The sequence below is a fragment of the Ensifer sp. ENS08 genome, assembly GCF_014852195.1.
GTDB lineage: Bacteria > Pseudomonadota > Alphaproteobacteria > Rhizobiales > Rhizobiaceae > Ensifer > Ensifer adhaerens.
On record NZ_JACVBF010000010.1, the window covers coordinates 1 to 57,318 of the forward strand.

Here is a 57,318-nt window from a genome sequence, read left to right on the forward strand (position 1 = left end):
GCGCCGCCGACGTTCCGGCCCAGAGAGAACTTCCATCTTAAAATTGCTGCTAGTCATAATGCCGACATTACTCCTACACACTTAACTAAGTGGGGGAGCATGTCCGGGCCTTTCGGGGGCTAATTCAGCAACCTCGCTTAACTCGGTCTGCGATGCGGGCCCAGAGACTTCACAATCGACATTCACTGCGTCGTTCATCGTTCGGTATTCTCGAGAGAAAAGCGCAACTGGTTCGCCTCAGCAATGCGGGACACTGATCTCAGCCGATGCGGGTGGGAACGCAAACCATTCCCTGATGTTTTCGCGAGTTAGGTTTGTCCCACGGCCGATTATTCACACTCGACATTCTCGAGCGGTTCCTGTGAGAATTGCCTGGACTTTCGCAATGCAGCATATATCTGCCATCGCTAATGCCGACGGTGTTTCAGGAGACCTTATGCCCAATGCTCACAGCGAAGCTGTCGGACCTCGATCGGGAACGCAGAGCTTTCTCGTTCTACTGCTTGGATGCATCGGCGTTGTCTATGGCGATATCGGAACAAGTCCGCTCTACGCTTTTCGGGAGGCCCTTCGCCCCTTCTTGAACGACGGGGCGCAGCCTGACGAAGTCATCGGTCTCATTTCCCTGATGGTTTGGACGTTGACGTGTATCGTGACGTTCAAATACGTGCTTTTCCTCCTACGCGCCGACAATGACGGTGAAGGTGGAACATTGTCGCTTCTCGCGCTCTTGATGAAGAAGACCGGCAGTTTCATGCCCGTGTTGTTTTTCGCGGGCCTAATCGGGGCGGCCCTGTTTATCGGGGATGCCATGATCACCCCTGCCCTCTCGGTCATGTCGGCGCTCGAAGGCATGAAACTCGTCACACCAGCCTTTTCGGACTACGTACTTCCCCTTGCTGCGGTCATTATGGTTGCATTGTTTGCCGTGCAGTCCAAGGGTACGGAAGCGGTCGCAAGGTTTTTCGGGCCAATCACGGTTGTGTGGTTCCTCGCGATGGCGTGGGGCGGTCTCATCCACATCGGCGACGACTGGACCATCCTGCAGGCTCTGAACCCGATCAACGCCCTGTGGTTCATCACGCATGCAGGCTGGGCAGGCCTGATCGTGCTTGGCGCCGTCTTTCTGACGGTCACGGGAGCCGAGGCCCTTTATGCAGATCTCGGCCACTTCGGGAGGAAACCGATCAGCACGGCATGGTTTATCCTTGTATTCCCCGCATTGGCGCTGAACTACCTCGGCCAAGGCGCGCTCGTGCTGAGCCACCCAGACGCGGTCAACAACCCATTCTATCTTCTCTATCCAGACTGGGCGCTGCTGCCGATGGTCATTCTCGCGACCATGGCGACAATCATCGCTAGCCAAGCTGTCATCACGGGAGCGTTTTCTCTCGCTCGCCAGGCGGTCCATTTGGGCTTTCTTCCTCGACTGCTGATCAAATTTACGTCCGAGACCAACACCGGCCAGATCTATGTCCCTGCCGTAAATGCGCTGCTGTTCGTCGGGGTCATCGTGCTGATTTTCTCGTTCGGGGACTCAGAGTCTCTCGCGACCGCGTATGGAATCTCGGTCACAGGCGCGATGGTTGTGACAACAGTGATGGCGTTCCAGTTTCTCCGCTCCGTCTGGGGATACTCAACCGTTCTGGCTGCACTGCTTCTAGCGCCATTGCTCGTCATCGAGAGCGTCTTCTTGCTTGCCAATCTGTTCAAGATTCATGATGGCGGCTGGGTGCCGGTGGCATTGGCACTGACAATCATGGTGGTGATGTGGACTTGGACGCGGGGATCCGCAATGCTGCGCGAAAAGACCGCGCGCAACGATATCCCGCTGGAAACATTCATCCGCTCGATAGAGAAGTCCACCCATGCGCCCCAGACCGTTCGAGGGACGGCAATCTTTCTAACCAGCGTCGGCGATAAGACACCCGCCGTTCTCCTCCACAACATCAAACACAATCATGTCCTGCACGAACGCAATGTTATTTTGACGGTTCGCACATCCGAGCATCCGTATGTCGCGCAGGAAGACCGCGTCTCAATGACTGAACTGTCAGACAGGTTTACAAGGCTCGAGCTTTGCTTCGGCTTCATGGACGAACCGAACGTCTCGAAGGCGCTGTCACTGTGCAAGAAGGCAGGTTTCAAGTTCGAAATCATGCAGACCTCTTTCTACCTCGGGCGCAGGACCCTTATTGGTGACCCGAACTCAGGTCTGCCCGGCTGGCAAGACAAGCTCTACATTGCACTTGCAGGTCTCGGCATCGATCCATCGTCCTATTTCAAGCTGCCAGCCAATCGCGTGGTCGAGATTGGCGAGCAAGTCACGATCTAACCTTGGGTCAGATGCTTCACGCTGCGATATCAACTCCCGGAACTTCAAAAAATGCCAGTCGTCGCCTCCTACATGTATCGTTCGGGCAAGCGCGCCGAAGAAATCCCGCTTGCCGCCAAACCATTCGAAGCATCAGGTAGCGACTTCGCCTGGATCGGTTTGACTGAACCGACAAAGCAGGAAATGGCCGACCTTCAGGCCATGTTCGCTCTTCACCCACTTGCCGTCGAAGACGCCCTCAACGGCAATCAGGTGCCGAAGGTGGACATCTACGGCGACCAGTTGTTCGTGATCGTCAAGACGGCCCACCTTGAGGGTGACAAGATCACCTACGGCGAAACCTGCATTTTCGTGGGGAAGCACCACCTGATTTCTGTTCGCCACGGCTCTGCCCGCTCCCACAAGGAACTGCGCCAACACCTGGAACAGTCGCCCCAGCTTCTTGAGCACGGACCGGACTATGTCCTGCACGGCATCATCGACTTCGTTGTCGACGGCTATTTGCCGGTGGTCGAAACGCTTGAGGACAAAGTTCTGGAGCTCGAGAAACACGTACTTGTGTCCTTCCTGCAGCCCGAGCAGATCAGGCGCATCTTCCGGATGCGCCGTCACGTCATTCGCTTCCAGCGGGTGCTCGGGCCGATGGGAGAGGTGGCGGGTAAGCTAACTCATCTCGAGCTGCCCTGCATCGACGACAATGCCAAGCCATTCTTCAAAGACGTTCTTGACCATGTCAGACGTGTGGAAGGCCTGGTAGGCGGCCTTCGCGAGATAATGACGTCCGTGTTCGAGGCCTCCAATCTCCTGGAGCAGCAACGACAGGGCACCATCACACGGCAGCTTGCAGCCTGGGCCGCAATTCTTGCCGTACCGACAGCCATTGCCGGAATCTACGGGATGAACTTCGAACACATGCCTGAACTGGCAACCCGTTACGGCTACTTTGCCGTCCTCGGTGTCATTGCGACGCTCTGCTCTATTCTCTACTGGCGGTTCAAAAGGTCCGGATGGCTGTAGCCAACGGAAATATCTTTCCGTGGGTTTCGTTTGGTGTCGACACCGCGGCATTGCAGCATGCTATCCGGTAAAAGCTCTGTGTGATGGTATCTCTTGGTGCTCTCGGGCAATCCGGCCTTACCTCCGGCCCGCCTCCCCCATCTTCCGGCAAGTGACCTCCCGGCCTTCCGGAAGTTCGCCGAACTCTATCGGCGCAGGCCGAGCTTGACGCGGAAATCAGGACCGGTGCCCTCTAGGAGATTTGCAATGGCGACCAAGCGCAAGTTCAAGAGCGATGCCTTTGAGGCGATCCATAGCGCCGTCGAAGACATGTCCGCGGCAGGCACCCGTTGGGTCCTATACGTCGCCGGCAGCGTCACTTTCGCCTGACGTCGAGACCCAGAGCCTCGGCGATGATGATCGACTGGTCGATCGTGATGATCGCGTCCTTGAGGCGAAGATTCTCCGGATCGAAGGCGGTGAGGTCGCTGCCCCTGAGGTCGCAGGTGGTAAAATCTGCCCCATGCAGCCAGGCACCGGAAAGATCGACGTCCCTGAGCGAGCCGCCTTTGCAGGAGGCGCCGGTCAGATCCGCTTCCCGCATTCGCGTTTCCTTGAAGGATGCGCGGCCGAGAGCAGCGCCTGGCAATCCGGTAAAGGACCAGTCGCCGCCCGTCACCTGCATCTGGTCGAACTCGCAAGCGTCGAACATGCTTCCGACGAACTTGCACTCCTTGAAGCGGCTATCGAAGAACTTACAGGAGACGAATGTACAGTTCACGAAGGCGCTCGCCTGATGTGACGATGCATTGAACCGGGCTCGCCGGAAGGTGCATTCGTGAAAGACCACGCCGACGGTCTGCGCCTCGGTCAGGTCGAGATCGACGAACAGCGTGTTGTCGTATCGCTCGCGCTCGATCTGGCGACCGTACCAGTCGGCGCTTGCAATCGTGCTGTCGGTCTTGGGCGGCGCTTCGCCGTATCGTCGTTCAGCCATATCCATCCATCTGCGGCCCCGCACGAAGAGCAATGCCTTTTGTTGCTTCGCCGCTGAGCATTTCCATCTTCGCGATGATTGGCAATGCCGAAAAGTCGAGCGCACGAGCGAAGCCACCGGGGCACGCAATTACGGCGGGCTGGTTTCGACGCTATTCCACCAGCCGCACGCCGCCTCCCCTGCCGAAGCCGTTGGGCACGAAATCTTTGCCCTCTTCCCCCGGCTTCTTGAAGAAGGCCGTTCCGGACACGTAGAGGTTCAAAACCCTGGTAATCAGTGCGGTAAACTTCGATTCCGAATTGAGGCTTCCGCTGACGTTCCAGTCGACCACCGCATAGGGCAAATAGATCGCCCCATTGTAGAAGCTTCCAGCAGACGTGTTGATGCGGAACTGGACGCTGCTGTCCTTCGCCTGCCGGCCCTGGAACATCAGGATGCCGGCATGCGCGCCGCTGGTTGGCGCCGATACCTGCAGGATTGCCGCACCGTTCAAAAACAGCGGCGATTGCGCGTCCTCGAAATAGAAAAGCACGTCCTTGCCTATGACCTTGGCCGATGTGTTCAAGGTCAACGCGCCGCGGCGGAACGCGTAGATTCCGGGCTTCAGCGTTAACTCGTCCGTGGCATTCACGGTCAGCCCGCCGCAATAGATCCCGGGCTCGAGCGACGACTTGCCCTGGCTGTTGATCGTCTTCAGGCTTTGGGAGGTACAGGCGTCGTTCGGCGACGCCGGTTCGGGCATGCCGGCCATGGGGTCGGGCACGACAGGAGATCCGTCGACCGGCGGCGGCGAAATCAGGCGGCCGGAAAGCTTCGACTGGCCGGTGACGGCGATCAGCGGTGCTGCGAACTTCCCCTGGTTTTCGGCGTAGAACGCACGTTGCGAATGGGACGAGTTCACCTGGAAGCCGCATTCGCTGGTGACCGAGTTCGAATTGATGATCTTCAGCGCATCGGCCCTGCCCGGATCAAGGATCAGGATGCAGGCCGAGCTGCCAGCCCCTCGGGCGGCTTTCGCGATGACTGAGATCGGAACCGTCCGGAAGCCGAACATATGCATGATGGCGGTTTCGTAGTCCTCATTGACGGCCACCGCTACCGTATCCCGCTCGACCGTGACCTGATGGTTCCAGCTCGGGGGCTCTTTCAGATCTTGCGTGTCGCTGCTGCCAAGATGGGCGCCGAGAAAACCCACGGCGATCTTCTGCTCCGAACCGACACCTGCTGCAGCTCCCGCCAGTGCCGCAGCATCGGCCGCGCTTTGCATAGCGGCCTTTCGGTTGACCGCGGCTGCGAAATCGATCGCAACGCCAAGAGCGGCAATGAGGGGGATCGCGACAAGCGCTGCCAAGAGGCCGAAGTTCCCGGACCGGCATTTCAGCAGGGCCGAGGCGCAATGCCTGATCAGTGGCAGGGTCAGTATGTTCATGGCAGTTTCTTTGCAACCAGATGGAGAGTAGTCGCCTCTTCGTGCAGGGAGCCTTGCCAATCCTTTAATTTCGGGCCGAGTTAACGGTATGCACTCTCTCAGACGCTCTTCAGAGCTCTGACACAGGCGCGAAACGAGGTTATTTGAAGATATTTTGCGCTAAACGCGCGTCACTTCGGCACAACCGGCCAGCTGCCACGCTCGCCGGTTGGAAGCGATTTTGGCGTGCCCGAGAGGCGGATTCTGGGTCTTCTTCACTCAGAGGTTGCTGGACTGCTGAGGCAGTGCGGCGACTAACCCCTTTTGCTCATTGCCTAATCCTTGACTGCACCGTGCGCTGTGCGACGCTTTCGACTTCATGGTTGTACTGCGTAAGGGGCGGACGATGAAATTCACAAAGGCAAAGAGGAAACATCCCGGTAAGGCATTCAAAATAGGCGGGGCCGATAGAAGCGCATATGACGGCTTCGTCGGGACGGCGCGCGCAGCACCCGGCTTTTCCTATCGGGGACGATGGACCAGCGAAGGGTGCCCCGGCACCTTCGAAACATGGCTCGTAAACAAGGGCATATTGCCCAAACAATAGGGCCTTTCATTCTACTCAATCACGATCTGCCGGCGTCAAGGGTGGCGCCGGCCGCGCGCGTCAAGGTGCTCCGCCTAATAAAGCGATTTCGATTCCGCTTGGGCGTTCGAACGCGTTGGCATGCACGAAAGAACCAGCTGTCGCGACCGGAGGGGCGGCCGAGAATGCGTCGACGGCTGGCTGACCTCGAGACGTCGGCATCCCTGGCGGTACTGAGAGCAGGTTTCCGTGGCCCATACTGCAGACGGTCTCTGAACTGCGTTCTCGGGTCAGGCCTTCCCGCTCTCAATCGCACGTGCCCATCCCGCGGCTCGCTCGGCCGAGGCCGCCAGAACCGGTTTGGGCGCCTTGTACCACTCGTCCTTTGGGATCTCGCGCTTCTCGCGGACGAAGTCGATGGCGCGCTCCAATGTTTCGAATTGATCAGGCAGCGTCAAATGCAGGAACAGCGACACGACGACGACTGAGCGCGATCGGCCACCGCGGCAGTTGACGAGCACACCGCCACGTTCGCGCCTGGGATAGGACGGCTTTTCGGGTAGGACCTGCTCCAGGGCCGCTCGCAGGATGTAGTGCGCGGCCAGCATTTGCGTGTCCGGGTTCCCATCCCCGTCGATAAGCCCGATCTTGTAGTAGCGGATTTCGCCCGGTCCATGGATGCTGTTGCGGTGATCCGAGACGAGCTTCGGCTGGTCGACGAAATTGAAGTCCAGATTGACCGCGCAATTGACGACCGTCGTGATCCCGCTCTTGCGCAGGAGTTCGAGGTCGCTCGCACCTTCCTTGCCGGAAATGAAGATGTCGACGCCATAGGTCGGATGCTTCGGATAGACGAGACTGAGCCTTGGCAATTCGCTGCTGGTCATTTCCGTGGTTGAGGCATCGCTAAGATTGTCGAGCATGGTTTCCTCATGGGCTTTCATGGCGACGGCGCCTTCGCGCTGCGCCCGGCAGAGATTGCGGCGGCGACACGGTTCAGGGTTGGATAGTCGCCACCCCGACCATAGGCGAGATACCCCGGGCAAAGGTAGTCGACGGATCCTTCCGGCACTTTGCCAAGCGACAACGGCGCATAACGGCCGCCTGCGTTCTTCAGGATCAGCGTCGCTGCGGCCACATCCCAGGCGTTGACGCCAAAGCCCGCGGCCGCATCGACAAAACCCGCCGCCACATGGGCGATGCTCAAAGCAGCACTTCCAGGGCGACGCACGGTCGAGAAGGTTTCGACCAGATCACCGAGGCGGGCAAGTGCCTCGCTGCGGCCATCCAGGCGAAAGTCGCGCGAGACCGGGTAGCCGGTGATCAGCGTTGCCCGGCTTTCGTCACCGATGGCTTTGGAGGCAATGACCTTTCCATTGAGATAGGCACGCTCGACGTCGCTCGAAAACAGGAGATCGGCCACCGGGTCATAGACGACCCCGGCCACAACCGATCCGCCTTCAACCGCCGCAACCGATATGCACCAGAAGGCAAGTCCTCGTGCGAAGTTCGCGGTCCCGTCGATCGGATCGACGTACCATTGGATGTCGCCCTCACCGACCTGCCCGCCCTCTTCGCCAAGCATCGCCGAATTCGGCTCGTGCGCGAAGATGTAGTCGCGGATGGATGCCTCGGCTTGCCTGTCGTAGACCGTCACGACGTCGTGGAGATCGCGCTTGTAGTCGACGACCATTTCCGAGCGAAACGCAGCGAGCAAGGGGCCGGCGGCCGAGCGGGCCGCACCTTCGGCGATCGTCATCAGTCGCCGCGAGTAGTCGCGCTTGGCGTCTCTATCGGATTGGCTACGGCTCGTGGCGAGATTGGCGTCGGTCATGCTCTCTTCCTGTTCATCCTGGAACGGCCGGCGCGACCTGTCCTCGTGAGGCCGCGCCGGCCGGGATTTTACTTGCTGTAGTTCATGCGCCAGAAATCCTGCCACTCCTCGCGCCGGTCGAAATCGTCAAGCCCAGTGGCCGCGTCATAGGGAAAGAGGCGGTCCGCTACCTCCATGATCCCCGACGGTTCGTCCTCAGGCATCTTGATGTCGACATTGGTCGGCAGCTTGCCGTCCTTCATCTGGGGCGCGATGCCCTCTTCCGTCAGCACGTAGTGGATGAAGAGCTTCGCGGCATTCGGGCTCGCGGATTTCGAGGCGATCAGGCCGAGCTTGGTGTAGGTCCAGCCGACCCAGGGGGTCAGCTCCGTGCAGAGCCCGAGTTTGTAGCCTTTGCCTTCGTTATCACGGAACTTGGCGGAGCTCAGGAGCCCGAAAAAGGGCTCCTTCTGGCCGGCGGCGCCGACGGCTTCGGCAACCGGATCGTCGCCGTCCGTTACCAGCGGGCCATTTTGTGCCAGAGCCTTGATCCAGGCGGCCGCTGCACTTTTTTCAGCGGTTTCGAGATCCTTGCCGAAGTGGACCTTGTAGGCCTCCTTCACGGCGTTGTCGGCATGCTTTTCCAACTGGTTGAACCAGTCGGTATAGGTGCTCTTGGTCAGGGGATCGACCAGCGCGATCTTGCCTTTCCATTTTGCCTCAGTCAGCTCCCAGATATTGCCGACCGGGCATTTGTCATAGGCCTCGGTGTTATAGGCCCAGACATTGGCATTGGTCGAAATCGCCAGCGGGTTCTGGAAGGCCGCCGGTATCTTCTCCTTCATGTCGCCGGGCAGATAGCTTTCGACGAAGCCCTGCGGCAGAAGCTGGGCGAGCGCTGCCGGCGCGTCGGTGATCAGGGCGACATCGCCCTGGACGTTGCCGGCCTGGGCTTCGCGGATGATCATCTCCAGCTGGCTGTTGGCCGAGACTTTGACGCCGGTCGCCTTCACCCCGTATTTGGCGGTGAAGGCCTCGGCCATCTCGACGATCTTGCCGGTGCTGTCATAGACATTGATCGGCTTTTCTTTCTTCGCCGCCTCCACCAGCGCATTGAGATCAAACGCCTCCTCGGCGTTTGCCTCGACGGCCAATGCGGCCGCAAGGGCGGCAAATACCGCCCGCATGATCATAACCCTGTTCTTACCTTTGCTCATGGTTTCCCCTCCCAAGGAGACCGTTTCACATGTTCAGGCGATTACTTCTGGTAGCTGAGCCGCCACAGGTCCTGCCAGGTCTCGCGCGCGTCCCAGTCGTCGAGGCTCGTTGCCATCTGGTAGGGCATGACCTGATCAAGAACGGCGCCGATGCCCGACGGCTCGTCTGCGGGCAGTGAAACGTCCTTGTTGGTCGACATTTTTCCGTCTTCTGCCTGCGGCGCGATGCCTTCGGCGGTCATCACGTAGTGGATGAAGAGCTTTGAGGCGTTCGGGCTGTTGGTGCCCTTGGTGATCAGCCCGACGCCCGGATACATCCAGCCGAGCCAGGGTTTCAGGTCCTTGCAAAGGCCGAGCTTCATGCCCTTTTCGGCATTGTCGCGGAACTTTGCCGAGCTCATCAGCCCCATGAAGGGTTGCGACTGACCCGGCGCGCCGACGGCATCAGCAGCGGCCGCATCGGCGTCCGTCAGCAAGGGAGCGTTGGCAGCGAGCGCCTTGACCCAGGCGGCCGTCGCACTGCCGTCGTCGGTTTCGAGATCCTTCCCGTAAAGCTCTTTATAGGCGGCCGCCACTTTGTCGTCGCCGTGCTTGGCCATCTGGTTGAACCAGTCGACATAGGATGGCTTGCCGAGCGGATCCTGCATGGCGACCTTGCCTTTCCACTCAGGTCCCGTCAGCTGCCAGATGTTGCTGACCGGGCACTTGTCGAAGAGCTCGGTGTTGTAGGCCCAGACATTGGCGCTGGTAACGACGGTCAGCGGGTCCTGATACTCAGTGGGGATGTTGGCTGCGAGATCCGGCGGCAGCCAGCTTTCGGCAAAGCCCTGCGGGATGAGTTGCGCCATCGCGGCCGGTGCGTCGCTGATGATCGAGACATCGCCCTGGATGTTGTTGGCACGGGCCTCGCGAATGATCATCTCAAGCTGGGCCGTCGCCTTGACCTTGGAGCCCTCGGCGCCGACGCCATATTTCTCGGCAAAGGCCTTGGCCATTTCGACGATTTTGCCGGTGCTGTCATAAACCGTAATCGGCGGCTCCTTGCGCGCGGCCTCGATCAGCGCGTTCAGGTCGAACGGCTCTTGTGCCAGCGCCGGTCCGGCGAAGGCGACGATGGTCGTTGCCAGCAGCGCGCGCCTGATTGCACGGTGCGTCCTTTCAGTCCTTAGAAATTGCATCGTCTGTTCCTCCCTCAGATTATGTTTCGGTTTGTCGTTCGGCACTGAAGCGCCTTAGTTCAGCGTGGACTTGCGCAGCAGCGCGTCCGCTTCGGCGATCCGCTGGCCGTCCTTGTTAAAGACGTGCAGCGCCTCAGGCGGCGCAAAGAACGAAACCCTCGTTCCGGTCTCGACGCGCGGCAGGGCATTGGTCGTCAAGAACAGCGTGTCGCTGCCGTTCCTGAGCTCCAGGATCCAGCTGCCGCCGGTCGGCAGGACGCCTGTCACCGTCATTTCGCCGGAGAAGCTGCCGGCCGGCACATCGTCGGTTTTGACCGAATAGCCGATCGCTTCCGGTCGGATGCCGATCGAGCCAATGCCGCGCAGCGACGGGTGGCGCGTGCCAAGATAGGCCTCGGCTGCGCGCGACAGCTCAGAGGCGGCGGCCGATCCGAAGTTCAGGATGTTGATCGGCGGGCTACCGACGAATTCCGCGACGAAGCGATTGGCCGGGCGATCATAGATATCGTTGGGCGTGCCCATCTGCTGCAGCGTGCCCTCGTTCATGACGGCGATCGTCGTTGCCAGCGTCATTGCCTCCCACTGGTCGTGGGTGACGAAGACGATGGTCGTCTTGAACTCCTTGTGGATGCGTTTGAGCTCGGCGCGCATCTCGAGCCGGAGCCGGGCGTCGAGGTTCGACAGCGGTTCGTCGAGCAACAGAACGCCTGGATTGACCGCCAGCATGCGGGCGAGCGCCACGCGCTGCTGCTGGCCGCCCGAGAGCTGCGACGGGTAGCGGTCGCGGTACTTGGCGATGTCGAGCGCCTGCATCACTTTCTCGACGCGCATTTCACGCTCTTCCTTCGGCAGTTTGCGCAGCCTCAGACCGAAGTCGGTGTTGCGTTCGATTGTCAGGTGCGGCCAGAGCGCGTAACTCTGGAATACCAGCCCCATCTCACGCTTTTCCGGCGGGATGAACACGCCTGCCCTGACCGAGTCGACCACCCGCTCTCCGATGCGGATCTCGCCGTCCGAGAGGTTTTCGAGGCCGGCGATCATGCGCAGCGTCGTGGTCTTGCCGCAGCCAGAGGGTCCAAGAAGGCACATGAACTCGCCGTCGCGGATTTCGAGATCGAGGTTCGAGACGGCATTGGCGGAATTGACGCCGTAGTTCTTCTGGGCGCCGCTGAGATTGATGGTGGGCATCAGCTTCCGAGTCCTTCTGCGAGATTGGTCTTGGTCAGCTTCTGGGCTGCCAGGGTTCCGAGATAGGCGATCGCCGCGATGATCAGCACGACGGCATTGGCGGCTTGCGTGTAGTGGTAGTCGACGAGCCGGAGCGAATAGGTGGTCAGAACATCGGTGCTCGGCACGGCGAGGATGACGAAGAGGCTCAGGCCCTTGATGCCCGAGATGAAGGGCAGCAGCACGCCTGTTACCAGCGAGCCCTTCTGGATCGGAATGACGATCAACATCATCCGCCGGAACCAGCCGGCGCCGGAAATCTGGGCTGCCTCTTCCGGATCCTTGCCAAGCTGGGTCATGGCCGAGATACCGGCGCGCGAGGCGTAAGGCATCTGGTCGGCGATCAGCGCCAGGACCAGGATGGTGACGGTACCATAGAGGGCCGGCATCGGTCCGCGTGGCACGGCGAAGAGCGACAGATAGGCGGCGGCAAAGGCGATACCCGGCACCAGATAGGGCAAGAAGGTGACCTGCCGCAGATAGACCGACAGGACCTTCACCGGCGTGCGGATGACCACATAGCCGACAAGAAGTCCGAGAATGCCCGAGGTCAAGGACGCAAGGCCGACGATGACAAGCGTGTTTTTTGCAGCCGCCCATAGATCGGGGCTTAAGAGGACCCCGGTCTGCAGTGCCACCGTGTGGAGATCACTCCCGATCCAGTAGTCGAGCGTGAAATTGTCGAGCGTGAACTGCGCCGGCAGCTTCATGATGGTGGAGAGGAACAGGGTCAGAAGCGGCAGTCCGACGCTCAAGAGAAAGATAAGTGCGGCAAAACCGGTCGCCGGCAGGCGGTACTTGCCGAGCCGGCTCTGGCGGTTCATCGAACCCTTCGAGCCAACAGTAACGAAGCGCCGGGCTTCACGAACGAGACGCGCATCGATCATCAGGGTGACGATACCAATCAGCATGATCGAGGCCGCGACGACACCGGCAACGCCGGTCTGGCGTGACGCGATGCTGCGAAAGAGCGAGGTGGAAAGCACTTCGAACTTGACCGGCAGGCCGAGCACATAGGGCACGCCAAACTCGCCGAGGCACTTGGCGAAGATCAGCACCATCGAGGACAAAAGTGCGGGACGCATCAGCGGCAGGATGATCTGCATCGCCACCTGGTAGCGCTTGGCTCCAAGGATACGGGCGGAATCTTCGAGCTGGGAATCGAAGCGACGAAGGGCAGAGCCAAACAGCAGGATGACGAAAGGCGTATAATGTAGCGCCAGGATCACGATGATCGGGAAGCGCCCATAGGCGACCCAGTCGGGCGGTGTCAGCCCCATGGCCTCGAACCAGCCCGGCTGGCCGCCGACGGTGCGGTTCTTGAAGAGCGTTGTCCAGGCAAGCGCAAAGGTCCAGGCCGGCAGCATGTAGGGCACGATCAGCGCTGTTGCGAACCAGCGCCGTCCGAACATGTCTGTCCGGCTGATCAACCAGGCGAGCACCGTACCGATCAACAAAGACAGGCTGATCGCTCCGAGCGCGACCGATAGCGTGTTGAAGAGCGGCCGCCAGAAAAGATCGACCGAGACCGGCGACAGGAAGGCTCGATCAAGGTAGTAGAGCGTAAGCTCGCCAAAGTCCTTGCCGAGCCGCCGCTCGTGGCCGAATTGGACGCGCACGGAATCGAGCACGATCGAGATGATCGGCACGACGATGAGATAGGTAAAGAGAAGTGCCGTCAGGACGCCGATCAGCGTCGTCGGCTCCCGCGACGCGACCTTCATCCGATAGCGCCAGCGCTGCCATGCCGTCGGCGCCATTGCGCTGCCGGGCAATGTTGCCGCTTTGGCTGTCTCACTCAATAAGGCCATGCTCTTCCCCTTGGAACTCAACATGCGCTGCCTGCCCCGGCGATCGATGCCTGGCGGAACTTTCAAAGTGCCAACGGGGAATAGAAATCAGTCGCCAGGGCGTGGCGCTGACCTACGCAAGAAGCCGCTCAATGACGCAAAAGGCGCGGCTGTCGGTTACTCAATCCTCCCCGTTCGCAGGGCAGGCGCAAGCGCTTGCCAGATGTCGGCGCAAGCTCCTCAACCGCGCCGCCATCACCACGAACATGGACAGAACAAAAATTCCAATCCAGCTCTGTCTATGGAACGTATGATCCAATGGCGAGGCGCCGTTGTCAACAAAAAAATGCACACGTGCGCAATGATATAAGCCATTGTTTTTGATGACTCTTTTGTGACAATGATGTATTACTTTTGGAACACGTGATCATTGAGGTTGGGCGAATGACTTCAGCGGGGAGAAACAGCCGCCATAGACGGAGCGATGGCGACCGTTCAGCGGCATCAGCGGCTGGTTCACCGAGCGGGTAGGCTCGAACTTTTTCGTTGGAATGGGCCTGCTTTTGTGGCCCTGATGAAAAGCATCTGATTCTGCAGGAGAAAGGCATGGCGAGGGGCTTTGTGACGGCCGAAGAGGTTGCAAAACGCGCGGGCGTCTCACGCTCGGCGGTCTCGCGAACCTTTACGCCCGGAGCCAGTGTATCCCAGGCTGTGCGGCGCAAGGTTCTCAAAGCCGCCCGGGAGCTCGGTTACCGGGTCAACCGGCTGGCGCAGGGACTGAACAACGACCGCTCCAATCTCATCGGGGTCGTCGGTGCCAATCTCAGCGCACCCTTCCATGCAAAACAGCTCGATCTCTTGAGCATCGGCCTGTTGCGTCGCGGTCTCCAATGCCTGTTACTCAATGCCGCGGATGCGCGAAAGGATATCGCGCCGCTGATCGAGCTACTGTTCGAGTTCCGGGCGCAAGCGATCATCGTTCTTTCCGGAGAGCCGCCGGAATCGATCGTCGACCAGTGCATTGCCAACGGCGTGCGCCTGATCCTGATCAACCAGAAAATCGATCGCACCGATACCAGCATGGTGCTGAGCGACGATTCCCGCGGTGCGGACCTTGCAGCACTGCGCCTGATCGAGGCGGGCTGCAAGAAGGTTGCGGTGATCTCGAGTGGCAGCCAAACCCCTGCTCAGGTGCGCCGCACCACTGCGTTCAAAAAGAAAATGGCGACCGCCGGGGTCGAGGTGGTCGCCTGGTCGGGCGGTACCACGAGTTATGAAAGCGGTTACCAGGCTGGCTGCGAAGTGCTCGTCGACGAGGCGATCGACGGCGCGTTTTGCGTTACCGATCTCTTGGCTCTCGGCTTTCTCGACGCTGCCCGCACCGAAATGCACCGCCGCGTGCCGGCCGATCTTTCCGTCGTCGGCTTCGACGATATTCCGCAGGCAGGGTGGAAGAGTTACGAACTCACCACCGTTGCGCAGTCCTTCTCCGCTCTGACGGAGCATGTTCTCGAAGCGCTGGAAGCCGACGAGATGGAAACGCGACTTCAGGTCGTTCCCGTCACGATGGTCGAGCGCAAGACCGCCCGACGCTAGACCGGAATGCTCAAGTGGCCGCCGGCCGGATACGGCTGTCGATCAACAACCCGCTCTGATCTAGGATGGGGTGCGCGACGGTTGCGATGTGTGCGTTGATGCGTTTGAGATCGCGCAGCATGTCGAGATGGAGCGAGCTGGTTTCGATGCTTTCGGCGCGGCCATCGCGCAGGCGCTGCAGATGCCGCTCAGCCGACTGCCGCTCCAGCCTGCGGACATCTTCCTTGGCTTCTACCAGGCGCCGCGCCATCGCGTTGTCACGCGTGGCAAACACGGCCTGGGCCATGCGCAGATTGTCGATCGTGATGGCGAAGAGACGCGACAGTTCCTCGTGGCCATCGGAGGAGAAAGCCAGGCCGCGGGCGATCTTCTTTGCAAGTTCGGCAAGGAGCCCCTTCTCGATGATGTCGCCGATATGCTCGAGGTTGATGGCATAGTCGACGATATCCATGGCGTGGCGGCGCTGTTCCTCGGCGATTTCGGACTGGCCGACGCGCGAGACGTAAACCTTGATCTCGTGTTGCACGCGATCCACGCGCCCTTCAAGCGTGCTGATCGCAGCAAGCCTGGAAGGGTCCGTCTGCTGCAGGGCGTCGTTTGCTTCGACCAGCATGCGCTCGACCAGGTCGCCGACACCGAGCACTTCCCGACTTGCGCCGGCAAGCGCTGCGACCGGCGTGCCGAGATCGTTCTGTTCCAGGAAAAGCGGGCCGTCCGTCGCCTTTGGCTCGTCCGGCAACAGGCGCATGGTCAGGCGGGATAGAGGCCGAGCGAGGGGGGCCGCCAGAAGCGCCAGTGCGAGATTGAAGGCGAGATGCACATCAACCGGCAGATTGCCGCGTGAGACAGGCGGCCAGTCGATATGCGGGGCGATGTACCCGGCGAGCGCCAGAGCGGCCAGGCAGCCGACGGCACGCACGATCAGGTTGCCAAGGGCAACCCGCCTGGCGCTCGCCGCAGCCTTGAATGTGGCTAGAACCGGGGGCACAGCACCGCCGAGATTGGCTCCCAGAACGAGGGCGATGAGCGGGCCGGTCGAAAGGCTGGCGGATGTTGCAAGAGACAGGATCAGCACAACGACTGCCAGGCTCGATGACGCGAGCGCTGCGAGTCCTGCCGAGATGACGAGCGCCACCGGCCAGGCATTGTCGAGCATCCCGAAGAAAGCCGAAAGGGCGGCAGAGGTCCGCAGCGGTTCGGTCGCACCGCCAATCAGATGCAGCGACAGCAACATCAGCCCGATGCCGACGAGCGCTGCGCCTGATCCCTTGCGCGTGCTCGAGCTGCCGCGCCCGACAACGAAACCGCAAAGCAGCAAGAGCGGTGAGAGCCAGCCGAGCCCCAAAGCCACGATCCAGGCCGTCATCGCCGTGCCGACGTTGGCGCCGAGCAGCACGATCTGCGCCATGCGCGGCACGATGAGATCACGCTCGACGAAGGACGCGACCATGAGAGCGGTGGCGGTGGAGCTCTGGAGGGCGATGGTTGCGACGAGGCCACTGAAAAACGAACGAAGACCGTCACGCGTCCCGGCCGCCAGTCCGACTTTCAGACGGGCACCAAAAGCGCGTTGCATGCCGTCGCGAACCTGACCAAGGCCGAACAGGAGGAGCGCCACCGCGCCGAAGAGGTTGATGCTGACGATCGCAGTGCTCATGGCCCCCTCCCCAATGCTTATTGCCGGCCGCGCAGCAACTCCGCTCGAAAGAGTTGCTGAAAGGATGCATAGGTCTCAAAGCCGAGGTCGCTGACGAGCCGCATGACTGTCGTCGTCGAGACACCGCTGCGCACGGCCACTTCCCGTGCGCTCGCAAAGGCGACGTCGTACGGATGGGCAAGCACGAACTTGGCCACTTCCAGGCGCCCACCCTTCAGATGACGTCGGCCCAGACGGCAAGATTCCCGCAACTCGATGAAAGTCGCCGGCGGCGCGGAGGAAGAGGCCGTGGAGAGCAACTGGTCCATGGTCAGGCAGCCTCTTCCGTGTCGGAGGTGCTCTCGATGCGGATGTGTAGGCTTCCCGCTTCGGCACGATCGAGGAAGGCGTCGAAGGCCCCGAAGAAGATCGCTAGGAAGCCTGATGTCGATCCGTCCCAGCCGGTCCCGGGCGGACGGCCGAAGTGTTTGGCGAGCAGGCGATAAAGCGCGCGCCGCCGCTCAGGTATCTTGTCAAGCGCAAGGACGCCGGCCTGGCGCAGGCAATACCAATCGGCGATCACCTCGATCATGTCGAGGCTGGCGGCGTCCTCAGAGATGGCGATCGCTCCTTGCCCGGAAGCGCTCGTCATGGCGCCGGCGTCGGGCATCAACTTGCAGACGGCAGCGATCGAAAGCCCGGATATTTCGTTGACGACATCTCCGGGCCATTCCTTCGGAAAATAGCGATGCTGGACCAGGGCACGCTTGTGTGCCTGCAGGAAGGAACCGTAATCCGCCGCGGCAAAGGCTGGGTCCGGATATTCGCCGGCTCGCGCCGCTTCGCGACGATAGGCGCGCAGCACGCGTGGATCGACGGCCATCGCGGACAGTTCGACGGTTTCGATGGACGACGCCGATTGAGACGGTTCGACGATCTTGAAGCCCGGCGGAAAGGCCACGAGCGACGGCACGGCGACATTGATCAGCGAGCGGCAGCCGCCCGCGCGGCGCGTAACGCCTTCGACATGCAGGTGCCCGCTAAAATGCAGCGTCATGCCGGCGGTCATCAGTGCATCTGCGACCGCCTGCTGTGGTGTCCTGCGGGCAATATTGGTCTCGCCGAAGAGAACGCTTTCGGCTCCCGTTGCGCCATCGAAGGGATCGAGCACCGGATAATGCGAGAATGCGAGCAGCGTTTTTCCGAGTTTCGTTGCGCGCGCGGACACGTCGGCAATCCAGTCGACGATGAACGGTTTCAGCCTGATAAGCGCGTTCCAGCCCGCGCCGGTGCTGTCGACGAAAGCGGCTTCATCACCCTCCTCAAACAGGCCGTCGCGTGGTTCGAAGACGTTGGCGTCGATCATCAGCAGCCAGAGACCCGGCTCGGGCTCGACCAGATAGGAGGCATCCATCAGCCGGTAGCAATTCCGGCCGTCCGGAGACGAGACCGGGTAGAGCCGATCCTCGACGCGGTCAGACGCCCCGAACGGGGTTTCCCAATGAAGATAGTCCGGCCGTCGGAAGTACCCATGGGTAGCCACGGGGGCAAGGCCCGTCGGATATCCCTCGCAATACATGCGCGGCGTTGCGTGGCTGCCGGGGGCTGCCTTTCCTATGTCGCTCGTGACGAGGACCCTCACGTCGTTCCGATCAAGAAATTGTTTGGTGTGGTGTCGCCCCTTGGGCCCGAAGATGTCGTGGTTGCCCGGAAGCGCATAAAAGCGCGTGCCATGGGCGCTCTCGTGCCCATCAAGAATGGTGCGCACGCGCGCCGTTGTCTGTCTTTGCCCGTCGTCCGTGTAGTCGCCCAAAAGGACGACGTGACGGATGCCGCGGCGCGCGACCTCCGCCAAGGCCTCGTCCAGCGCTTTGGCACTTTCGTTGAAGACGCGGGTGGATTCGCGCGTGTCGGCCCAGCTTCTGACGGCCAGTTTTTCGCCGTCGATCTCTATCCGCGGGAACTCGAAATCGCCTTCAAGATCATGGAAATGGGCGTCGGCGATGATGGCGATCCGAGGCAAATCAGACATCGGCCTTCACCTCCAGACGGGAGGCCTCGACGAGGTCGATCCAGGCCGAAGCGCGGCGCGCTGCCTCATAGAGCATGGGCTTCGGCGTCTCGAACCATTCATCCGGCCGCAGTTCGCGATGCTCGCGGATGTGGGCGACGGCCGCGTCGAGTGTGGGAAACAGATGCGGCTGCTGCTTGTGCAGGAACAGCGCCACCAGCGACACCGAGCGGCTGCGTCCGCCGCGGCAATTGACGAGGATGTTGCCGCCATCGGCGAAGGGGTAGGTTGCGCGCTTCGGCATCGTCTGGCGTAGCGCACCGTCGAGAATGTAATAGGCACCGAGCATCATCGTGTCGGGGCTGCCATCACCGTCGATCATGCCGAGCTTGTAATAGCGGACGGCCGCATAGCCGCTTGCACAAAGATCATCATTGATGCTGACTTCTTCTTCGCGCACGAGGTTGATGTCCAGGTTGATCGCGCAATTGACGACAATGGAGATCCCGTGACGCTTGAGCAGGTCCAGGTCACGCGCGCCGTCACTGCCGCCGATATAGAGATCGGCGCTGTGGGGCCCGAGTTCTCTGGCGATCAGACTGATAGCGGGCCGGGTGTAGACCGGTGCGTCCATTGGATTTCCCCTTGTGTATGCGAACGGGTGGCATGCGTGTTCAGGCTACCGCGGTTTCAGGCCAGCTGGAGCCTGGCGGCTTGCTCCCTTTTTTGGACCGGGATGCCTGAAGCCACACTTACGCCGCCGGCAATCGCCGGCGTCGATGCGAGCACCGGCCCGCCGTCGAGCACGCTGCCTATTTCCATGAAGGGACACACGGCGCCGCCCGCCTCGGCAACGAGCAACAGTCCGGCAAGGCAATCCCACGAGTTCATGTGCAGCTCAACATAGGCGTCCGAGCGCCCATCGGCGACGTAAGCGAGCGCAAGTGCCCCCGAAGCGCCGCGCCGCACATTGGCGCCCTTCTCCAGCATCTGCCGCATCGTCTCCAGATAGGTCTCGTCCGGCACCCGCCGCGACCAGCCCATTTCGACCGACGCGGCATCGAAGGTCGCCGTCGACGAGACCGTGATGACCTTGCCGTTGAGCGTTGCACCTTCTCCCCGGCGGCAGAAATAAAGTTCGTCGTGGGCCGGATTGTAGATTGCGCCGATCTCTGCGTGTCCGTGTTCGACATAGGTTATGGAGATGCAGAAGTGCGGGATTCCGCGCGCGAAGTTTGCCGTGCCGTCGACGGGATCGACGACCCAGACGCGATCGGCAACGGTCCCGCCGCCCTCCTCGCCCAGGAACGCATCGGCCGGAAAATGGGTGGCAATTGCGTCGCGAATATGGGCCTCGGAGGCCGCATCGGTTTCCGTCAGAAAATCCTGCGGGCCCTTTAGGGAAAAGCCACGCTCGGCACTTGCCTTGAAGCCGTCGAGCACCAGAGCGCCGGCAGAGCGGATGACATCCCGACACAACAGGGCCCGCCCCGAAAGGTCGTTCGAATAGCGCGGCTTGTGATCGTTCATCGGCGAAACCCCTTTTGCACACGCGTGCATATTTGCACGCGTGTGCATGTCGCGCAAGTCGAAATTGCCGGCCCGTGCCAGGTGCCTGGAAGATTGGTCGATCCTCGCGGCCGCACTCAGCCGGACATCTGCGGCATTTCTGCAATATCCAAGCAGGCGCGGTCGACGTAGTGTCCACACGTCGAATCTCAAGGTAGGGTCGAATGACGACGATCACGATACAGGAAGCGCTCGACCGGGCGGGCACGGGCCCCTATCAGCGGCGCCTGATGGGCATATTTGGCCTGGTTTGGACGGCCGATGCCATGCAGGTGCTCGCCGTCGGGTTCACCGCCGCCTCCATTGCCGCAACATTCGGGCTGACGGTTCCCCAAGCGCTGCAGACGGGCACGTTGTTTTTCCTGGGTATGCTGATCGGCGCCGTCGGCTTCGGCAGGCTTGCCGATCGGATCGGCCGGCGCCGGGTCCTGCTCGTAACCGTTGCCTGCGACGCGGTCTTCGGCATTCTGTCGATCTTCGCTCCGAATTTCGTGGTCCTGCTTGTCCTGCGCTTCCTCACCGGCGCTGCGGTCGGCGGCACACTTCCCGTCGATTATGCGATGATGTCGGAATTCCTGCCGGCGCGCAGCCGCGGGCGATGGCTGGTCATGCTCGAAGGCTTCTGGGCCGTGGGCACGCTGATCGTGGCACTGGCGGCATGGCTCATCGCTCTTGCCGGCCTTACGGACGGATGGCGCTACATCTTTGCCGTCACGGCCATTCCGGCAGTCATTGGCGTCGGACTACGCTTCCTCGTGCCGGAATCGCCGCTTTACCTGTTGCGCGCGGGCAAGGCGGAGGCGGCCAAGGCGATCGTCGATCGAATGCTGGCAGCCAATGCTCGACCGCAACTCGAGCCGACCGTATCGATCGCCCTGCCTGTACCGACCGCCGATATCAGTATCTTTTCGAAGGACTTGCGTCGCCGCAGCCTTCTGATCCTTTCGGTCTGGTTCCTCGTCTCGGTCTCCTACTATGGCGTCTTTACCTGGATGCCGCCGCGGCTTGCGGGAGAAGGCTTCGGCTTCGTGCGTGGCTATGGGTTCCTCGTTCTCATCGCTCTGGCGCAGATCCCGGGCTATGCGCTTGCCGCCTACGGCGTCGAGAAGTGGGGACGGCGCCCGACGCTGGTCGGTTTCTGCCTGCTCTCCGCCCTCAGTTGCCTGTTGTTCGTCGTGGCGGATGCGGCCTTGGTCGTTGCTGCTGCGCTCCTGATCATGAGCTTTGCACTGCTCGGCACATGGGGCGCACTCTATGCCTATACGCCGGAACTCTATCCGACCGCCTCGCGCGCGACCGGCATGGGGGCGGCCGGCGGCATGGCTCGGCTCGGTGGCCTGCTTGCGCCTTCGCTCATCGGATTGCTGGTGGCGAAGGGCTTCGGCCTGGCGATCGGCACCTTTGCAGGCTTGCTGCTTGTGGCGGCGATCGCCGCTGCGATGATCGATGCGGAAACCCGCAAGGTATCGCTGACCTGATACGGTGCATTCTTTTCAGGGGCAGTAGCTCACAGTTTGGAAAACTGAACTGCGTTTCAACGCGTTAGCGCCTCCTTTCCCTGTGAACAACCTGTGGACCGGCTGCGGACAAGGCCGGAAGTCGGGTCGCCGGCTGTTCGATCGTAAAAGCGGTCGTAAAATGGCTGTGCGGTCAAGCTCACGACCGTTAGTGTAGCAACTATCTCATCGGGGCCGGCACGTGTGCCGGTCCCGATTGTCTGCCGGGGCGACTGTCCTTGGCGACGTCCCCCTCCTCCCGACGAACGCTCATTTTGGCACCGTTTGGCAGTTCCGGCCGACGACCGCGGCGCACGTCTTGCGTTTATGCATAGCTGCATTGCACAATAAATGTTTTCCAGCTGATCAAAAATCAGGCATAAAGCACACAGCTGATGCACATGGCGGGTCTCCTCCCAGTCCGCCGCAGCAGCTGTTCCCCTCTGGAGGTTTTTGACCTTCACACCTTTATGGGCCGCGGTCTTCCGCTGGCCCTTTTTTCTTTTCTGCGACCCTTCACCTTCGGCAAGGCTCCACGCCACTGTTGCTGCACGCGCAATTGCGTTTCGAAAAAACGTGTTCTGTAATGGGCCGCGTCATTGAGCGATGGAGGCGGAGACCGGTGGAGCCGATACATCTGTTCGAACTGGTGATCGGCATGTTTGTCGCGATCATCGCGCTGCACTACGTCGCGCATCGGCTCGGCCTGCCGCCGTCGGTGGCGCTTCTTAGCGGTGGCGCTATGCTCGCCTTCATGCCGGGGCTGCCGGCCATCGCGGTCGACCCGGAGCTGGTGCTCGTCATCTTCTTGCCGCCGCTGCTCCTCGACGGCGCCTGGACGATCGCGGTCGGCCGCCTGCGCCGTCACCTGATCGGCATCGCCTCGCTTGCGATCGGCGCAGTGTTTTTTACCGCGGCCGTCGTTGCCGTCGTGACGCACTTCATCTTCCCGTCCCTGCCTTGGGCCGCATGCGCCGCACTCGGGGCGATCGTCTCGCCGCCCGACGCCGTCTCGGCACGGGCCGTGCTGCAGCGCGTGCAGTTGCCGCGACGGCTGCAGATCCTGCTCGAAGGCGAAAGCCTGCTCAACGACGCAAGCGGACTGGTATTGTTCCGCTTCGCGATCGCCGCCGGCGTCACCGGGGCTTTCAGCGCCGGCGAGGCAGTCGGCAACTTCTTCCTGCTGGCGATCGGCGGTGCCCTTGTCGGCCTCGCCATCGGTACGGCGTGGGTGCTGCTTGCCCGCCGCCTCGGAGATGAGTACCTGATCATCGCCGCGACGGCCCTTTTGTCCTGGACGTCCTACCTGCTCGGCGAGTTCCTGCATGTTTCCGGCGTGATCGCGACAGTTACCACCGGCCTCGTCGCCAGTTGGCACCAGCACACCGTGCTCTCGGCCGCCACCCGTATGCGCGGCTCCGCCTTCTGGACCGTCATCGTCTTCCTGATGGAGGCCGCGGTTTTCATCCTGATCGGCCTGTCGCTTCGCGGCGTGGTCGAGCGCGGCGGCGGGTTCGAGACCGTTGCAGCGACCTTGGGATGGCCAATCCTCATGGTACTCTTCGCGCTCACCGTCGCCCGCTTCTTCTGGGTGTTCGGTTCCGACTTCGCAATCTGGCTTGGCAACAGGCTGGGGCTCAAGCGCTACACGCCGGTCGGCGCGCGCGGTGCGACCGTGCTTTCCTGGGCCGGCGTTCGCGGCGTGGTAACGCTCGCGCTTGCGCTGAGCGTGCCCGAAGGCTTCCCCGGCCGGGACTTCATCCTGGTAACCTCCTTTGCCGTGATCCTTGGAACGGTGCTGATGCAGGGAACGACGCTCGGGCGGGTGATCGCCTGGGCGAGGCTCGTCGAGCCTTCCTCTGAAAAGGCACCCCTCACCCTAAGCCAGGCCGAGGCGGCGATGGCCCAGGCGCAGCTCATCACCATTCAAAGCCGCGCCTATGACGCGGCGGGCAATCTCATCCATCCGCAATTGCTGGACCGCTATCAGCGCCGAGCGGTTTCGATCGTCGACTATGCCGCGCGCACGGAGCATTACACGCCGATCCTCCACGCCCATTTCGACGTCGTGCTCGAAGCGGTCGCGACCGGGCGGCGCGAACTCATCCGGCTTCATCGCGCCGGCGAAATCGACGATGAAACGCTGCATGAACTGGAGCGCGATCTCGACCTTGAGGAATTGAGCGCAATATCTGCCAAGGCATGAGCCTCTTGCCGGAACGTTTCTTTCCATTTTCTCCTTTGACATGAGGGGCGGATGTCCTAGATGTCCGCAAATTGGCGCCAAGTATCGAGGAGCTTGAGAGCGATCAAGAAGTCAAAGGCGCCGAAACCACCAAAACCGAAGACGCTGTTGCAGAAGCTGGCTGCCTCGCCCGAGAAACTGTTTTCGGGTTCGTTTCGCCAGCAATGTGCAGCACTTTGCTATCGTTACGTGCCTGACGGCGCGATCGAGATCCTTGTGGTGACGTCGCGCGACAGCGGCCGCTGGCTCATTCCAAAAGGCTGGCCGATGAAACAGAAGGAACCGCACGAGGCCGCGGCGATCGAAGCCTTGCAGGAGGCCGGTGTTCGCGGGAAAGTTCGCAAGAAGCCGATTGGCAGCTACACCTACTTAAAGGTGCTCGATGACGGCGACGTGGTGCCCTGTATCGTTGACATCTTCCAGATCGAAGTCACCAAGCTGGCGGAAAAATACAAGGAGAAAGGCGAGCGTTTGGTCGCCTGGGTCAGCCCCGATGAAGCGGCGCGGCGCGTCCGCGAAATCGAGCTCAAATCGCTTCTGGTCGACTTCAAGCCGCGGTGAAGTCGCGCACCTTTCCGGATCACATCCTCGGACGATAGCCGCGCTGACGTTTGCTACGCGTTAGCTCGAGGAAGAGTTTGACCGCCTCCTCCTCCCGCGCGAAGTGGTGCACCATCATCTGGCCGTGACTTCCGATCCGTCCCCAGCGCCGCGTCAGGCACGCCTCGCCCAATAGGGACATGGAGATCTGCATGGAGTAGTAGCGCGCCATGTTTCTGGCCGCGTCCCTTCGCTCGACATAGATCTGGTAGGGCTGAACGATCGTCATGCGCGAAGATTCGGCGATCGGCGCGCATAGGTCCAACGAGAGTTTTGAATCGATCCGGGGTGATCGATTCATTTTCGTGATCTGTCGCAACGGTGGGTCGGAGCGACGTGCCAGGGCTTAGTCCGGCGCCCAAGTCAAAGGCCGCCGGAGCCGCTCTGGATCGCGCTACTGAACCGCCGCGGTTCCGTAGACGAGGTTCGGCAGCCACAGCGAGAGCTGCGGAAACATGCTGAGCATCACCAGCAGCACCATCATCATTGCGAGATAAGGCAGGACCTCCCGCGCATAGGCCATCATCGGTACCTTCAACACCATCGACGAGATGTACATCAGGCCGCCGACCGGCGGCGTGATGCCGGCGATCGTCAGGTTGGTGATGAAGACGACGCCGAAATGCACCCGGTCGATACCGACGCCGTCGATGATCGGGATCAGCATCGGGGTGAGGATGATGAGCGCCGCCGAGCCTTCGATCGCCGTGCCGATGACGATGAGGAGAACGTTGATCAGGAGCAGCATGAGGAGCGGGTTGTCTGTCGCGCCACCTAGCCAGCCGGACATGGTCTGCGGCACCTGTTCCCAGGCGAGATAAAAGCCGAAGGAGGCGGCCGCGCAGATCATGATCATCACCACGGCGGAATCGCGCACCGCTTCTGCCAGGACCTCCGGGATTTGCCGGAAGGTGAACTCGCGGTATCCGAAGATGGCGACGAAGAGCACATAGACGACGACAACCGCCCCGGCCTCGGTGGTGGTGAAGATGCCGTAGCGCGTGCCGGCGAAGATGACGACCGGGATCGACAGCGCCCAAAGGCCGTCGATCAGCGCCCGGCTCGCCTCCGCCCTGCTGGCGCGTTCCTTGCGGAGCGGCTTGTAGCCACGCTTGCGGGCGATGAAATAAGTGGTGACCATCAGACCTGCCGCAAGCACGAGGCCGGGAACGACGCCTGCAGCAAACAGTCGGCCGATCGAGGTTTCGGCGAGGAAGCCGTAGACGATGAGACCGATCGAAGGCGGGATCAGGCTGGTAATGATCGCCGCCGACGAGGTGATGACCGCGGCGAAGGCACGGCTATAGCCCCGTTCCGACATCTCGACGCCGAGCGTCTTTGCGAGCATCGCAGCGTCGGCGTTGGCAGACGCTGTCAGGCCGCCGAGAAGCGTGCCGAGCACCGTACACATCTGCGCCAGTGCGCCGGTCATGTGGCCGACCAGCACGTCGGCGAGCGTCAGCAGGCGCCGGGTGATGCCCGATGCATTCATGATGCAGCCGGCAAGCACGAAGAGCGGCAATGCCAGCAGTGACACGGACTGGCTGCCCTCGGCCATCTCCTGTGCGAAGTTGGCAAGCGGGATCATGTCCATGTTGATGAAGAAGAAGGCAAGCGCCCCGATCGCCATCGCCCAGGTGATCGGCGTCGACAGGAGGAAGAGGACGACGACCAGCAGCGAGGGGCCGGCAAGATGAAAAAGGGTCATATCAGCGATTCCACATTGCGGTGCAGGCGAACGGTCCATGGCCTTTCGACGATCAGGTGCTGGACGAACATGCCGGCCGAAGCCAGCGCCAGCGGCCCGTAGGAAAGGCTGCGAGACAGATCCATCGCGATCGTGTGCACGTGCCGCGAAGTCCAGGCCTGCCAGCCGAAGAGAACGGTCATGACGATGAAGAATAGCGCCAGCAGCAGGTAGTTGAACCAGGCGATCGCCTGCTGCCAGCCGTTGGGTAGCGCCGCGACGAGGACATCGATCGCCGCATGCGTGCCGAGACGAACACCGGCGACGGCGCCGAAGAACACGAGGTAGGCAAAAGCCATGATCGCCAGCTCGTAGGTCCAGGCAGCCGGCTGCGGGAAGATGTAGCGGCTGACGACACCCCAGAGGATCGAAAAGACGATGACGAGAAGGGCGGCAACGCCGACCGCTTCATCGGCGCGCCGCAGGCTGAAGAGAGGAGCGGTCTCTTCCGGCGAAGGTGAGGTTTCCATGATGGCCCCAATCATTTTGAAAGGCGGAACAGGGCCGGCGCTTGGGCCGGCCTGATGGTTTTCTGTCGCGGCATCCTGAACGCGCCCGACGCCAGCACGACGCGGCGTCTCTATCGCCGCGTCGTGCAATTGCCTGCTTACTGCGCCATCGCCCTTTGCACCTGGTCGTACACGCCAGGCGTGATGTTTGGCACTTTCTCGTAGGCAGCGCGCGAGGCTTCGATAAAGGCCGGGATGTCGATGTCGGTGACGATCTCGACGCCGGAAGCCGCAAGCTGCTTGGCGTAGGCGTCATCCGTTTCGAGCGTCATTTCGGTCAGCTCCTTGGCGATCGTCTGGCCTTCCTCGAGCAGGATTTTCTGCAGGTCTTCCGGCAGGCCGTTGAAGAATTGGCTCGATGCCACCCAGGCGGTGAACATGATCTGGTGGCCGGTTTTGGAGATGACCTTGCGGGTTTCGTTCAGCTTGGCGCCGGCGATCGAACCGAAGGGGCCTTCGGCCGCATCGACGACGCCGGTCTGAAGCGCGTTGTAGACGTCGCCCCAGGGCAGTTCGGTCGGCCGTGCGCCATAATTGCCGAAGGTCGCCATCATGATCGGCGACGAAGGCACGCGGATGGTGACGCCGGCGAGATCGGCCGGCGAGCGAACCGGCTTGTTGGCGATGATGTGGCGATAACCGAAGAGGCCGTTCGGCATGATGATTTTGATGCCCTGCGCCTCAAGCTTGCCCGAGAGCTCCTTGTAGAGGTCCGACGCGAAGAGACGGTCGGTCGCCGCCAGATCGGGGTAGACATAGGGGCCGGCCAGAATGGAGAGATCCGGGACGAACTGGCCGAGCTGGCCATAGTCGGTGGCGCTGAGCAGACTTGCGCCGCTCATGACCATCTCGTTGACCTTCTTCTGCGCGCCGAGCTGGTCGCCGGTCATGACCGTGATGGCGATGCGGCCACCCGAACGTTCGCCGACACGCTCGGCATAGGTTTTCATGGCTTTGACGATCGGCTCGTTCGGATTCACCTGCGAGGTCGAGAACCTCAGGCTGTATTCCTGCGCGTTGGCGACGGCGCAAAAGGACAGCGCAGCCACGGCTGCAGCCAGAACAAAGGTCTTCATCAATTTCCTCCTCTTCCCGGACTCCCCTCCGGAATTCACAATGAATGAATAGATCATTCATAAATGAACGCATCACGTCAAGGGCTGGGCGCCGAAATTGACCGATGATCGGACGAAACAACAAAGCCGGAGCGGCTCTATATCGCTCCGGCTTTTGAATCTTGAAGACGTTATTCTTATATAAAACCTTCTGCGTTAACCGCCGAACCTGTAGTCGGCGATCGACTGCGGCTTCATCTCGATCGAGAACCCGGGCCGCTGTGGCGGCATATAGGCGGCGTTCGCGATCACGCAGGGGTCGAGGAAGTGTTCGTGCAGATGGTCGACATATTCGATGACGCGACCATCCTTCGTTCCGGATACGGCAATATAATCGATCATCGACAGGTGTTGGACATATTCGCAAAGGCCGACGCCGCCGGCATGCGGCCAGACCGGCAGTCCGTATTTGGCGGCAACGAGCAGCACCGCCAGCACCTCGTTGAGGCCGCCCATGCGGCAACTGTCGATCTGGACGATATCGATCGCGCCTTCGGCGATGAACTGCTTGAACATGATGCGGTTCTGGCACATCTCCCCGGTCGCGACCTTCACCGGACCGATCGCCTCGCGGATCTTGCGATGGCCGGCAACATCGTCGGGGCTCGTCGGCTCTTCGATGAAGAACGGCTTGGCAAAGGCAAGCTGCTTGACCCAGTCGATCGCCTCGCCAACCTCCCAGACCTGGTTGGCGTCGATCATCAAGTAGCGGTCCGGGCCGATCACCTCGCGCGCGATTGTCAGTCGCCTGATGTCGTCGGCAAGGTCGCGGCCGACCTTCATCTTGATGTGGTTGAAACCTTCGTCGATCGCCTCCTGGGCGAGACGCCGGAGCTTATCGTCGTCATAACCGAGCCAGCCGGCCGATGTCGTGTAGCAGGCATAACCTTCATTCTCGAGCGTCGCGATGCGCTGAGCCTTGCCGGGTTCGGCCCTGCTGAGGATGGCGACCGCCTCGTCACGCGTCAGCACGTCCGTCATGTAGCGGTAGTCGACGATGTCGGCGATCTCTTCCGGCGACATGTCGGCGACCAGCCGCCAGACGGGCTTGCCCGCCTCCTTGGCAAGCAGGTCCCAGACGGCGTTGACGACGGCGCCGGTCGCCAGATGCATCGCACCTTTCTCCGGACCGATCCAGCGCAGCTGGCTGTCGCTGGTCAGGTGCCGCCAGAACCGGCCGGGATGGGCGAGAATGTCTGATGTCTCCTGGCCGACGATCAGATGCCGCATGGCCTTGATCGCCATGCAGCAAATGTCGTTGCCGCGGCCGATGGTGAAGGTGAGACCATGGCCCGCAAGTCCCTCCCGATCGGTGTCGAGGATGACATAGGCCGCGGAATAGTCCGGGTCCGGGTTCATCGCGTCGGAACCGTCGAGGCTCTGCGAGGTCGGAAAGCGCAGGTCGAAGACGCGCAGATCAGTGATGCGGGTCATGGTCACTCCAGTCTTATGATCAATCGTCCGCGCGCACGGACTGCTTCTGGCTGCCGAGGCCCTCGATGCCGAGTTCGACGACGTCGCCGGCCTTAAGGTAACGCGGCGGCTTCATGCCCATGCCGACGCCGGGCGGCGTGCCGGTCGAGATGATGTCGCCCGGCTGCAGCGACATGAACTGCGACAGGTAGGAGACGAGGTAGGCAACGCCATAGACCATGGTCTTCGACGAGCCGTTCTGCATGGTTTCGCCGTTGACCTTCAGCCACATCGGCAGGTTCTGCGGGTCCGCCACTTCGTCCTTGGTCACCAGCCACGGGCCTGTCGGACCAAAGGTGTCGCAGGACTTGCCCTTGGTCCACTGTCCCTGGCGCTCGATCTGGAAGGCGCGTTCGGAGACGTCATGCACGGTGCAGTAGCCGGCGACATAGTCGAGTGCTTCCGCCTCGGTGACGTACTTGGCCTTGCGGCCGATGACGACGCCGAGTTCCACTTCCCAGTCGGTCTTCTCCGAGCCGCGCGGAATGATCAGGTCGTCATTCGGGCCAACGATCGCCGACGTCGCCTTCATGAAGATGATCGGTTCGGAGGGAACCGTGGCGCCCGTCTCGGCGGCATGGTCGGAGTAGTTGAGGCCGATGCAGATGAACTTGCCGGTACCGGCCACGCAAGGGCCGAGCCGCTGGTTGCCGTCGACAGCCGGAAGGCCGGCGAGATCGAGTGCCTCGAGTTCGGCGAGTTTGTCCGGGTCGAGCGCCGCACCTGAGAAATCGGCGACGTGGCCGGAAAGATCACGCAAGGTGCCGTTCGCATCGAGGATGCCCGGCTTTTCCTGGCCCGGGAGGCCGTAACGAAGAAGTTTCATATCTCTGCTTCCTGCTTGTCTGTTGTCAGATGGTCCAGCCGCCATCGATGGCATAGGCCTGGCCGGTCGTATAGGTGGCGCCCGCGAGATGGACGGCAAGGTCGGCGATCTCTTCCGGGGTGCCGAGCCGTCCCATTGGCTGGCGGGCGATAAAGGTGGCACGCGCAGTTTCATAGTCTCCCTGGGCGCGCATGCGGTCCTGCAGCGACGGGCTTTCGACTGTGCCCGGGCAAATGGCGTTGCAGCGAACGCCCTCAGACACGTAATCGGCTGCGACGGCCTTTGTGAGACCGATGACGGCGGCCTTGGTGACGCCGTAGGCAAACCGGTTGGGTACGCCCTTGATGCTGGAAGCGACCGAAGCCATGTTGATGATCGCGCCGTCCTTGCGGACAAGCATGCCCGGAAGGACCGCACGAATGGTGCGGATCATCGCCTTGACGTTGAGGTCGAGCGCGAACTCCAGATCGCTATCCTTCATCTCCAGGATCGAACCGGCATGCACGAAACCGGCGCAGTTGAAGAGGACGTCGACGGCGCCGATCTCTGCCACGAGCGCTTCGACCGCTTGCGTGTCGAGAACGTCGAGCCGGTGCGTTTCGACGTCGGCTTCCTTTGCAAGTGCCGCAAGCGCATCGGTATTGATATCGGTCGCGTGCACCTTTGCGCCGGCCTTCACAAAGGCCAAAGCCGAAGCGCGGCCGATGCCTTGAGCCGCAGCCGTAATCAGGACGACCTTGCCTTTAAGATCCGCTGTCATTCTCGATCCCTCATGCTTTGCGTTCAACGACCAGGATATGGTCGGCGGCGAGAACGACCTCGCCACGCTGGTTGATGACTTCTAACCGTTCGACGATGCGTCCCGCCTTCGGCCGCTTCGGATCGTCCTCTTTGGCGGCGATCGTCACGCGGGTACGGATCGTATCGCCGATATGAACCGGGCGCACGAAGCGCAGACGATCATAGCCGTAGGAAAAGGCAACCGGATTGATCAGCGATGCCGTAAGGCCGACGCCGATCGAGAAGATCATGGTGCCGTGGGCGATGCGCTGGCCGCCCGGCAGGGTCTTGGCGAACTCCGCATCCATGTGGTGCGGAAAGAAATCGCCGGTGTGGCCGGCATGGACGACGAAATCGGTCTCGGTGATCGTCCGGCCCGTCGTCAGGCGCTCATGGCCGAGCTCGTAGTCTTCGAAATGGATGATCTGTTCCGACATCTCAGCGTCCCGGAAGTGGCGCGATCGCCGTGGCCGGCGACGCACTCGATTGATAGGCGGCCTCGACGAGAGCCATTGTCTGCCAGGCGTCTTCCACCGAGCCGATCAGCTCCGGGTCTTCGCCAGAGGCGAAACGCTGCAGATTGGCCATTCGGTTGGCGAAGGCGTCGGGGAACCAGGCGCCTTCAAGCGGAACTGACACCCACTCGACAGCCCCGGTTGGCCGGATCCAGAGCTCGTCGGGCTCGCCCTTGGGATAGTCGAGGTTGACACCGAGTTTCACATAAGCAGCACCCGACGTGCCCGAGATGCGGAACTCGCAGGCCTGGAACTTACGGCCGAAATCATGGTCGTGATTGATCGAGAGCACGCAGCGCACTCGATCACCATAGTCGAGGATCGCAGCCGTCCGTGTCTGGGCAACCTCATGGTTCGGATGGCCGATCGTCTTTGCATGCACGCCCAAGGGGTTGCCGAGCAGGCCGCGCACGAGATCCAGATAATGGATCGAGTGCATGGCGATCTCGATGCGCGGCAAGCCTTTCAAGAACGGCCAAAAGCCCCAGGGGGTGGAGAGTGCAAGCCAGGCGTCGAAATCGACGACCTCGCCGAGGTATCCCTTCGCGATCGCGTCTTTCAGCGCCAGCATCATCGGCGCGAAGCGGAGCTGGAAATTGACCGCTGCCTTCAGTTTGCGCGTCCGGCAGGTCTCGAGAATGGCGGTTGCGGCTTCGAGGTCCGAGCCCATCGGCTTCTGGATGAGGGCAGCGGCGCCGATTGGAAGCTTCGCCAGGATGGCGGCATGGGCCGCCGGCGGGGTCGCCAGATCAAAGATTGCATCAGCGACCGCAAGCGCGTCCTCTTCCCGTTCGAAGGCGGGAATGCGCCAGGCGCCGGCAAGCTTCGCGGCCTTCTCCCGGTCTGGATCATAAAGGCCCGCGACTGGGAAGCCGGCCTGGCGATAAGCCGGCAGATGTGCATCGCCGACGATGCTGCCGGCGCCGAAGATCACGATCGGCCGGGGCTTTGCCGGTTTCGGCCACCACTGCCTGAGCGCGCCCGGATCGAAATTTTCAGCCATTGTGGGAGACCTTGCCGTCGTGATGGAAGACCTCTTCCATCATCGCCCACCACTCGCCTTCCTGGCGCGTCTCAAGCGGCTTCTGGCAGGGCATGCAGACCGACCACCATTCCTGGTTCTTGGGATGTGCGGCCATCTTGGCCATGTCCGCCTCAAAATCAGAGCCGACATACTCCCAGTAGCCGAAGAGCAGGTTTTCCGGCTCCTTGAGGAAGATCGAGTAGTTGGTAACGTTGCACTGCGAAATCAGCGCGAGGATCTCCGGCCAGACGGCGGCGTGCAACGCCTTGTATTCGGCGACCTTGGACGCCTCCAGACCGATCACCATTCCCATTCGCTGCATGATGACCTCCCTATCCTAGCCCCGAAACTCGCGGGTAAACTCGTCGATCGAGCGGGCGCGCACGGCATCCCAGTCCCAGGAAATCCCGATGCCTGGCTCGGACGGCGCCAATGCGCGACCGTTCCGGATCTCCATGCCCTTGGTCGTGAGATCATCGAGCTGCGGAATGTACTCAACATATTTGCCGTTCGGCACGGCGCAGACGAGGCTGACATGCAGCTCCATCAGGAAGTGCGGGCAGACCGGAATGTCGAAGGCTTCCGCCGCATGCGCGACTTTCAACCACGGCGTGATGCCGCCGATACGGGCAACGTCGACCTGGACGATCGAGCAGGCGCCCTTCTGCATGTATTCGCGGAAATGACGGATCGAGTACATGGATTCACCCACCGCAATCGGTGTGGGCGTCGAGCGCGTCAGCCGGATATGGCCGTCGAGATCGTCGGCCGGCAGCGGCTCCTCGATCCAGGCAAGGTCGAGCTCCTTCAGCCTGGACGCGCGGCGGATCGCCTCGTCGACGGTGAAACCCTGGTTGCAGTCGGTCATGATCTCGAAGCCGTCGCCGAGCGCCTTGCGCATTGCCGACAGGCGATCGTAATCCTCCGAGCCGTGCGGCTTGCCGATCTTCACCTTCGAACCTGAAAAGCCCTTGGCCTTGGCGGCAAGCGCGTCCTCGACCAGCGCTTCCTTTTCGATGTGCAGCCAGCCGCCCTCGGTGGTGTAGAGGGGGCAGCTTTCCTTGGCGCCGCCGGCAAGCTTCCAGAGCGGCAGCTTCTGCTTTTTGGCGCGCAGGTCCCAAAGTGCTGTGTCAACTGCCGCCAGCGCCAGCGCCGTTATCGGGCCGATCGTCGTCGCGTGGGTCGCAAATTCTAGTCTGTGCCAGATCGCCTCGATGCAATCGGCATCCTCGCCGATCAGGATCGGCACCAGGTGGTCGGAGAGAAGCCGCATCACCGACGAACCGCCCGTACCGATCGTATAGCTGTAGCCGGTGCCCGTCGCGCCATCGCTGTCGGTGATGGTGACGATCGGGGTTTCCTGGCTGACGAAGCTCTGGATCGCATCGGTCCGCTTCACCTTCGGCGGCAGGTCGACCATGCGCAGTTCAATTTTCTCGATTTTTGCCATGTCAGCCTTCCAGAGCCTTGCCGGTATCGATGTCGAAGAGATGGGCGCGCGAGAGGTCGAAGCTCATGCGCACCTTCTCGCCCGGGCCAAGCGGGCGCGGATTGAGCATGCGCGAAACCCAGTCTCGACCGTTGAACTGGATGAAGACCAGCGTTTCGTTACCCAGCGGTTCGGTGATCGACACCGGTAGCTCGACCTCGTGCACGGCGGCCGGGTCGCCGGCATGCAGACCATGGCCGCTCGGATAGATGTCGTCAGGCCTCAGACCGAAGGTGACCTTCTGTCCCGGACGGAGCGCGTTCACAAACCGCGGCGGGATCGGCAGCCGCATGCCGCTTACAAAGACGAGCGTACCGTTGTCGACGATCGCCTCGTCCATGTTCATCGGCGGCGAGCCGATGAAGCCGGCCACGAACTTTGTGGCCGGGCGCTGGAACACTTCTTCCGGCGTGCCCACTTGTTCGATATAGCCGTCACGCATGATGACGATGCGGTCTGACAATGTCATCGCCTCGACCTGGTCGTGGGTGACGTAGATCATCGTCGCCTGCATGCGGGCATGCAGCTTCTTGATCTCGGTTCGCACCTGGGTGCGCAGCTTCGCATCCAGGTTCGACAGAGGTTCGTCGAACAGGAAGACATCCGGCTGGCGCACGATCGCGCGCCCCATGGCGACGCGCTGGCGCTGGCCGCCGGAAAGCTGCGACGGGCGACGCTCCAGAAGATGGCCGAGATCGAGGATGGCAGCGGCTTCATCGACCCGCGTCTTGATCTCGTCTGCCGAGCGTCCGGCGATCTTCAGCGAAAAACCCATGTTTTCGGCGACCGTCATATGCGGATAAAGCGCATAGGACTGGAAGACCATGGAAATGTTGCGCGCCCGAGGTGGCAGGTCGTTGACCTTCTTTCCGCCGATTTCGATCGCGCCATCGCTGACGTCTTCGAGGCCTGCGATCATGCGCAGCGTTGTCGACTTGCCGCAGCCCGACGGGCCGACGAGCGCGATGAACTCGCGGTCCTTCACTTCGAGGTCGATGCCGTGGACGACCTCGAGCGCGCCGTAGCGCTTGACCAGTTTCCTGAGGGTGACAGGAGCCATGAACGATTATCCTTTCACCGCGCCGAAGGTGAGGCCCGAAACGAGGTGCTTCTGAATGATGAAGGTAAGGGTCAGCGCCGGGATGATCATCACGACGGCGAGCGCACACATGCCGCGCCAGTCGATGGTGAATTCGGCGGTGTAGTCGAGAAGCCCGACCGGCAAGGTCTTGGAATTGACCGAGCGGGTGATCTGCGAGGCAAGCGCATACTCGTTCCAGGACGTCAGGAACGCAAAGATGCCGGCGGATGCGATGCCGGGACCGGCAAGCGGAAACTCCACCTGCCAGAAGGCCTGCCATGGCGTGCAGCCGTCTATCTGGGCGGCCTCGGCGAGATCCTTCGGCACCTGGCGGAAGAAGCCGTCGATCAGCCAGATGGTGAAGGGCACGTTGAGCGCGACATAGGTCAGGATCAGCGAAAAATGCGTGTCGATGATCCCGGTGCGGGCGTAGAGCATGAAGAGCGGCAGCGAGAGCGCGATGCCAGGCACGGCGCGCGTCAGCATGAAGCCAAGGAAGATCGCCGACTTCGCCTTGAAACGATAGCGGGCAAAGGCGTAGCCGCCGGCCATGCCGATCGCCAGTGCAATCACCGTCGAGGTCACCGAGATGATCAGCGAATTGCGAAAATAGTCCCAGACGGGAACGCCACCCTGCCCGGCGCCCGCAAACATGGCGCGATAGGCATCGAGCGAAATGCTCTCGGGGATCCAAACCGGTGGTTTCGCCATGATTTCGACGGTCGGGCGCAGCGACGACAGCACGATCCAGAGGCCGGGAAGGCAGATCACGGCCATTGCGAGAAACAGGCCGATCAGGTGCACCGTCTTCAACAGGCGGCGGCGCAGGCGGTGCGAAGCGTTGATATCCATTACCACTCGGCTCCGATCTGCTGGCGCGCCGCGGCGAGCTTGCGGAAGAAATAGACGGTGAAGACGATCGACAGGAGGATCGCGACATAGGCCATGGCGTTGGCGAGCCCCATGCGGGCATCGGCATAGGCCGTGCGGCCGACGAGCGTCCAGAGTAGCTCCGTGCGCTTGGCCGGGCCGCCATCGGTCATGATCTTGACGATGTCATAGGCGCGCGCGACGTCGAGAGAGCGGATCGTCATGGCGATGAAGGCGAACGGCATCAGATAGGGCCAGGTGACATAGCGGAAGGTCTGCCAGGGTGTGCAGCCGTCGACATGGGCAGCCTCGACCGGATCCTTCGGCATGGCGAGCAGGCCGGCCAGAATCAGGATCGCAAAGACTGCGGTCGAGGACCAGACTTCGGCGATGATGATCGAGAGCAGTGCGAGATTGCCGTCGATCAACCAGGGAATTGCTTGATCCGTCAGTCCCAGCGACTGCAGCGCATTGTTGACGAAGCCGATATTGTCGTTGAAGAGGAACTTGAACTGGAAGCCGACGAGCACCGGCGAAAACATCATCGGAAACATCATCATGGTGCGCAGCAGGCGCTGGCCGTGGGTCGCCTTGTTGACAAGCAAAGCCAGGCCGAGACCGAGCAGCATCTCGGCGTTCAGAGCCACAGTCAGCAACAGCACGGTGCGGCCAAACGCGACCCAGAATTCGGGGTTGCCAAGTACGGTCGCGTAGTTGCGCAGGCCGACAAAGACCCACAGCGTCTCCGGTTTGGTCAAGCGGAACGGCGTGAAGCTCGAATAGAAGGAAAAAAGGAGCGGCAACACGATCACCGCCGCGAGCACGACAAAGGCCGGAAGCAGAAGCAGGGCCGGTGCTGACAATTTCTTGAGCTTCATCGGGCAGTCCTGAGGATTGCATGAAATGGCTGAGGCGGCGCCGGCGCCTTCAAGGCATCGGCGCCGCCTCATGGGTAACGATCAGAGCTTGCCCGCGTCTTCGAGAATGCCGGTCGCTTTCTGAGCGGCGGCATCAAGCGCTTCCTTCGACGTCTTGTCGCCGAGGATGGCGGCCTGGAGTTCCGGATAGACGGCGTTGGAGATTTCGATCCACTCGGCCGTCTTCGGAACCGGGAAGGCATGCTTTGCGGCTTCCTGGAAAGCCTGCAGCACTTCCGTCTTGTAGGCGTCGCCCTCGGCTTGCTTGATGTTGTATTCCCAGACGGCAATCCGGGTCGGCAACGGGCCGGCAGCCGATTCCAGCTTCTGGCTGTCCTCGTTGGTCAGCCACCAGACGAGCGAAGCGGCCGCTTCCTTGTTGGCGCAATCTTCGGTGACCGAGAAGCCATGATGGCCCGACCAGCCGGTGCGCTTGCCGGAAGAACCGGCCGGCTGCACCTTCACGCCGACATTGCCGGCGACCTTGGAGGACTTCGGGTCGTTGAAGAAGCTCGCCCAGCCAGGCCAGTCGAGATTGAGGGCGATCGAGCCCGAGGCAAAACCCTGGCCGAGGTCGTCCCAAAGATAGTTGGTCGTGCCCGGCGGTACGGCCTTGTCCTTGTAGAGCTTGACGAACCAGTCAAGCGCATGGACACCGGCTTCCGAGTTGAAGGCGGGGCGCCCGTCCTTGTCGAGATATTCGCCACCTTCGGCGACCAGCATTTCATAGAAGCGACCGTTGATTGCCTCTTCCTTACCGGCAAACTGCGTGCCGTAGAAATTCGGCGGGGCGGCGAAGAACTCGGCCTGATCGCTGACCTGGGCCCAGGTGTCCGGCGGCTCGAGGTCGTAACCGTATTTCGCCTTGAAGGCGGTCTTCTTGGCTTCGTCCTGGTAGAGGCTCTTCTGGTAGTAGAGCGCCGACACGTCGAACTGGGCGCGCGGCAACATCACCAGCTTGCCGTCGAGCGTCGAAGCGTCGATCAGCGCCGGCACGAATTTGGCGATCTCCTCCGGCGGCAGGAGCGCCAGGAGATCAGTGTAGATGTCGGGGTATTGCGGCGCGAAGGAGGAATGGTTCGAGCCGACGCACCAGCTGACGCCGCCAGTCGCGATGTCCGACTTGATCTCCTTGTCGAGTTCGAAGTGGTTCTTCTTCGACAGGATGTTGACCTTGGCGCCGGTCGCCTTCTCCCATTCGCCGATCCGCTCGTAGAGCTTTTCGTATTGCTGTCCGCCGATCAGCTTGGCGTCGATCGTGACGCCCTCGAACTTGCCGGGCAGTTCTGCGGCATTCGCCGCTCCCCCTGCACAGGCAAGCATAACGACGCCGGCGGAGACGCCGGCAAGTAGCCTTTTCATATCCACTCCTCCCATGTGCACGCCCTCTTCCTGACGCGACGTTCTCATTTGTGAGAAACTAATTCATATACAAACAACATTTTTATGAGGCGTCAAGGGAGAACTTTCCTTTGTGGGCGCCTTCGTCTGCGTATATGGATATGAATATTCACCAAGGAGGCTTCATGGACACCGAAGAGTCAGATCGCTACCGCGCACCGGCCCTTGATAAGGGGCTCGACATTCTCGAGCTGCTCGCCAGCGTCGACGGCGGACTGACGCAGGCCGAGATTTCCAAGCGCCTGAACCGGAGTCCGAACGAGTTCTACCGCATGCTCGATCGGCTGGTGCGGCGCGGCTATGTCACGCGCATCGACGGAGATCGCTATTCGCTGACATTGAAGCTCTTCGGGTTGTCGCAACTGCATGCGCCGGTCCGCAGGCTTGCCTCCTACGCCACGCCCTTGATGCGGGATCTGGCCCAGCGCTCGAAGCAGGCAAACCACCTCGCCGTCTTCGATCGTGGCTCCGCCGTCGTCATCGCCCAGCAGGAAGCGCCTGATTATTGGGGCATTTCGATCCGGGTCGGGTCGCATATCAGCCTCTTCGACACGGGTTCCGGCCATATCCTGCTTGCCTTCCGCTCGGCCGAAGAGCGCGAAATGATGATCGCGGAACATGCCAGGAGCAAAGACGAGGTCCCGCGCGGGCCTGAGTTCTACGCGCGCCTCGATCAGATCCGCGAGCGCGGCTATGAAATGATGGCGAGCGCGCAGACAGCCGGCGTCTATAACCTCTCGGCGCCGATCCTGGGGCCTGATGGCCGCGGCATCGCGGCGCTGACCGTTCCCTATATCGCGCTCGTTAACGCGCCCTCGGCGCCAGACATCACTGAAAGCATCGCCCTTTTGCTGAAAACCGCCGAGCAACTGTCGACGTTGGCCGGTTCGGACGTGGCCTCCACAACAGATTGACGGCACTTGGGAACGGTCGTACTTCTTATCTGAATAGATCATTCTTATGTGAGAAGCCGTTCGGAGGAGGCGCGCCTTGATCATCGACACCCATCTTCACCTCATCGACAGGTCGAGGCTCGCCTATCCCTGGCTCGCCGGCGTGCCTGCCCTCGACCAGGACTTTCTCTACGCCACCTACGAGCGCGAAGCGCGGCGGCTCGGCATTACTGCCAGCCTGCACATGGAGGTCGATGTCGATCCTTTAGAGATGGAGAAGGAGACATCCGAGGTCGCGCGGCTCGCAGGCCAGGCGGATAGCCTGCTGAAGGGCGCTATTGCCGCCTGCCGACCTGAAGAGGATGGCTTTTCGGCCTATCTGGAACGCCAGGAAGCAAACGGCCTCGTCAAGGGCTTCCGCCGCGTGCTGCATGTGATGCCGGATAATCTCTCCGAAGGAGCGACTTTTCGCGACAATATCCGCCGGCTCGGCGGCCGTCGCTTCACCTTCGACCTCTGCGTCCTGCCGCACCAGATCGAAAAGGCGATTGCGCTTGCCGATCTGGCGCCCGACGTTCCGTTTATTCTCGACCATTGCGGCGTGCCCGACATTCGCGCCGGCGCCGAGCATCCCTGGCGCGAGCACATGAGCGAGATCGCCCAGCGTGCGAACGTCACGGCAAAAATCTCCGGCGTCGTCGCCTATGCGGACGAGGCCTGGCAGGTCGAGACGCTGCGCCCCTATGTCGAGCACACGATCGACGTCTTTGGTTGGGATCGGGTGGTCTGGGGAAGCGATTGGCCGGTCTGCACGCTCGGCGGCAATCTTTCGACCTGGGTCGGCGCCACCCACGCGCTTCTGGAAGGCTGCAGCGCGGAGGAAAAGCGCAAGCTGCTTGCCGACAACGCGCGCCGGATCTGGAATCTCGCCTAGCAAGCCCTGCCCTAAGTCCGTTCCGGGACGCCTGGGCATCCCGGAACTCAGAAATCAGGCTGTAGCAAAACTCTCTGCAAACAGCCGATTGAGATCGTCGACGACCTTTCGCGCCGCCTCTTTGCCCGTGAGGCCGTCGTTGATGCGATCGGATGCCGCCTGCTGGAAGGCCATGTAGCCATCGTGCCGTGGGCGAACCCAGGCGCTCTCCAGCGTCTTGCGCGTCGCACGATAGAAATTGGATGTCGCGGCATTGACGGCGTCGTCATCCCAGGCGGCCGCGTGGCCGGGCTGCCCGCCTCCTGAGGCATAAGGACCGCGCTGGACGGCGCCGCTCGCAACGAAATAGGCGAAATCGATCGCCGCTTCGCGCGCCTGTGAGAAAGCCGAGACCGCAATCCCCGTTCCGCCGAGGGCCGAGCCTGCCGGACCATTGGTTCCGGCAACCGGAACATCGCCGAACGTCACGAGCGACGGCCGGAAGCCCGGCATCGCGTAGCTGACATAGCCGTAGATCAGAGGTGCACAGACAACTTTCGACGCCGGATCGCTCATTGCCTCCAGCAAGGCGATCGGGTCCATGGAAAAGCAGGAGGGATCGATCAGGTCTGTCAGTTCACGCAGGCGCTCGAAGGCGTTGATGCCCCCATCCGGGTCGATCAGCGGCCCGGCGGCGTCACTGCGGCAGGGGGAACCGAGATTGCCGGCGAGCGTGTAGAAGCTCATCAGGGAATGCGGTGGGCGCATCGGCAGCGCCACCCTTCCCTGTCGCGCGAGCGCCAGCATGTCGGTCCAGCTTTCCATACGGTCCGTCAGGTCCGGGCGCCACGCCTGGACCTGGGTCGCCGCATCGATCGGAAAGGCCCATTGCCGGCCCTGCCAGGTATAGCTCGGATAGGAGCGCCCGACGCTCGCATCCTCAAGCGCCTTCCTCTCGGCTTGGCGGCCTTCCACATCGAGCGGCGCCAGGCACTTCTCCTTGGTGATTTGGCCGACATGCGGATGATCGATGACGATAAGGTCATAGGCCCGCGCCAATTCCTCGACCGGATAGGTCTCAAAATCCTGTAGCGAGCGCTTGTCCCATTCTACCGTTATGCCGGTGCGTTCCTGCCAAAGCCGCGAACAGGCGATCATCGGATCGTAGCCGCGCGGGTGGCTCCAGGTCATGCCTTTCAATGTGACGCTCACAGGCCGAACTCCTCTCGGATCGAGGTGCTATGCTCGCCGATCCGTGGTGCTGCGCGGTCCACCTGCGCACGCTTGCCGTTGACCCTGAGCGGCGAACGCGTCGTCAGGATCGAAACGTCGTCTTCGCGCACCACCGTCTGCAGCATGTCGAGCACGCGGAAGCCTTCGCTTTCGAGCAGTTCGTTCCAGTTTAGAACCCGGGCGCACCAGATGTCCGCAGGCTCAAGCACGCCAAGCCAATGGTCGATGGTGTTTTCGGCGATCCGCTTGGCGATCAGCGCCTTGATTTCGTCCCGTTCGGAGAACCAGGAAGCCGGATCGTCGCGATAGGCGTCGAGTTGTGGCATTTGCAAGAGATCGGCAAGCTTCGGGATGGGCGTCATGGCGATGGCGAGATAGCCGTCCCTGGCCGGATAGACCCCATAGGGCGCCGACAGATAGGCATGGGCGCTGCGAAAACCCGACCGGGTCGGCAGCCGGCGGCCGTCATTCAAGTGCGTCGTCAGCACTTCGAACTGGAAGTCGACGAGGGCCTCGAGCAAGCTCGTCTCGATCAGGCTGCCCTTGCCGGAAATGCCGCGACGGACGAGGGCTGCAAGGATACCTTGCGCTGCTGCGGCGCCCGCAAGCATGTCGCCGATCGCCAGACCAAAGGGCACCGGCCCTTGGCCCTCATCACCGTTCAGCCACATGACGCCGGAGCGCGATTGCGCGAGCAGATCCTGCCCCGGCCGCTTCACCCAGGGGCCCTCCTCGCCATAGCCGCTGATCGAGGCATAAACGATCTTCGGGTTGATCGCCTTGACCGCCTCGTAGTCGAGCCCGAGCCGCTGGATGACGCCGGGACGGAAATTCTGGATCAGCACGTCGGCCTTGGCGAGCAACGTCTTCAAGGCTTTGAGATCGGCCTCGTTCTTGAGGTCGATCGCGAGGCTTTCCTTGGCGCGGTTGATGGCATGAAAGATCGTCGAATCGCCGCCGATCTCGGTGTCGCTCAGATAAAGCCGGCGCGACAGGTCGCCACCGTCGGGGCGCTCGATCTTGATGACGCGCGCCCCGAGATCCATGAGGCGCAAGGAGCAGTAGGGGCCTGAGAGAAACTGGCTCATGTCGACGACGACAAGGCCAGAGAGCGGCAGTTCGTTGGTTTCGGTCATCGGTATCTTACTTCTCGGTCTTGCCGACGAAGTCGGCGGGGTTCTTGTATTTCACGGTCTGCAGGTGCTCACAGTAGAGCACCAGCTCCCCCTCGCCCTTGAAGACCTGGTAGCTGGCCCGGATAAGCCCGAGCTCCCTGTAGCGGGGCGTTTTGTCCATGTTGGTACGGATCGTGTAGATCGTTTCGCCGATGAAGACCGGCTTGATGAAGCGCAGCTTGTCATAGCCGTAGGAAAAGGCGTTGACGCAGTTGGTGGCGACCAGCCCGAGGCCTGCGGAAAAGACGAAGGCGCCGGCAACGAGACGCCTGCCGAAGATGCCCTCGCGCTCGGCAAACATCTGATCCTGCACGTAAGGATGGATGTCGACGACGAGCGTATTGAAGAGGTGGCTGTCGCTCTCGGCGATCGTGCGACGCAATGACCTTATTCGCTGGCCGACTGGCCAGTCCTCATAGAACCAGTTTTCCGCGTTCCACACGGGAAGCGCGGCGTGCTCCTCCGGCATGTCCCCGGGATGGGTCGAGGACACCCCGACAGTGGGCATGAAGTCATCCATTGGTCAGTCCCTGATGCAATAGGTCGGCAACTGCGGGTCCGTTCGACGGTTCCCGAGGGCAATGCCGCTCGATCTCCATTCGGATCCTTATATGAATAGTATGTTCACATATGGATTCCGTTTGCAACCGGCTGTGGGCTGCAAGCGCGTTCGCGGCGAGAAGCGACGCCGTAAAGACCATCACTCAAATAGAGGTTCAGCTTCTGCAGTGCGCGCGAGGTGGCGACATTCGTCAACGACGTTGACTTTTGTCAGTATAGATGAAATATGTCAGATCCATCTTGCGAAGGTTCCGCCAATGCCCATCCGAGCCACAGACCAAATCATTCACAAGGCCGCCTGGCTCTATTATACGCACGGCCTGCGCCAGGACGAAGTGGCGCAGCGGCTGGAGATATCCCGCGCCTCGATCGCCATGTATCTGCGCAAGGCCCGCGAGATGGGCATCGTCACGATCACCACGTCGACAGAACTGTTTTCGCAGGACGTGCTTGCCCGCGAGCTCGAAGACGCCACCGGGCTTACGACTGCATGGCTCGTGCCGGAAGATCGGCAGGCGATGGACCCGGCCGCCGAAATGCCCGTCGTCGCGGCCTCCGTTTTTCTCGAACTGATCAACAAGGGCGACCGGATCGGTGTTGCCTGGGGCCGCACCGTCTATCATATCGCCGACGTCATGCCCTTTGCGGACCTGCGCGGCGTCACGGTCGTGCAACTTTGCGGCAACCTCGGCGCGCCCTATTCCTACCGCCCGGATCAATGCACGACGGAAATCGCCCGCCGCCTCAATGCCGAAGGGATTAATTTTTATGCGCCGCTCGTGCTTTCCTCCGAGCGGCTCGCCGAAGAACTGCGCGGCGAACCCGTCATCAAGGAGCAGCTCGCGACCATCTCCGACTGCGGTCTGGCGCTCTATTCGGTCGGCGGCATCGAGGATGACAGCCACCTCGTCAAATGCGGCGCGCTCTCGGCTGCAGACATGCATGCGATGGGCGAAAAGGGCGCGGCCGGCGTCATTGCCGGACAGCTCATCGATCGCGACGGCCAATGGATGGATTGCGAGCACAATCGCCGCTGCATTTCGGCCGATCTCGGCTCCATCCGCACGATCAAGAAGCGCATGCTGGTCGTGCAGGAGGACAGCAAGTTCGAACCGCTGATGGCGGCCTTGAAGGGCGGCTTCACCTCGCATCTCGTCATCACCGAGTCGATGGCACGCAAAGTCCTCGATCGCTGGAACCGCGAAGGGCTTGGCAGAAGCGGCTCAGGCGCCCCCTGAGCCTCGAATTTGGGTCCGCCGATACCGGCCGGGCCGGTTTATCGGGAGGCTGAACTTATGGATAATCTCTGGCGCGACGACGAGGCGGAGAAGGTCGTTGCGGGCTATCAGGCCAAGGGCACCGGCCGCGATCTGGCGCTGCGGACCTATACGACGCGACTGCTTGGCGGCGAGCCGCGGCTCGTGCTGCATGGCGGCGGCAACACCTCGGTGAAAACCGAAATCACAGACCTCGTCGGGGACACGCATGCCGTGCTCTGCGTCAAGGGCAGTGGCTGGGACATGGGCACGATCGAGCCCCCCGGCCTGCCAGCCGTCAAGATCGCCCCCCTGCTCAAGAGCCGCAAGCTCGAAAGGCTTTCGGACGAGGACATGGTGACGCTGTTGCGCGCCAACCTCATCGACCCGGCCTCGCCGAACCCGTCCGTGGAGGCGCTGCTGCACGCCTTCCTGCCACACAAGTTCGTCGACCACACCCATTCGACCGCCATTCTTGCCATCGCCGATCAGGCCAAGAGCCGGGAGATGTGCGCCGAGCTTTTCGGCAGGAAGATGGGCTTCGTGCCCTACATCATGCCGGGCTTCGCGCTGGCGAAGGCTGCGGCGGACGTGTTCGATCAGGATCCGACAGTCGAGGGGCTGATCCTCGACAAGCACGGAATCTTCACCTTCGCCGACACGGCGAAGGAAGCCTATGATCGGATGATCCACTATGTCACGCTTGCCGAAGAGCATGTGAAAGCGAAGGGGCACAATCCGTTTACGCCCGCCGCCCTGCCCGCAGTGCTTGCAAGCCCTGCCGATATCGCGCCAATGCTGCGCGGCGCCGTTGCCGTCGACAAGGGCGAAGGCCGTTTTGACCGCATGGTCAGTGTGTTCCGCACCTCGCCCGATATCCTCGACTTCGTCAATGCGCAGCAGGTTGAGGAGATGGCAGCCAGGGGCGTTTCGACGCCCGATCTTTCCATCCGCATCAAGACCGGCCCGTTGGTGCTTCCGGCGCCGGCTAAAGATGATCTCTCGGGCTACCGGGCCGTGATCGACGCGCGGGTCACCGCCTTTGCCGCCGACTACACCGGGTATTTCCACAGCAACGACGCACGAGACGACGTCAAGCGCATCATGCTCGATCCCATGCCGCGCCTGACGCTGGTGCCCGGGCTCGGCATGTTCGGCCATGGCCGCACCTACAAGGACGCGACGATCGCCGTCGATGTCGGCGAGATGTGGATCGAAGCTGCGCGCGACGCAGAATCCGTTGGCCGCTTCGAGCCGGTCAGCCGGCCGGATCTCTTCGATCTCGAATACTGGTCGCTGGAACAGGCGAAACTCGCAGGCGCCAAGCCGAAGCCGTTTACCGGCCAGGTCGCGCTCGTCACCGGCGGCGCCGGCGCCATCGGCGCTGCCATCGTCAAGGCTTTCGTCGCCGAGGGCGCCCATGCCGTCGTGCTCGATCTCGATGGCGACAAAGCAAGCGCAGTGGCGAAGGCGGCCGGCAACAACTCGATTGGCATCGCCTGCGACATCACCGATCCCGCTTCGGTGCGCGCCGCCTTCGACCGGGTGGTCGCGACCTTCGGCGGCGTCGATATCGTCGTCTCCAATGCGGGCGCCGCCTGGGAAAGCCCGATTGCGACGATGGACGACGCCCTGCTGCGCCGTAGCTTCGAGCTGAATTTCTTCGCGCATCAGACGGTTGCGCAGAATGCCGTTCGCATCATGAAGGAACAGAAGACCGGCGGAGTGCTGCTCTTCAACGCCTCCAAGCAGGCAGTCAACCCGGGCGCGAAGTTCGGCGCCTACGGATTGCCGAAAGCGGCGACGCTGTTTCTGTCGCGGCAATATGCGCTTGAGCATGGTGCCGACCATATCCGCGTCAATGCCGTCAACGCCGATCGCATCCGCTCGGGCCTGCTCAACGACGAGATGATCGCCAATCGTGCAGCCGCCCGCGGCCTTTCGGTCAAGGACTACATGGGCGGAAACCTGCTCGGTCTCGAAGTGACGGCCGAGGACGTAGCGCGCGCCTTCGTGCACCACGCGCTCGCAGAACGAACCACCGCGGATGTGACGACTGTGGATGGCGGCAACATCGCAGCGGCGATGCGCTGAGCGCTTCCGTCTAAGCGTAAAAACGTGCCACACTGCAGTCTCCCGCCAGAGTTGTTCGGATGGAGACGAAATGGTCGATCGATGGCCCGCAGATGCCGCGTTTCAAATGGGTGACTATGCCGCCAAGAAAGGCCGCGCCTCATGGCGCGGCAAGATCGTCGGCTGGTATCGCACAGACCTGACCAGCCTCGGCTACGCGATCGAAAGCCATTTCGAGCCGGGCTCCGTGCAGATCTATCCCGAGACGGCGATCGAAGCCTGGGTGCCGCCAAAGGCGGAAAGCGAATTAGAGTAACCAGGACAAAAAAAGGGGCGGTCTGATCGACCGCCCCTTTCGTTTCGCCTTGGGAGATTAAGGCTTCGGCATCCATGCGGGCATGGCAACATCTGCATGGGCGAACTGCGGCAGCTTCACGCCGAGCTCTTCCATGTTCTTGATGTCCTGATCGTTCAGGTCCTTCTGGGTGATCAGCGTCGGCGGTACGACTACCTGGCGGCCCGGGTCTTCGCCGGCAAGCAGCATGGCGAGCGAGCGGACCGAGACCTGGCCGACGACGGCAGGGTTGGTGGCGGCCGTCGCCGTCCAGGCCGAGCCCGTTTCGCGCATGGCGGCGATGTCGGACGTCGAAATGTCGGCCGAGTAGATCTTGACGCTGGAAGACAGGCCCGCTTCGTCGACGGCGATCTTCACGCCCTTGGCGAACTCGTCATAGGGCGCGAACATCACGGTAATGTCGGGCTTGGCCGAAATCACCGCGCGGGCCTGGTTGGCTACCGAGTTGGCGATCGGGTTGTCCATCGTTCCGAATTGCGCGGCTTCCTCGATGCCGGAGTACTTCGCCTTGAATTCCTTCCAGGTCTCGTCGCGGCGGTCGAGCGGCGCGATGCCGGCGACATAGACGTAGCCTGCCTTGAAGCTTTCGCCATTGTCCTTGACGGCCTGCTCGAGCGCGAGGCGGGCGAGGTCGCGATCGGACTGCTCGATCTGCGGGATCTTCTCGTTCTCGACGTTTACGTCGAAGGCGACGACCTTGATGCCGGCGTCAACCGCGCGCTGGGCAGCTTCCTTCATCGATTCGGTCAGGCCGTGCTGGATGATGATGCCCTGCACGCCAAGCGCGATCGCCTGGTCGACCATGTCGGCCTGGAGCGCTGCATCCTGGCGGCTGTCGAAGACCTGAAGCTGCACGCCGAGCGCCTTGGACTGCGCCTCGACGCCTGCGAGATAGGACTGGAAGAAGTCGCCGGTCGAAAGGTAGCGCACAAGCGCGATCTTGACATCGCCGGACTTGTCGAACGGCTTTGGCATGTCGGCTGCAAAGGACGGCACGCCGAAGGCGGCTGCCCCCATCAACCCAAGCGTCAAGCGGCCCAGGCTTCTGCGAGTCATGTTCATGTCAGTCTCCTCCACTGGTGAACTTTTTGTTTTCCGCTGAAGGGCACCCCTTCAGCGTTTGCCTCTTTTCGAGAGCGCAAAGGTGAAGATCAGGGCAGCGACGAGCACGGCGCCCTTGATGAAATCCTGGGTGTAATAGGGCGCGTTCATCATCGTCAGGCCCTGCAGCAGGATGCCGACGAAGAGCGCGCCGATCGCCGTGCCGAAAGCGTTCGGCTTGGCGGCGCCGAGCACGGCAAAACCGATCAGCGCTGCGGCAACCGCATCGAGCAGCAGATTGTTGCCCGACGCGATGTCTCCGCGACCAAGACGGGCGGCAAGCAGGATGCCGCCGATCGAGGCGAAGACGCCGGAAATGATATAGGCCGAAATCTTGTAGGCATTGACCGGCGCACCGGCGAGGCCGGCTGCCCGCTCGTTGGAGCCGACGGCATACATCATGCGGCCGAAGCGGGTGTATTCGAGGAAGAACCAGATGACGATCGCCAGCACGATCAGCACCACGACCGAAACCGGCACGAGGTTGGGCAGGACGAAATCGAAGCGGTGGCGGCCGAGTGCCAGGAAGGCCGGGCTGAAAGTGCCGCCGGCGACCGAGCCGTCGGGAAGCGTCATGCCTGTGGCAATCGACCGACCCTCCGTCGGGATGCGCTGGAGGCCGAGCAAGAGGAACATCATGCCGAGTGTCGCCAGCAGATCAGGCACGCGCATGTAGACGATAATGACGCCGTTGACGAAACCGACCAGGACGCCGATGGCAAGGCACACGAGCGTCGCCGTCAGTGCGTCGCCGCCCATCACCACCATCACATAGGACGAGGCCATCATCGCCGTCGTCGCGACCGAGCCGATCGAAAGATCGAAGCCGCCGACGACAAGCGTGGCCGTCACGCCCAGCGCCAGGATGCCGGTAATCGACACCGACTGCAGGATGAAGACCGCACTCTGCGGTGAGGCGAAGCCGCCGGTCACGAGCGAGAAATAGAGGACCATCCCGGCGAGAAGCACGAGGAAGCCGTATTTGATGGCCGCCTCGCGAATTCCCGATGCGCTCGAAGGGACCGCAACCGGTGCTGCGGAATTGCTCTGTTCACTGCTCATGACGCATGGACCTGTTGATAGAATTGACCGGCGATTTCCGACAGGAGCCGCTCGACATCGATGTCGGCATTGCGGTGCTCGCCGACGATGGTCTGTTCCGACATCACGAGGATGCGGTCGGCGACTTCGAAGGCTTCGTCGAGTTCGGTCACGAAGAGGATCGTGGCGCGGCCCGCGGCCGAGGCGCGCAGCTTCTCGCCGATGTCGCGGCGTGCGGCGATGTCGACGCCCTGGAACGGTTCGTCGAGGATGAGCAGGCGCGACGGCTCGGAAAGCCAGCGCCCGACCATCACCTTCTGCTGGTTCCCGCCCGAAAGCGTCTGCAACTCGTCGCGCTCGCTGCGGCAGACGACACCGAGGGCGGCGATCTGCTGGCGTGCCTTGGTCTTTTCCGCCCGCCGGCTCGATATGCCGAAGCGCGAGAGCCGGCTCAGGAACGGCAGGCTGATATTTTCGTAGATGTTGAAGTCGGGCACGATGCCGCTTTCGGCGCGGTCCTTGGCGACGAGGAAGACGCCGCGGGCGATAGCCCTTCCGGTGCTTGCCGGCGCGTAACGCGCGCCGTCGAGCGTCATCTCACCCGCAAACGGAGCGCGCGCGCCAAACAGGGTTTCGGCAAGCGCGGTCTTGCCGACGCCGACGAGCCCGGTGACGGCGACGATTTCCCCGTCACGGAGCGTGAAATCGAAGGGGCGCGCCTGTTCCGACAACTTCAGGCCGCTGACCGCAAAGACCGGAGCGCCGCCGTCGCGCAGATCAACGGCGCCAGCCAAGACCTTGCGACCGAGCATGGCGTTGACCGCACCCTCATAGTCCAGTTCCGGCCCTTCGAAGCGGCCACTGATGCGGCCATCACGCAGCGCCACGATGCTGTCGGCCAGCCGCCGGATGTCCGACATGCGGTGGGAGATATAGAGAATGGCGACGCCGCGCGCCTTCAGCCGGTCGACGAGATCGAAAAGCCGGTCGGCCTCCGCGCTCGACAGCGACGATGTCGGCTCGTCGAGGATCAGCACCTTCGGCTCATGCGCCATGGCACGGGCGATCGCCACCATCTGCCGGTCGGCAAGCGTCAGGTCGTTGATATTGGCGGCAAGATCGATCGCAAGCCCCATGCGCGAGGCGACCGCGGCGGCCTCTCGGCGCACCCGACGCGGGTTGAAGAACAGCCGCGCACCGCGCCCGTTCAAGCGGTCGAGCGTTAGATTGGTGGCGACGTCGAGATCGGCGACCACCCCGTCATTGATGTTCTGATGCACGGTGACAACGCCGGCGCGGATCGCCTCGGCCGGGGCCGTCGGCTCGAAGGGCATGCCGGCGAGCGTGATCGTGCCGGCGTCGCGCGTGTAAACGCCGCTCAGGATCCGCACGAGCGTGGATTTGCCGGCGCCATTGGCGCCCATCAGAACGGTAACCGCCCCAGCCTTGAGATCGAGATCCACCCCTCGAAGAACCGGTACCGGCCCGAAAGATTTGCGCACGCCCTCAATGCGAAACACTGCCTGTTCGCTCATTCTCTCCTCCCGATGAAGGCAGGTTAGGATAGGCTTCCGTCAAATGTCAAGGCCATTGACATTTGCTAGAATGCCGCCTTAGTTGTGACCACACACGGCATGGCTGCGAGCGGTGGAGGCCCGCGCCATGCGTTGGAGGAAAACGATATGGACAAGCAGGTCTTCGAGGCGCTAAGCGCTGCGACGTTGCCGGAAAAACTCGGCGGAAACACCGTCCTGAAAGAAAAAATCGGGCCGGACTTTTCGCGCTGGAGCGTTAAGGAAGTCGGCGACGGCAACCTCAATCTGGTCTTCATCGTCTCCGGCGACAGGGGCGCTGCCATCGTCAAGCAGGCGCTGCCCTATGTGCGCCTTGTCGGCGAAAGCTGGCCGCTGCCGCTGAAGCGCTCCTATTTCGAATATCATGCCCTGAAGCGCCAGGCAGCGCGTGACCCCGGTCTGGTGCCGGAGATCTATTTCTTCGACGAATCCCAGGCGCTCATCGTCATGGAGTTCCTGACGCCGCACGTCATTTTGAGGCGCGCGCTGATCGACGGGCGGCAACTGCCGAAAATCGGGCGTGACCTCGGCCTCTTCGTCGCCCGCACGCTCTTTCGCGGCTCCGACCTCTCCATGGCCACGCGCGAGAAGAAGACGGACCTTGCGCTTTTCGCCGACAATATCGAGCTTTGCGACATCACCGAAAACCTGGTGTTTTCCGATCCCTATTTCGAGGCCGAGCTCAATCGTCACACCACGCCCCAGCTCGATCCGATCGTGGCCAAGCTTCGCGCCGACCGCGACCTCAAGGTCGAAGCACAGCGGCTGAAACATCTGTTCTCGGCAAAAGCCGAAACGCTCTGCCATGGCGATCTGCATACCGGTTCTGTTATGGTGACCGACGACGAGACCCGCGTCATCGACCCGGAGTTCGCGTTCTACGGACCGATCAGCTTCGACGTCGGCATGCTGCTTGCCAATTTCTGGATGAGCTATTTTTCGCAGAGCGGACACGAAAACGCGCCCAGTGCCCGAGATGGCATGCGCACCTATCTGCTCGATACGGTCGAAGTCATCTGGGAAACCTTCCGCACCGAATTCGCCCATCTCTGGCGCACGGAGCGTAACGGCATTCTCTACCAGGCAAGCCTCTTTGAGGCGCGCAACGATCCGTTCGGCGCCGAACAGGCGCTCGATATCGTCATCGACGAGATCTGGCGCGAGATGTTGGGCTTTGCCGGCGTCGAGATGCACCGCCGCATCCTGGGGCTCGCCCACAACGCCGACTTCGAAACCATCATCGACCCCGATCGCCGTGCTGCCTGCGAAACCAGGGCGCTGAAGCTCGGGCGTCACCTCGCCGTCAACCGGCATCATATCCACAGCCTCAAGGACATCCGCGCACTCGCGGAGCGCCTTCAGAAGGAGACATCAGCGTGAAAGTCGGAGAACGCCACTACCATACGATCTGGCTCAACGAGGACGGACGCTCCGTCGATATCATCGACCAACGCTGGTTGCCACACGAGTTCCGCGTCGTGACGCTGAAAACGGTCGCCGATGTCGCCGTCGCCATCCGCGACATGTGGGTGCGCGGCGCACCGCTGATCGGCGTCACGGCCGCCTACGGTGTTGCGATTGCGATGGCCAAGGACCCGTCGAACGCCCATCTCGACGCCGTCTGGGAGGAACTCAACGAAACACGCCCGACCGCCATCAATCTGCGCTGGGCGCTGAACGCCATGCGCGACCATCTGCGCCCCTTGCCGGAAGGCGGGCGTGCCAAGGCGGCCTATGATCGTGCCGCCGAGATCGCGGCCGAAGATGTCGAACTCAATCGCGCCATTGGCGCAAACGGCCTGAAGGTCATCCGCGAGATTGCTGCGAAGAAGGCGCCGGGTGAACCCGTGCGCATCCTCACCCATTGCAACGCCGGCTGGCTTGCGACCGTCGACTATGGCACTGCGACTGCACCCATCTACATGGCTGTCGAGGAAGGCATTCCGGTGCATGTCTATGTCGACGAAACACGCCCGCGCAATCAGGGCGCCTATCTCACCGCCTGGGAAATGAACGGCCACGGTGTGCCGCACACGCTGATCGTCGACAATGCCGGCGGGCACCTGATGCAGCACGGCGATGTGGATATGGTCATTGTCGGCACGGACCGGACGACGGCCAATGGCGATGTCTGCAACAAGATCGGCACCTATCTGAAGGCGCTAGCTGCGCGCGACAATGGCGTCCCCTTCTATGTCGCCCTTCCCTCGCCGACGATCGACTGGACGGTCCGCGACGGGATCAAGGAAATCCCGATCGAGGAGCGAACCGCCGACGAGGTGAGCTTCGTCCAGGGGCGCGCCAGCGACGGCTCGATTGCCAGCGTGCGCATTTCGCCGGAGGGCAGCCCTGCCGCCAATCCGGCCTTCGACGTCACGCCCGCCCGACTCATCACCGGCCTGATCACCGAGCGCGGCATCGCAACACCATCGCCCGAAGGCCTCAAGGCGCTTTTCCCAGAACGGAGCTGAGACGATGACACTCACGAACCGGGTTTCAACGGAAGAGATCGCGCTCGGCATCCGCCGACGGGTGTTCTTCCACACGATGAAGAACAATGGCGGTTACCTCAGCCAGGCCTGCTCGGCTGCCGAAAGCCTTGCGCTGCTCTATAACGAGCTTCTGACGCTCGGCGAGCCGACGTTGCCGAAGGTGCCGCTGCCGTTTCGCGGTGTTCCTTCGGCGCACAATCCGGACGCCTTTACCGGCGCCGGCTATCACGGACCGGTTGGGCCGGCGTTCGACCGTTTCTTCATCTCGCCCGCCCACTATGCGCTCGTCATCTATTCGGCGCTGATCGAGATGGGGCGCATGGACGAGCACGCGCTCGATCACTTCAACAAGGACGGCGGTTCGGTCGAGATGATCGGCGCCGAGCACAGCCCCGGCATGGAAGTGACCACGGGCTCGCTGGCGCAGGGTCTCTCCATGGCCTCGGGCGTCGCCTGGGCGCGGCTGCAGAAGAAGGAGCCGGGCAAGGTCTGGGTCTACATGTCGGACGGCGAGTTCCAGGAAGGCCAGACCTGGGAATGCCTTGCGGCGATGAGCTACCACGGCATCGACAACATCCGCGTCGTCGTCGACGTGAACCGCCAGCAATGCGACGGCGCCATGTCGTCGGTGCTCGACCTTGGCAATCTCGCCGCCCGGGTAAGCGCCTTCGGCGTCACCTGCCGGTCGGTCGACGGCCACGACCTGGAAGCGCTCAGGGCTGCGGCCGGAAGCGCCGAGCCCGGCAAGCCGCTGGTCATCCTCGCCAACACCTCGCCCTACCAGGGCATGGAGTTCCTCAAAAAGCGTTTCCCGCGACTTCATTACGTTCGCTTCAAGAGCGCGGAAGAACGGCTTGAAATGCAGGCCGCACTTGCGGCCGAACTCGGCGTCGACGCCGACGCAATGAAAGGGGCCTGAACATGGTCGAGATCGTCAATCGTCCCTACGCCAAGGCATTCGAGACCTTCGCGACCGCGCGACCCGAAGTCCTCTGCCTTTCCGCCGACCTGACCTCGTCCTGTGAGGTCGACGGCTTCCGCGACCGGCATCCGCAGCAGTTCCTCTCGCTCGGCATGGCCGAGCAGAATATGTTGTCCTTTGCCGGCGGGCTGGCGATGGAAGGCTACCGGCCGTTCATTCACACCTTCTCGGTCTTCCTCTATCGCCGCCCCTATGATCAGTTGATCAACTCCATCGCCTATTCCAATCGCAAGGTGCGACTGATGGGCTTCCTGCCCGGTATCACCACGCCCGGCGGCATCACCCACCAGGCGATCGAGGACATTGCCGTTCTGCGCGCTGTACCGAACATGACGATCCTCGAGACCGGTGACGCGACCGAGGTGGAGACCGTACTCGAAGTGGCCGACAGCATCGATGGCCCCGTCTATGTGCGCGTGCTTCGCGGCGAGGTCCCGCGTCTCTTCTCCACGCCTTTCGCGTTCAACAAGCTGCGGGTTCTGTCCGAGGGCGACGACATTCTCGTCGTTTCCTCAGGCGTCTGCACCGAGGAAGCACTGCGCGCCACCCAACCGCTTCAGGCACGCGGCATCGGCATCACCCATCTGCACGCCTCGACCCTGAAACCCTTCGATCGCGAAGGCCTTTTGAAGGCCGCGCGGGGCAAGAGGGGGATCGTCACGCTGGAAAACCACACCATCGTCGGTGGCCTCGGCTCGCTCGTTGCGGAAATTCTGGCCGAAGAAGGTCTTGGCATCCGCCTGAAGCGGCTGGGCCTCAATGACACCTTCGCCCATGGTGCGTCCAAGCCCTACCTCATGAAAAAGTATGGCCTCGACGCCGGCGCGCTCGTTGGCGCCATCAGCGAGTTGGTCGGCAAGCCGCTGGAGATCGGCGAGGACGAATTGACGGAGGTCCGCATCGACCACGTGCATTCGGCTCAGAAGGCGGAGGCGCTCTAGTGGCTCCGCGTTTCACCGTCACCTACTACGTGCAGGCCGCTGACGCCGACGAGGCTAAGGCGCGCGCACTCGATATCGCTCTGGAGCAGACCGTCGAAATTCCGCGCAGCGCCGTTCCCAAGGGCTACGTCGAGGATGAAATCCTCGGCAAGCTGGAAGACCTGAAGCCGGATCCGGTCGGCCGGCCGGGTTTTCTCGCCTCGATCTCCTATTCCGACGACGATGTCGGCGGCGACTTTCTGCAGCTCTTGAACGTCATCTTCGGCAACAGCTCCATCAAGCCCGGCCTGAAGGTCGAGGATATCGGTCTTTCGCCGGGTATCCTTGGGCTTTGCACAGGACCCCGCCACGGCATTGCCGGGCTTCGCGCCCGCGCCGGCGTGGGCGAAAGCCCTCTTTTGATGTCGGCGATCAAGCCCGTCGGGCTTTCGACATCCGAACTTGCGAGCCGCGCCCATGATTTCGCGCTTGGCGGCATGCACTTCGTCAAGGACGACCATGGTCTCGTCGATCAGGTGACGTCGCCTTTTAATGAACGCCTGAAGGCCTGCATCGAGGCCGTCGGCGAGGCCAATGCCAAAACCGGCGGCAGGACAAGCTTCGTGCCGAATGTCACCGGGCCGGCTTCGGCCGTGCTTGACCGGGCGAAGGAAGCGCAGGCCGCCGGTGCGGGCGCCGTGATGCTGGCCCCGGCATTGACCGGCTATGATGTCGTCCGCACACTTGCGGCCGATCCCGACTTCAGCTTGCCGATCGTTTCGCACCCGGCCTTCTCCGGCGCAAATGTGGTTTCTGCCGATTGCGGCTTCTCGCACCGTTCGTTCTTCGGCACGCTGCATCGCCTGATGGGCGCGGATGCGGTGATCTACCCGAACTTCGGAGGCCGCTTCGGTTTCACGCGAGAGGAATGCCTGTCGATTGCTCGGGCCTGCGCGGCCGACATGAGGGGGCCGAAGGCGATCGTCGCTGCACCCGGTGGCGGCATGACCTTCGAGCGCGTTCCCGAGATGCGTGAGGCCTACGGCAACGACGTCATGTATCTGATCGGCGGCGCCCTGCTTCAGCAACCGAACCTCGTGGAGGCCTGCCGCCGCCTGGTCGCGGCGGTCCATAGCTAGACGCACTCGCCATGGGTCGAGCCGGAAGGGTCGAGCCGGGATGGTGCAGCCCTCGTATTCCCGTAGGCGAAAGGGCGGCCCTCCCGTTGCGCGGCAAGAGAAGCAGCTAGCGGATGGCCGCAGCCTGGGACCAGGCTGCCATCCAGCGCGACTGCGAGCTCATGGGCCGCAATCCGCTTAGTCGCGCTCCGTTGTCGCTATGCGTTGGAAGTGCGAGTCGGCATTACAACGGCCGAGAACGCCGACCAAACCGCTGGGCTAAGCGGCGACAACTCCTCGGCCCTCAAGCTGAGCGCTTCCGAAGACGTCGGCGCCGCTTCAGGACTGCCGATCACCTGTTACGCTTCGAACGTCTAGCGTTTGCGAACAAACTCAGTGCGTAGAACAAGACCTTTGATCGCCTCATGGCGGCAATCGATTTCTTCAGGATTATCAGTTAGCCGGATCGACTTGATCACCGTTCCCTGCTTCAGCGTTTGCCCGGCACCCTTTACCTTGAGATCCTTGATCAAAACGACTGAGTCGCCATCTGCAAGGACGGTCCCTGACGCATCGCGAACCTCGGCGGCTCTTGCTTTCTCGGCAGCAAGTTCGGAGGCTGGCCGCCACTCACCCGTTACATCGTCGTACACGTAGTCGTCGTTCTGGTCGCTCATGGTCTGCCTTGCATGGTTTTTCGGATCTTGCAGTGGTCGCGGCCGCGATCGCTGCAATAGGGGTGCACCCCTACCTTCTCTGCGGTGCTGACGCAAATGTCACGGCTCGTCCTTCGGTTTTGCTGCGATCTAAAACGTCGGTCGTCCGCTATAAGGCCGCATTTGCGCCGCGTGGCGGCCGGCATCCGTCGCCGCGCGGAGCGGACCCGCTTGCCTTTCGCAGGGCACTGCCTCGTATGCCCGCAGATCGTCTCCGCCTGTCCGGCCGAGCCCGAACATTGAAGCGGCCGTCTTCCGCCGGTTCGGCACTGGGCCGGAACCACTTCGGCCCGAAAGAAGGAGACATGGCCAAGCCCGCAACCAACCTCGGCCCCCGTTCATTCAGCACTGTGAGTGCTCTAGTTGGCGAAGGCCTGTTCTTTCACAAAGATTTCCAGATCCGTCTCTGCCTTGATGGTGCTCCGAGTTCGATTTCGGCCCGCACTCTTTGCTTCGTAGAGGAGCTTG

Annotated in this window: 52 protein-coding genes and 1 pseudogene (1 of these 53 only partly in view); 17 read left to right on the top strand and 36 right to left on the bottom strand. The window is 62.0% G+C overall.

Features of this window, described 5'->3' with window-relative positions:
- Window positions 1-436 precede the first annotated feature (436 nt).
- The 3 genes and pseudogenes from IB272_RS20650 to IB272_RS34980 form a co-directional block, all read left to right on the top strand.
- On the top strand, window positions 437-2,335 hold the full coding sequence (locus IB272_RS20650) for a potassium transporter Kup (RefSeq protein WP_034796384.1): 1,899 nt from the start codon (window positions 437-439) through the stop codon (window positions 2,333-2,335).
- 51 nt (window positions 2,336-2,386) lie between these two features.
- Entirely contained in the window at window positions 2,387-3,352 is a 966-nt protein-coding gene (locus IB272_RS20655) for a magnesium and cobalt transport protein CorA (protein WP_029742789.1), read from the top strand.
- A 246-nt stretch (window positions 3,353-3,598) separates the two neighbouring features.
- Window positions 3,599-3,679 (top strand): annotated as a pseudogene (locus tag IB272_RS34980) (transcriptional regulator); the annotation flags it as partial.
- Between the two features lie 28 nt (window positions 3,680-3,707).
- Here the strand turns inward: IB272_RS34980 and IB272_RS20660 are convergent.
- From IB272_RS20660 to IB272_RS20695, 8 genes are all read right to left on the bottom strand, one after another.
- Window positions 3,708-4,328 carry a pentapeptide repeat-containing protein gene (locus IB272_RS20660; protein WP_034796525.1) on the bottom strand — a complete coding sequence of 207 codons (621 nt, stop codon included), beginning with the start codon at window positions 4,326-4,328 and terminating at the stop codon, window positions 3,708-3,710.
- Window positions 4,329-4,479: 151 nt separating this feature from the next.
- On the bottom strand, window positions 4,480-5,757 hold the full coding sequence (locus IB272_RS20665) for a pilus assembly protein TadG-related protein (protein WP_192444896.1): 1,278 nt from the start codon (window positions 5,755-5,757) through the stop codon (window positions 4,480-4,482).
- An 855-nt stretch (window positions 5,758-6,612) separates the two neighbouring features.
- The gene (locus IB272_RS20670; RefSeq protein WP_246810394.1) at window positions 6,613-7,245 is read right to left on the bottom strand and encodes a dual specificity protein phosphatase; all 633 of its coding nucleotides are present in this window, start codon (window positions 7,243-7,245) and stop codon (window positions 6,613-6,615) included.
- A 17-nt stretch (window positions 7,246-7,262) separates the two neighbouring features.
- Window positions 7,263-8,156: an inositol monophosphatase family protein gene (locus IB272_RS20675; RefSeq protein ID WP_192444898.1), complete on the bottom strand. Its 894-nt coding sequence runs from the start codon at window positions 8,154-8,156 to the stop codon at window positions 7,263-7,265.
- A 68-nt stretch (window positions 8,157-8,224) separates the two neighbouring features.
- Window positions 8,225-9,322 carry an ABC transporter substrate-binding protein gene (locus tag IB272_RS20680; protein WP_192445023.1) on the bottom strand — a complete coding sequence of 366 codons (1,098 nt, stop codon included), beginning with the start codon at window positions 9,320-9,322 and terminating at the stop codon, window positions 8,225-8,227.
- A gap of 71 nt (window positions 9,323-9,393) precedes the next feature.
- Window positions 9,394-10,530 (bottom strand): ABC transporter substrate-binding protein, encoded by a 1,137-nt coding sequence (locus IB272_RS20685; RefSeq protein WP_034796395.1) that lies wholly within the window; start codon window positions 10,528-10,530, stop codon window positions 9,394-9,396.
- A 54-nt stretch (window positions 10,531-10,584) separates the two neighbouring features.
- Window positions 10,585-11,718: an ABC transporter ATP-binding protein gene (locus IB272_RS20690; RefSeq protein WP_060530112.1), complete on the bottom strand. Its 1,134-nt coding sequence runs from the start codon at window positions 11,716-11,718 to the stop codon at window positions 10,585-10,587.
- Window positions 11,718-13,568, bottom strand: coding sequence for an iron ABC transporter permease (locus IB272_RS20695; RefSeq protein ID WP_060580708.1), 1,851 nt, complete (start codon window positions 13,566-13,568; stop codon window positions 11,718-11,720). Before IB272_RS20695 ends, IB272_RS20690 begins: the two co-directional genes overlap by 1 nt.
- Window positions 13,569-14,153: 585 nt before the next feature.
- Between IB272_RS20695 and IB272_RS20700 the strand changes: the two genes are divergently transcribed.
- Window positions 14,154-15,143, top strand: a complete 990-nt coding sequence (locus IB272_RS20700) for a LacI family DNA-binding transcriptional regulator (RefSeq protein ID WP_034796399.1) — start codon at window positions 14,154-14,156, stop codon at window positions 15,141-15,143.
- A 10-nt stretch (window positions 15,144-15,153) separates the two neighbouring features.
- Here IB272_RS20700 and IB272_RS20705 read toward each other — a convergent pair whose 3' ends face one another.
- Genes IB272_RS20705 through IB272_RS20725 form a run of 5 tightly spaced genes read right to left on the bottom strand, consistent with a single transcriptional unit; the run spans window position 15,154 to window position 20,320 of the window.
- Window positions 15,154-16,800: a Na/Pi cotransporter family protein gene (locus IB272_RS20705; RefSeq protein WP_113188238.1), complete on the bottom strand. Its 1,647-nt coding sequence runs from the start codon at window positions 16,798-16,800 to the stop codon at window positions 15,154-15,156.
- A 17-nt stretch (window positions 16,801-16,817) separates the two neighbouring features.
- Complete coding sequence (locus IB272_RS20710; protein ID WP_049810991.1) at window positions 16,818-17,108, bottom strand: MurR/RpiR family transcriptional regulator; 291 nt, start codon at window positions 17,106-17,108, stop codon at window positions 16,818-16,820.
- 2 nt (window positions 17,109-17,110) lie between these two features.
- Complete coding sequence (locus IB272_RS20715) at window positions 17,111-18,811, bottom strand: metallophosphoesterase (protein ID WP_192444900.1); 1,701 nt, start codon at window positions 18,809-18,811, stop codon at window positions 17,111-17,113.
- The gene (locus IB272_RS20720; RefSeq protein WP_029742776.1) at window positions 18,804-19,424 is read right to left on the bottom strand and encodes a dual specificity protein phosphatase; all 621 of its coding nucleotides are present in this window, start codon (window positions 19,422-19,424) and stop codon (window positions 18,804-18,806) included. The genes IB272_RS20715 and IB272_RS20720 overlap by 8 nt, the downstream gene beginning before the upstream one ends.
- A gap of 56 nt (window positions 19,425-19,480) precedes the next feature.
- On the bottom strand, window positions 19,481-20,320 hold the full coding sequence (locus tag IB272_RS20725; protein WP_192444902.1) for an inositol monophosphatase: 840 nt from the start codon (window positions 20,318-20,320) through the stop codon (window positions 19,481-19,483).
- 203 nt (window positions 20,321-20,523) lie between these two features.
- Here IB272_RS20725 and IB272_RS20730 point away from each other — a divergent pair, with 203 nt between their 5' ends.
- The 3 genes from IB272_RS20730 to IB272_RS20740 all read left to right on the top strand — a co-directional run bounded on the left by IB272_RS20730 (window position 20,524) and on the right by IB272_RS20740 (window position 24,661).
- Entirely contained in the window at window positions 20,524-21,837 is a 1,314-nt protein-coding gene (locus IB272_RS20730) for an MFS transporter (protein WP_060517906.1), read from the top strand.
- 640 nt (window positions 21,838-22,477) lie between these two features.
- A complete protein-coding gene (locus IB272_RS20735) occupies window positions 22,478-24,061 on the top strand; it encodes a Na+/H+ antiporter (protein WP_113080542.1) in 1,584 nt (527 codons plus the stop codon).
- Between the two features lie 93 nt (window positions 24,062-24,154).
- Entirely contained in the window at window positions 24,155-24,661 is a 507-nt protein-coding gene (locus tag IB272_RS20740) for an NUDIX hydrolase (RefSeq protein ID WP_060517910.1), read from the top strand.
- A 19-nt stretch (window positions 24,662-24,680) separates the two neighbouring features.
- On the opposite strand, the gene IB272_RS20745 is transcribed toward IB272_RS20740, so the two are convergent.
- From IB272_RS20745 to IB272_RS20815, 15 genes are all read right to left on the bottom strand, one after another.
- Window positions 24,681-24,929 (bottom strand): WGR domain-containing protein, encoded by a 249-nt coding sequence (locus tag IB272_RS20745; protein WP_034796529.1) that lies wholly within the window; start codon window positions 24,927-24,929, stop codon window positions 24,681-24,683.
- 165 nt (window positions 24,930-25,094) lie between these two features.
- Entirely contained in the window at window positions 25,095-26,408 is a 1,314-nt protein-coding gene (locus IB272_RS20750) for a TRAP transporter large permease (RefSeq protein WP_192444904.1), read from the bottom strand.
- Window positions 26,405-26,917: a TRAP transporter small permease gene (locus IB272_RS20755; protein ID WP_060518088.1), complete on the bottom strand. Its 513-nt coding sequence runs from the start codon at window positions 26,915-26,917 to the stop codon at window positions 26,405-26,407. The genes IB272_RS20750 and IB272_RS20755 overlap by 4 nt, the downstream gene beginning before the upstream one ends.
- A 137-nt stretch (window positions 26,918-27,054) precedes the next feature.
- Window positions 27,055-28,032: a C4-dicarboxylate TRAP transporter substrate-binding protein gene (locus tag IB272_RS20760; protein WP_060517914.1), complete on the bottom strand. Its 978-nt coding sequence runs from the start codon at window positions 28,030-28,032 to the stop codon at window positions 27,055-27,057.
- 195 nt (window positions 28,033-28,227) lie between these two features.
- The gene (locus IB272_RS20765; protein ID WP_089045104.1) at window positions 28,228-29,505 is read right to left on the bottom strand and encodes an L-fuconate dehydratase; all 1,278 of its coding nucleotides are present in this window, start codon (window positions 29,503-29,505) and stop codon (window positions 28,228-28,230) included.
- Between the two features lie 19 nt (window positions 29,506-29,524).
- On the bottom strand, window positions 29,525-30,370 hold the full coding sequence (locus tag IB272_RS20770; RefSeq protein WP_034796416.1) for a fumarylacetoacetate hydrolase family protein: 846 nt from the start codon (window positions 30,368-30,370) through the stop codon (window positions 29,525-29,527).
- 25 nt (window positions 30,371-30,395) lie between these two features.
- Entirely contained in the window at window positions 30,396-31,130 is a 735-nt protein-coding gene (locus IB272_RS20775) for an SDR family oxidoreductase (protein WP_090298592.1), read from the bottom strand.
- Window positions 31,131-31,140: 10 nt separating this feature from the next.
- Window positions 31,141-31,587, bottom strand: coding sequence for a MaoC/PaaZ C-terminal domain-containing protein (locus tag IB272_RS20780; RefSeq protein WP_034796420.1), 447 nt, complete (start codon window positions 31,585-31,587; stop codon window positions 31,141-31,143).
- A gap of 1 nt (window position 31,588) precedes the next feature.
- Window positions 31,589-32,668: a Gfo/Idh/MocA family oxidoreductase gene (locus IB272_RS20785; protein ID WP_192444906.1), complete on the bottom strand. Its 1,080-nt coding sequence runs from the start codon at window positions 32,666-32,668 to the stop codon at window positions 31,589-31,591.
- Complete coding sequence (locus tag IB272_RS20790) at window positions 32,661-33,011, bottom strand: L-rhamnose mutarotase (RefSeq protein ID WP_089045106.1); 351 nt, start codon at window positions 33,009-33,011, stop codon at window positions 32,661-32,663. Before IB272_RS20790 ends, IB272_RS20785 begins: the two co-directional genes overlap by 8 nt.
- A gap of 15 nt (window positions 33,012-33,026) precedes the next feature.
- Window positions 33,027-34,139 carry a mandelate racemase/muconate lactonizing enzyme family protein gene (locus IB272_RS20795; protein WP_192442117.1) on the bottom strand — a complete coding sequence of 371 codons (1,113 nt, stop codon included), beginning with the start codon at window positions 34,137-34,139 and terminating at the stop codon, window positions 33,027-33,029.
- A 1-nt stretch (window position 34,140) separates the two neighbouring features.
- Window positions 34,141-35,238 carry a sn-glycerol-3-phosphate ABC transporter ATP-binding protein UgpC gene (gene ugpC / locus IB272_RS20800; RefSeq protein WP_089045107.1) on the bottom strand — a complete coding sequence of 366 codons (1,098 nt, stop codon included), beginning with the start codon at window positions 35,236-35,238 and terminating at the stop codon, window positions 34,141-34,143.
- A 6-nt stretch (window positions 35,239-35,244) separates the two neighbouring features.
- Window positions 35,245-36,111, bottom strand: a complete 867-nt coding sequence (locus IB272_RS20805) for a carbohydrate ABC transporter permease (protein ID WP_034796430.1) — start codon at window positions 36,109-36,111, stop codon at window positions 35,245-35,247.
- Window positions 36,111-37,007, bottom strand: a complete 897-nt coding sequence (locus IB272_RS20810) for a sugar ABC transporter permease (protein ID WP_192444908.1) — start codon at window positions 37,005-37,007, stop codon at window positions 36,111-36,113. Before IB272_RS20810 ends, IB272_RS20805 begins: the two co-directional genes overlap by 1 nt.
- 81 nt (window positions 37,008-37,088) lie before the next feature.
- Window positions 37,089-38,408 (bottom strand): extracellular solute-binding protein, encoded by a 1,320-nt coding sequence (locus IB272_RS20815; protein WP_192444910.1) that lies wholly within the window; start codon window positions 38,406-38,408, stop codon window positions 37,089-37,091.
- Window positions 38,409-38,572: 164 nt separating this feature from the next.
- On the opposite strand from IB272_RS20815, the gene IB272_RS20820 reads away from it, so the two are divergent.
- Both IB272_RS20820 and IB272_RS20825 read left to right on the top strand, forming a co-directional pair.
- Window positions 38,573-39,361, top strand: coding sequence for an IclR family transcriptional regulator (locus IB272_RS20820; RefSeq protein ID WP_034796531.1), 789 nt, complete (start codon window positions 38,573-38,575; stop codon window positions 39,359-39,361).
- Between the two features lie 76 nt (window positions 39,362-39,437).
- Entirely contained in the window at window positions 39,438-40,274 is an 837-nt protein-coding gene (locus IB272_RS20825; protein WP_192444912.1) for an amidohydrolase, read from the top strand.
- 54 nt (window positions 40,275-40,328) lie between these two features.
- Here the strand turns inward: IB272_RS20825 and IB272_RS20830 are convergent, their stop codons facing one another.
- From IB272_RS20830 to IB272_RS20840, 3 genes are read right to left on the bottom strand one after another with little or no spacing between them, the layout of a single operon-like run.
- Window positions 40,329-41,465 carry an ABC transporter substrate-binding protein gene (locus IB272_RS20830; RefSeq protein WP_192444914.1) on the bottom strand — a complete coding sequence of 379 codons (1,137 nt, stop codon included), beginning with the start codon at window positions 41,463-41,465 and terminating at the stop codon, window positions 40,329-40,331.
- On the bottom strand, window positions 41,462-42,622 hold the full coding sequence (locus IB272_RS20835; RefSeq protein WP_192444916.1) for a CaiB/BaiF CoA-transferase family protein: 1,161 nt from the start codon (window positions 42,620-42,622) through the stop codon (window positions 41,462-41,464). The genes IB272_RS20830 and IB272_RS20835 overlap by 4 nt, the downstream gene beginning before the upstream one ends.
- A gap of 7 nt (window positions 42,623-42,629) precedes the next feature.
- Complete coding sequence (locus IB272_RS20840) at window positions 42,630-43,181, bottom strand: MaoC family dehydratase (protein WP_060517935.1); 552 nt, start codon at window positions 43,179-43,181, stop codon at window positions 42,630-42,632.
- 298 nt (window positions 43,182-43,479) lie between these two features.
- On the opposite strand from IB272_RS20840, the gene IB272_RS20845 reads away from it, so the two are divergent.
- The 3 genes from IB272_RS20845 (at window position 43,480) to IB272_RS20855 (ending at window position 46,867) form a co-directional block, all read left to right on the top strand.
- Window positions 43,480-44,460, top strand: coding sequence for a sugar-binding transcriptional regulator (locus IB272_RS20845; protein ID WP_192444918.1), 981 nt, complete (start codon window positions 43,480-43,482; stop codon window positions 44,458-44,460).
- Between the two features lie 57 nt (window positions 44,461-44,517).
- Window positions 44,518-46,572 (top strand): bifunctional aldolase/short-chain dehydrogenase, encoded by a 2,055-nt coding sequence (locus tag IB272_RS20850; protein WP_192444920.1) that lies wholly within the window; start codon window positions 44,518-44,520, stop codon window positions 46,570-46,572.
- A 70-nt stretch (window positions 46,573-46,642) separates the two neighbouring features.
- Complete coding sequence (locus IB272_RS20855) at window positions 46,643-46,867, top strand: hypothetical protein (RefSeq protein WP_034796449.1); 225 nt, start codon at window positions 46,643-46,645, stop codon at window positions 46,865-46,867.
- A gap of 57 nt (window positions 46,868-46,924) precedes the next feature.
- Here the strand turns inward: IB272_RS20855 and IB272_RS20860 are convergent, their stop codons facing one another.
- From IB272_RS20860 to IB272_RS20870, 3 genes are read right to left on the bottom strand one after another with little or no spacing between them, the layout of a single operon-like run.
- Entirely contained in the window at window positions 46,925-47,968 is a 1,044-nt protein-coding gene (locus IB272_RS20860; RefSeq protein ID WP_192444922.1) for a substrate-binding domain-containing protein, read from the bottom strand.
- Between the two features lie 51 nt (window positions 47,969-48,019).
- A complete protein-coding gene (locus tag IB272_RS20865) occupies window positions 48,020-49,069 on the bottom strand; it encodes an ABC transporter permease (RefSeq protein ID WP_051659349.1) in 1,050 nt (349 codons plus the stop codon).
- On the bottom strand, window positions 49,066-50,583 hold the full coding sequence (locus IB272_RS20870; protein WP_060517943.1) for a sugar ABC transporter ATP-binding protein: 1,518 nt from the start codon (window positions 50,581-50,583) through the stop codon (window positions 49,066-49,068). The genes IB272_RS20865 and IB272_RS20870 overlap by 4 nt, the downstream gene beginning before the upstream one ends.
- 147 nt (window positions 50,584-50,730) lie before the next feature.
- Here IB272_RS20870 and mtnK point away from each other — a divergent pair, with 147 nt between their 5' ends.
- The 5 genes from mtnK to IB272_RS34985 are packed head-to-tail and all read left to right on the top strand — an operon-like array spanning window position 50,731 to window position 56,155.
- Window positions 50,731-52,002, top strand: coding sequence for an S-methyl-5-thioribose kinase (mtnK, locus tag IB272_RS20875; RefSeq protein ID WP_192444924.1), 1,272 nt, complete (start codon window positions 50,731-50,733; stop codon window positions 52,000-52,002).
- Window positions 51,999-53,093, top strand: a complete 1,095-nt coding sequence (mtnA, locus tag IB272_RS20880) for an S-methyl-5-thioribose-1-phosphate isomerase (RefSeq protein ID WP_034796457.1) — start codon at window positions 51,999-52,001, stop codon at window positions 53,091-53,093. The genes mtnK and mtnA overlap by 4 nt, the downstream gene beginning before the upstream one ends.
- 4 nt (window positions 53,094-53,097) lie before the next feature.
- Window positions 53,098-54,033, top strand: a complete 936-nt coding sequence (locus IB272_RS20885; RefSeq protein ID WP_192372044.1) for a transketolase — start codon at window positions 53,098-53,100, stop codon at window positions 54,031-54,033.
- A 2-nt stretch (window positions 54,034-54,035) separates the two neighbouring features.
- Entirely contained in the window at window positions 54,036-55,037 is a 1,002-nt protein-coding gene (locus tag IB272_RS20890; protein WP_034796462.1) for a transketolase C-terminal domain-containing protein, read from the top strand.
- Complete coding sequence (locus IB272_RS34985) at window positions 55,037-56,155, top strand: RuBisCO large subunit C-terminal-like domain-containing protein (protein WP_090298608.1); 1,119 nt, start codon at window positions 55,037-55,039, stop codon at window positions 56,153-56,155. Before IB272_RS20890 ends, IB272_RS34985 begins: the two co-directional genes overlap by 1 nt.
- Window positions 56,156-56,508: 353 nt before the next feature.
- On the opposite strand, the gene IB272_RS20900 is transcribed toward IB272_RS34985, so the two are convergent.
- A complete protein-coding gene (locus IB272_RS20900) occupies window positions 56,509-56,811 on the bottom strand; it encodes an alkylphosphonate utilization protein (RefSeq protein ID WP_034796466.1) in 303 nt (100 codons plus the stop codon).
- A 398-nt stretch (window positions 56,812-57,209) separates the two neighbouring features.
- Window positions 57,210-57,318: the 3' portion of a diguanylate cyclase gene (locus tag IB272_RS20905; protein WP_246810395.1), read on the bottom strand. It continues 1,799 nt past the right edge of the window; 109 of the gene's 1,908 nt are visible here — the last part of the coding sequence; its start codon lies off the right edge, out of view; its stop codon occupies window positions 57,210-57,212.

Coding starts and splice junctions, on each gene's coding strand:
- IB272_RS20650 (WP_034796384.1), top strand. CDS start 437: ATGCCCAATGCTCACAGCGAAGCTGTCGGACCTCGATCGGGAACGCAG.
- IB272_RS20655 (WP_029742789.1), top strand. CDS start 2,387: ATGCCAGTCGTCGCCTCCTACATGTATCGTTCGGGCAAGCGCGCCGAA.
- IB272_RS20660 (WP_034796525.1), bottom strand. CDS start 4,328: ATGGCTGAACGACGATACGGCGAAGCGCCGCCCAAGACCGACAGCACG.
- IB272_RS20665 (WP_192444896.1), bottom strand. CDS start 5,757: ATGAACATACTGACCCTGCCACTGATCAGGCATTGCGCCTCGGCCCTG.
- IB272_RS20670 (WP_246810394.1), bottom strand. CDS start 7,245: ATGCTCGACAATCTTAGCGATGCCTCAACCACGGAAATGACCAGCAGC.
- IB272_RS20675 (WP_192444898.1), bottom strand. CDS start 8,156: ATGACCGACGCCAATCTCGCCACGAGCCGTAGCCAATCCGATAGAGAC.
- IB272_RS20680 (WP_192445023.1), bottom strand. CDS start 9,322: ATGCGGGCGGTATTTGCCGCCCTTGCGGCCGCATTGGCCGTCGAGGCA.
- IB272_RS20685 (WP_034796395.1), bottom strand. CDS start 10,530: ATGCAATTTCTAAGGACTGAAAGGACGCACCGTGCAATCAGGCGCGCG.
- IB272_RS20690 (WP_060530112.1), bottom strand. CDS start 11,718: ATGCCCACCATCAATCTCAGCGGCGCCCAGAAGAACTACGGCGTCAAT.
- IB272_RS20695 (WP_060580708.1), bottom strand. CDS start 13,568: ATGGCCTTATTGAGTGAGACAGCCAAAGCGGCAACATTGCCCGGCAGC.
- IB272_RS20700 (WP_034796399.1), top strand. CDS start 14,154: ATGGCGAGGGGCTTTGTGACGGCCGAAGAGGTTGCAAAACGCGCGGGC.
- IB272_RS20705 (WP_113188238.1), bottom strand. CDS start 16,800: ATGAGCACTGCGATCGTCAGCATCAACCTCTTCGGCGCGGTGGCGCTC.
- IB272_RS20710 (WP_049810991.1), bottom strand. CDS start 17,108: ATGGACCAGTTGCTCTCCACGGCCTCTTCCTCCGCGCCGCCGGCGACT.
- IB272_RS20715 (WP_192444900.1), bottom strand. CDS start 18,811: ATGTCTGATTTGCCTCGGATCGCCATCATCGCCGACGCCCATTTCCAT.
- IB272_RS20720 (WP_029742776.1), bottom strand. CDS start 19,424: ATGGACGCACCGGTCTACACCCGGCCCGCTATCAGTCTGATCGCCAGA.
- IB272_RS20725 (WP_192444902.1), bottom strand. CDS start 20,320: ATGAACGATCACAAGCCGCGCTATTCGAACGACCTTTCGGGGCGGGCC.
- IB272_RS20730 (WP_060517906.1), top strand. CDS start 20,524: ATGACGACGATCACGATACAGGAAGCGCTCGACCGGGCGGGCACGGGC.
- IB272_RS20745 (WP_034796529.1), bottom strand. CDS start 24,929: ATGACGATCGTTCAGCCCTACCAGATCTATGTCGAGCGAAGGGACGCG.
- IB272_RS20750 (WP_192444904.1), bottom strand. CDS start 26,408: ATGACCCTTTTTCATCTTGCCGGCCCCTCGCTGCTGGTCGTCGTCCTC.
- IB272_RS20755 (WP_060518088.1), bottom strand. CDS start 26,917: ATGGAAACCTCACCTTCGCCGGAAGAGACCGCTCCTCTCTTCAGCCTG.
- IB272_RS20760 (WP_060517914.1), bottom strand. CDS start 28,032: ATGAAGACCTTTGTTCTGGCTGCAGCCGTGGCTGCGCTGTCCTTTTGC.
- IB272_RS20765 (WP_089045104.1), bottom strand. CDS start 29,505: ATGACCCGCATCACTGATCTGCGCGTCTTCGACCTGCGCTTTCCGACC.
- IB272_RS20770 (WP_034796416.1), bottom strand. CDS start 30,370: ATGAAACTTCTTCGTTACGGCCTCCCGGGCCAGGAAAAGCCGGGCATC.
- IB272_RS20775 (WP_090298592.1), bottom strand. CDS start 31,130: ATGACAGCGGATCTTAAAGGCAAGGTCGTCCTGATTACGGCTGCGGCT.
- IB272_RS20780 (WP_034796420.1), bottom strand. CDS start 31,587: ATGTCGGAACAGATCATCCATTTCGAAGACTACGAGCTCGGCCATGAG.
- IB272_RS20785 (WP_192444906.1), bottom strand. CDS start 32,668: ATGGCTGAAAATTTCGATCCGGGCGCGCTCAGGCAGTGGTGGCCGAAA.
- IB272_RS20790 (WP_089045106.1), bottom strand. CDS start 33,011: ATGCAGCGAATGGGAATGGTGATCGGTCTGGAGGCGTCCAAGGTCGCC.
- IB272_RS20795 (WP_192442117.1), bottom strand. CDS start 34,139: ATGGCAAAAATCGAGAAAATTGAACTGCGCATGGTCGACCTGCCGCCG.
- ugpC (WP_089045107.1), bottom strand. CDS start 35,238: ATGGCTCCTGTCACCCTCAGGAAACTGGTCAAGCGCTACGGCGCGCTC.
- IB272_RS20805 (WP_034796430.1), bottom strand. CDS start 36,111: ATGGATATCAACGCTTCGCACCGCCTGCGCCGCCGCCTGTTGAAGACG.
- IB272_RS20810 (WP_192444908.1), bottom strand. CDS start 37,007: ATGAAGCTCAAGAAATTGTCAGCACCGGCCCTGCTTCTGCTTCCGGCC.
- IB272_RS20815 (WP_192444910.1), bottom strand. CDS start 38,408: ATGAAAAGGCTACTTGCCGGCGTCTCCGCCGGCGTCGTTATGCTTGCC.
- IB272_RS20820 (WP_034796531.1), top strand. CDS start 38,573: ATGGACACCGAAGAGTCAGATCGCTACCGCGCACCGGCCCTTGATAAG.
- IB272_RS20835 (WP_192444916.1), bottom strand. CDS start 42,622: ATGACCGAAACCAACGAACTGCCGCTCTCTGGCCTTGTCGTCGTCGAC.
- IB272_RS20840 (WP_060517935.1), bottom strand. CDS start 43,181: ATGGATGACTTCATGCCCACTGTCGGGGTGTCCTCGACCCATCCCGGG.
- IB272_RS20845 (WP_192444918.1), top strand. CDS start 43,480: ATGCCCATCCGAGCCACAGACCAAATCATTCACAAGGCCGCCTGGCTC.
- IB272_RS20850 (WP_192444920.1), top strand. CDS start 44,518: ATGGATAATCTCTGGCGCGACGACGAGGCGGAGAAGGTCGTTGCGGGC.
- IB272_RS20855 (WP_034796449.1), top strand. CDS start 46,643: ATGGTCGATCGATGGCCCGCAGATGCCGCGTTTCAAATGGGTGACTAT.
- IB272_RS20860 (WP_192444922.1), bottom strand. CDS start 47,968: ATGAACATGACTCGCAGAAGCCTGGGCCGCTTGACGCTTGGGTTGATG.
- IB272_RS20865 (WP_051659349.1), bottom strand. CDS start 49,069: ATGAGCAGTGAACAGAGCAATTCCGCAGCACCGGTTGCGGTCCCTTCG.
- IB272_RS20870 (WP_060517943.1), bottom strand. CDS start 50,583: ATGAGCGAACAGGCAGTGTTTCGCATTGAGGGCGTGCGCAAATCTTTC.
- mtnK (WP_192444924.1), top strand. CDS start 50,731: ATGGACAAGCAGGTCTTCGAGGCGCTAAGCGCTGCGACGTTGCCGGAA.
- IB272_RS20885 (WP_192372044.1), top strand. CDS start 53,098: ATGACACTCACGAACCGGGTTTCAACGGAAGAGATCGCGCTCGGCATC.
- IB272_RS20890 (WP_034796462.1), top strand. CDS start 54,036: ATGGTCGAGATCGTCAATCGTCCCTACGCCAAGGCATTCGAGACCTTC.
- IB272_RS20900 (WP_034796466.1), bottom strand. CDS start 56,811: ATGAGCGACCAGAACGACGACTACGTGTACGACGATGTAACGGGTGAG.